The organism is Sphingobacterium sp. HMA12, from assembly GCF_002933815.1.
Lineage (GTDB): Bacteria > Bacteroidota > Bacteroidia > Sphingobacteriales > Sphingobacteriaceae > Sphingobacterium.
In genome coordinates, this window is sequence record NZ_BEYR01000007.1 from 115,343 (window position 1) to 173,013 (window position 57,671).

At 44.4% G+C, this 57,671-nt stretch carries 33 protein-coding genes (2 of these 33 running past the window's edge); 29 read left to right on the forward strand and 4 right to left on the reverse strand.

The annotated features are described in order from the left end of the window. The 6 genes from HMAT_RS24590 to HMAT_RS24615 all read left to right on the forward strand — a co-directional run. A protein-coding gene (locus HMAT_RS24590; RefSeq protein WP_158656121.1) for a hypothetical protein crosses the window boundary here: on the forward strand, positions 1 to 904 show its end. The gene continues 1,706 nt to the left of window position 1, outside the view; 904 of the gene's 2,610 nt are visible here — the last part of the coding sequence; its start codon lies beyond the left edge, outside the window; the stop codon is at positions 902 to 904. A 252-nt stretch (positions 905 to 1,156) separates the two neighbouring features. Further along, on the forward strand, positions 1,157 to 4,354 hold the full coding sequence (locus HMAT_RS24595; RefSeq protein ID WP_104385486.1) for a TonB-dependent receptor: 3,198 nt from the start codon (positions 1,157 to 1,159) through the stop codon (positions 4,352 to 4,354). Positions 4,355 to 4,372: 18 nt separating this feature from the next. Beyond that, positions 4,373 to 6,346 carry a RagB/SusD family nutrient uptake outer membrane protein gene (locus tag HMAT_RS24600; RefSeq protein ID WP_104385487.1) on the forward strand — a complete coding sequence of 658 codons (1,974 nt, stop codon included), beginning with the start codon at positions 4,373 to 4,375 and terminating at the stop codon, positions 6,344 to 6,346. Positions 6,347 to 6,356: 10 nt separating this feature from the next. Continuing rightward, a complete protein-coding gene (locus tag HMAT_RS24605; protein ID WP_104385488.1) occupies positions 6,357 to 7,088 on the forward strand; it encodes a DUF3823 domain-containing protein in 732 nt (243 codons plus the stop codon). Between the two features lie 168 nt (positions 7,089 to 7,256). Then, a complete protein-coding gene (locus HMAT_RS24610) occupies positions 7,257 to 8,237 on the forward strand; it encodes a family 43 glycosylhydrolase (protein ID WP_104385623.1) in 981 nt (326 codons plus the stop codon). Positions 8,238 to 8,332: 95 nt separating this feature from the next. After that, a complete protein-coding gene (locus HMAT_RS24615; protein ID WP_104385489.1) occupies positions 8,333 to 10,588 on the forward strand; it encodes a GH92 family glycosyl hydrolase in 2,256 nt (751 codons plus the stop codon). Between the two features lie 92 nt (positions 10,589 to 10,680). Here HMAT_RS24615 and HMAT_RS24620 read toward each other — a convergent pair whose 3' ends face one another. Beyond that, the gene (locus tag HMAT_RS24620; RefSeq protein ID WP_104385490.1) at positions 10,681 to 13,158 is read right to left on the reverse strand and encodes a glycoside hydrolase N-terminal domain-containing protein; all 2,478 of its coding nucleotides are present in this window, start codon (positions 13,156 to 13,158) and stop codon (positions 10,681 to 10,683) included. A 3-nt stretch (positions 13,159 to 13,161) separates the two neighbouring features. After that, on the reverse strand, positions 13,162 to 14,403 hold the full coding sequence (locus tag HMAT_RS24625) for a glycoside hydrolase family 71/99-like protein (protein ID WP_199768757.1): 1,242 nt from the start codon (positions 14,401 to 14,403) through the stop codon (positions 13,162 to 13,164). Between the two features lie 410 nt (positions 14,404 to 14,813). On the opposite strand from HMAT_RS24625, the gene HMAT_RS24630 reads away from it, so the two are divergent. The 10 genes from HMAT_RS24630 to HMAT_RS24675 all read left to right on the forward strand — a co-directional run bounded on the left by HMAT_RS24630 (position 14,814) and on the right by HMAT_RS24675 (position 30,530). Continuing rightward, entirely contained in the window at positions 14,814 to 15,395 is a 582-nt protein-coding gene (locus tag HMAT_RS24630; protein WP_104385491.1) for an RNA polymerase sigma-70 factor, read from the forward strand. Positions 15,396 to 15,520: 125 nt separating this feature from the next. Continuing rightward, entirely contained in the window at positions 15,521 to 16,747 is a 1,227-nt protein-coding gene (locus HMAT_RS24635) for a FecR family protein (protein ID WP_158656123.1), read from the forward strand. A 131-nt stretch (positions 16,748 to 16,878) separates the two neighbouring features. Next, entirely contained in the window at positions 16,879 to 20,391 is a 3,513-nt protein-coding gene (locus tag HMAT_RS24640) for a TonB-dependent receptor (protein ID WP_104385493.1), read from the forward strand. A gap of 2 nt (positions 20,392 to 20,393) precedes the next feature. After that, positions 20,394 to 22,184, forward strand: coding sequence for a DUF4397 domain-containing protein (locus HMAT_RS24645; protein ID WP_104385494.1), 1,791 nt, complete (start codon positions 20,394 to 20,396; stop codon positions 22,182 to 22,184). Positions 22,185 to 22,192: 8 nt separating this feature from the next. Then, positions 22,193 to 23,434, forward strand: coding sequence for a hypothetical protein (locus HMAT_RS24650; RefSeq protein ID WP_158656125.1), 1,242 nt, complete (start codon positions 22,193 to 22,195; stop codon positions 23,432 to 23,434). Between the two features lie 2 nt (positions 23,435 to 23,436). Further along, positions 23,437 to 24,597 (forward strand): fasciclin domain-containing protein, encoded by a 1,161-nt coding sequence (locus HMAT_RS24655; protein WP_104385496.1) that lies wholly within the window; start codon positions 23,437 to 23,439, stop codon positions 24,595 to 24,597. After that, entirely contained in the window at positions 24,594 to 25,895 is a 1,302-nt protein-coding gene (locus HMAT_RS24660; protein WP_104385497.1) for a fasciclin domain-containing protein, read from the forward strand. Before HMAT_RS24655 ends, HMAT_RS24660 begins: the two co-directional genes overlap by 4 nt. A gap of 19 nt (positions 25,896 to 25,914) precedes the next feature. Next, on the forward strand, positions 25,915 to 26,892 hold the full coding sequence (locus tag HMAT_RS24665; RefSeq protein ID WP_158656127.1) for a fasciclin domain-containing protein: 978 nt from the start codon (positions 25,915 to 25,917) through the stop codon (positions 26,890 to 26,892). Positions 26,893 to 26,939: 47 nt separating this feature from the next. Next, positions 26,940 to 30,215 carry a carboxypeptidase regulatory-like domain-containing protein gene (locus HMAT_RS24670; RefSeq protein ID WP_104385499.1) on the forward strand — a complete coding sequence of 1,092 codons (3,276 nt, stop codon included), beginning with the start codon at positions 26,940 to 26,942 and terminating at the stop codon, positions 30,213 to 30,215. Positions 30,216 to 30,326: 111 nt separating this feature from the next. After that, positions 30,327 to 30,530, forward strand: a complete 204-nt coding sequence (locus HMAT_RS24675; protein WP_158656129.1) for a hypothetical protein — start codon at positions 30,327 to 30,329, stop codon at positions 30,528 to 30,530. A gap of 208 nt (positions 30,531 to 30,738) precedes the next feature. Here the strand turns inward: HMAT_RS24675 and HMAT_RS24680 are convergent, their stop codons facing one another. Further along, entirely contained in the window at positions 30,739 to 33,489 is a 2,751-nt protein-coding gene (locus HMAT_RS24680; RefSeq protein ID WP_104385501.1) for a substrate-binding domain-containing protein, read from the reverse strand. Positions 33,490 to 33,782: 293 nt separating this feature from the next. Between HMAT_RS24680 and HMAT_RS24685 the strand changes: the two genes are divergently transcribed. The 6 genes from HMAT_RS24685 to HMAT_RS24710 all read left to right on the forward strand — a co-directional run bounded on the left by HMAT_RS24685 (position 33,783) and on the right by HMAT_RS24710 (position 44,598). After that, positions 33,783 to 35,105: a sugar porter family MFS transporter gene (locus HMAT_RS24685; RefSeq protein ID WP_104385502.1), complete on the forward strand. Its 1,323-nt coding sequence runs from the start codon at positions 33,783 to 33,785 to the stop codon at positions 35,103 to 35,105. A gap of 86 nt (positions 35,106 to 35,191) precedes the next feature. Next, entirely contained in the window at positions 35,192 to 36,148 is a 957-nt protein-coding gene (locus HMAT_RS24690; protein ID WP_104385503.1) for a carbohydrate kinase, read from the forward strand. Positions 36,149 to 36,228: 80 nt separating this feature from the next. After that, positions 36,229 to 39,354: a TonB-dependent receptor gene (locus HMAT_RS24695; protein ID WP_104385504.1), complete on the forward strand. Its 3,126-nt coding sequence runs from the start codon at positions 36,229 to 36,231 to the stop codon at positions 39,352 to 39,354. A gap of 89 nt (positions 39,355 to 39,443) precedes the next feature. Next, positions 39,444 to 41,129, forward strand: a complete 1,686-nt coding sequence (locus HMAT_RS24700) for a RagB/SusD family nutrient uptake outer membrane protein (RefSeq protein ID WP_104385505.1) — start codon at positions 39,444 to 39,446, stop codon at positions 41,127 to 41,129. 297 nt (positions 41,130 to 41,426) lie between these two features. Then, complete coding sequence (locus HMAT_RS24705; RefSeq protein ID WP_104385506.1) at positions 41,427 to 43,031, forward strand: glycoside hydrolase family 32 protein; 1,605 nt, start codon at positions 41,427 to 41,429, stop codon at positions 43,029 to 43,031. A gap of 61 nt (positions 43,032 to 43,092) precedes the next feature. Beyond that, a complete protein-coding gene (locus tag HMAT_RS24710) occupies positions 43,093 to 44,598 on the forward strand; it encodes a glycoside hydrolase family 32 protein (RefSeq protein ID WP_199768758.1) in 1,506 nt (501 codons plus the stop codon). A gap of 62 nt (positions 44,599 to 44,660) precedes the next feature. Here the strand turns inward: HMAT_RS24710 and HMAT_RS24715 are convergent, their stop codons facing one another. Further along, positions 44,661 to 45,809, reverse strand: a complete 1,149-nt coding sequence (locus HMAT_RS24715; protein WP_104385507.1) for an alginate lyase family protein — start codon at positions 45,807 to 45,809, stop codon at positions 44,661 to 44,663. Between the two features lie 152 nt (positions 45,810 to 45,961). On the opposite strand from HMAT_RS24715, the gene HMAT_RS24720 reads away from it, so the two are divergent. The 7 genes from HMAT_RS24720 to HMAT_RS24750 form a co-directional block, all read left to right on the forward strand. Then, entirely contained in the window at positions 45,962 to 46,561 is a 600-nt protein-coding gene (locus HMAT_RS24720) for an RNA polymerase sigma-70 factor (protein ID WP_104385508.1), read from the forward strand. 66 nt (positions 46,562 to 46,627) lie between these two features. After that, positions 46,628 to 47,902 carry a FecR family protein gene (locus HMAT_RS24725; protein WP_104385509.1) on the forward strand — a complete coding sequence of 425 codons (1,275 nt, stop codon included), beginning with the start codon at positions 46,628 to 46,630 and terminating at the stop codon, positions 47,900 to 47,902. Between the two features lie 250 nt (positions 47,903 to 48,152). Then, positions 48,153 to 51,689, forward strand: coding sequence for a SusC/RagA family TonB-linked outer membrane protein (locus HMAT_RS24730; RefSeq protein ID WP_158656131.1), 3,537 nt, complete (start codon positions 48,153 to 48,155; stop codon positions 51,687 to 51,689). A 14-nt stretch (positions 51,690 to 51,703) separates the two neighbouring features. Beyond that, positions 51,704 to 53,470 (forward strand): RagB/SusD family nutrient uptake outer membrane protein, encoded by a 1,767-nt coding sequence (locus HMAT_RS24735; protein WP_233789575.1) that lies wholly within the window; start codon positions 51,704 to 51,706, stop codon positions 53,468 to 53,470. A gap of 77 nt (positions 53,471 to 53,547) precedes the next feature. Continuing rightward, positions 53,548 to 56,190: an alpha-L-fucosidase gene (locus tag HMAT_RS24740; protein WP_104385511.1), complete on the forward strand. Its 2,643-nt coding sequence runs from the start codon at positions 53,548 to 53,550 to the stop codon at positions 56,188 to 56,190. Positions 56,191 to 56,234: 44 nt separating this feature from the next. Then, positions 56,235 to 57,185, forward strand: a complete 951-nt coding sequence (locus HMAT_RS24745; protein WP_233789576.1) for an SGNH/GDSL hydrolase family protein — start codon at positions 56,235 to 56,237, stop codon at positions 57,183 to 57,185. A gap of 52 nt (positions 57,186 to 57,237) precedes the next feature. Next, a protein-coding gene (locus HMAT_RS24750; protein WP_104385512.1) for an alpha-L-fucosidase crosses the window boundary here: on the forward strand, positions 57,238 to 57,671 show its start. Its footprint extends 1,408 nt past the window's final position; the window shows 434 of its 1,842 coding nt (coding positions 1-434); the start codon lies at positions 57,238 to 57,240; its stop codon lies beyond the right edge, outside the window.

Below are 57,671 nucleotides of genomic sequence, written 5' to 3' on the forward strand. Positions count from 1 at the left end.
GTGGCTGTATCGAAAAAGAGGAGAGCGCGTAAAGCAGAGCGTGCCAAAATTAATAGCTGATAATCCTGTATCTCCCTCGAATGTCACCCCGGAGCAGGCAGTACAAGCCGTCCATCAGTCAGAACCAAGCCCTGAACAGCAAATTACGGTAAAGGAATTCGCCGCAGAAACAGCGATACAGCATACGGCAGGGATCTTTCTCTTTGGTGGCGACATACAGATCGTGGATGGCGATGGGAAGGAAATCACCAAAAAGTTTTCACCTTTATTGAAGGAACTTCTGCTGATCTTCGTTATCTATACCGTACGCTGGGAAAGGGGGATCAGTTCCGAAAAATTGACCGAACTATTTTGGTCCGATAAAACGCAGTCGAGCGCACGAAACAACAGATCCGTAAATATTGCTAAACTCAACAGCTTGCTGGAACAGATGGGAGACTTTAGGGTAACCAAAAAAAGTGGTTATTGGTGCATCGAACCCCTTGATGAAGTATATATCGACTACCTGCGGTTCAGTAGACTGGTGTTGAACAAGAAAAGTTTCACCGAAGAGGAAATTCGTGAATTGCTGCATATTATTGATAAAGGTGGCTTCCTCTTTGAAGTCGATTACGAATGGCTCGACCACTTTAAAAGTGAGATGTCCATTCAGGTATTGACGACCCTTGGAAATTTTATCGAAAATCTGCAGGTCACCGAAAATGCTGAACTGATTATCGAGATCTGTAATAAAATATTTTATTTTGACGAGATCAATGCGGAGGCAATGGTTTATAAATGCCGTTCACTGCTCCAGCTTGGCTACCACAGCCTGGCGCTGCAGTGTTATGATAATTTTTGCCAGGTCTACCTGAGACTATATGGTGAAGCTTATCCAAAGAGCTTCAAAGATAGCCTAGAATAAAAATATTAATATTTTAATGTGTTGATATACAGGTTTTAGTGTAATGATCTGTGCGTTGTTAATATTCTGTTAATCTTCTGTTATACCCTGCTCCGGTATATTCGTTTTCATACTTAATAACCAATTCAATGAAAGCGAAAAAAACACCTACATTCTTCCTGCGGGAATAGTAGCTATGGACAGCTTAGGATAGCGATGTCCATCGTATCGAATAAACCTTTAAAGCATTTAATAACCAATTTAAAACAATTCATGAAAACAAACTTCATTTTTAATGAAAGGCCTCTACCGTGGCATAAACTCTGTAGATACCCCCGGCAGTTGGCCTTGTCCTCGCTAATCTTGCTGTCGCCGCTCGTTACGCTGGCACAGCAGCAACAGATAGAAGGTAAGGTGCAGACCCTGAACGATAAACCGATTGCGGGTGCTTCAATAACCGATCTGCGGACGGGCCAGACAACCTCCTCGGATAGTAAAGGGCGCTTTACGATCAGCGCCTTGCCCGGAGATAGGCTGCTGATTACGTATGTGGGGTATCAAAAAACTGAAATGATCGTTGGGCAACAACGCTTGATGGACGTACTGCTCAACGAAGATAATACCAGCTTAGAAGAAGTCGTCGTGGTTGGCTATGGTACGCAAAAGAAAGCATCATTGACCGGAGCGATTTCTTCGGTCAATAATAAGGAAATTGCGGTCACCAAAAATGAAAATGTGGTTAATATGCTTGCTGGTAAGCTTCCTGGCGTGCGTATCAGCCAACAATCGAGCCAGCCTGGATCCTTTGAATCGAATATCGATATCCGTGGCATGGGCGAACCACTTATTGTCGTGGATGGTATTCCCCGTGACAAAGACTATCTCTCTCGGATGGATGCCAATGAGATTGAAAGTGTGTCGGTACTCAAAGATGCTTCGGCAGCGGTATATGGGGTACGTTCAGCAAATGGGGTGCTGCTGGTTACTACGCGAAGAGGGAGCAGTGCGGATGGAAACTTCGAAATAAATTATTCCTACAATCGCGGTTGGCAGAAGTTTTTATATGTCCCTAATACAGTGGATGCACTGGCCTATATGCAGCTTAAAAACGAACAGATAGGTCGTGACTTTAATAGTAATTATCCGGTTAAAATGCCCAATATCTTTGGTGAAACGGACTTCGAAGCATACCGCTCTGGTGCAAAAAAAACATCCGATTATGTAGATGCCGCTTTTGATAAGGTATCGCCCCAGTACCAGCACAACTTATCCATCAATGGCGGCGGAAAGAAAGTGAACTACTTTTTCAACTTGGGACACATGGATCAGATGGGGGCCTATAAAAGTAAAAGCCTGAACTACAATCGCTGGAACTTTAGATCCAATATCGATGCACAAATTACTGACCGTCTCCGGGCTTCGCTCGATCTCGGTGGCTATGCGGATGAAACAAACCAGCCCCGTACGGATATCTGGGCGGTCTATAAGCAGGCCTGGCGCCAGCGTCCGATTGTACCCATTTACGTCAACGATAACCCGCTCTATCCCAATTTTGAGATGATAGACAATGAAAATCCGGTCGTAGTGACCGACTCGAAGCAGACGGGGTACCGCAAATTTCTGCGAAAACAGTTTAACGGAATTATATCTCTCGACTATAAAGTGCCTTTTGTGGAGGGATTGAATGCAAAAGCGACCTATAACTACGATTTTAAATACAGTGATAATACGGATTATAAAAAATCGTACTTCCTGTATAGTTATACACCACCGGTCTACGATGGGAATGGCCAGATCATTACACCCGAAAAGTATAATGCACACGAAAAGAATGCACCTACGACGGTACGGCGAAGTGCCTATCCGGATACACATTCTTTAATGCAGTTTTCCTTGAACTATAACAACCGCTTTGCGGATAAGCATCAGGTATCCGGCTTGCTTTTATTTGTCGAAGAATACAATAAATGGGACAGCTTTTATGCACAACGGGAGATTATGGTCAATTCCGAATACCTTTTTGCCGGGGAGGACAAAAACCAATTGGCCAATATGGAAGGGATCGGCGAACGTACCGCAAGGGGACTTGTGGGTAAATTTAATTACGATTACCTAGGCAAATACCTTGCTGAATTTAGTTTCCGCTACGACGGGTCGTCTAAGTTTCCGAAAGAATCGCGCTGGGGATTTTTTCCTGCGGCTTCTCTGGGCTGGCGAATCAGCGAAGAGTCTTTTATTAAGGACAACTACAAATTTATCAATAACTTAAAAATTCGGGCTTCTTACGGTAAGCTCGGAGATGACCGTTCGGCAGGAAATTATCCCTCAACTATCGTAGGTTATGCACTGGAACCCAATGAAACGGGCTGGATTTTTGGCGGTAACCTTGTCAATGGTGCATTGCCGACAGCGATCCCCAATCCAAACTTAACCTGGTATACGTCCAAAACAGCTGATCTGGGCTTGGATCTTGACCTCTGGAACGGAAAATTGGGGATGGTATTTGATTATTTTAACCGGAGCCGTACGGGATTATTGGCTACAAGCCTGGATCTTATCCCGGGGACAGTAGGGGCAAATCTTCCACAGGAAAATCTGGAAAGCGACCGGACCTTTGGTTATGAGCTATCCTTGACCCATCGCAATAAAATAAATGATTTCCAGTATTTTGTGAATGCACAGGTTTCATCAACAAAAAATCAGTTTGTCGACCGTGTCGAATCCAAGGCCGGAAATTCATACGACAACTGGCGCAATCGTAATTCCAACCGTTATAAGGACATCTGGTGGGGGAAGGAATATGCAGGCCAATTTGGTTCCTATGATCAGATCTATAGCCACCCGACGATGGTCAGCAGCGGTACACTCCCCGGTGATTACTATTATCAGGACTGGAATGGAGATGGGCTGATCAATGATGCGGATAACCATCCCATTGCAACGTATAATATGCCTTTGATCAATTATGGACTCAGCATTGGCGGCTCATGGCGCGGTTTTGACCTGGCCATGAATTTTCAGGGGGCAGCAAAAGTATACGTCCAATATAGCGAGGTGCTGGCTGGACCGCTCCAGTTTGACGGTGGTGCATTGACGCAATTTTTGGATCGTTGGCGTCCAGCAACAGCTGGAGCAGATCTTTTTAACCCAAGCACACAATGGATCCCAGGCTACTATCCATCTACGGGTTCAGCGCTGGCCGAAGGAACCCGTGCTGTACAAAATGCATCGTACCTGCGGCTGAAAACATTGGAATTCGGGTATTCCTTACCCAAGGAATGGCTGAAAACGCTTAAAATCAAGAACCTCAGGATCTATGCCAGCGCATATAATTTGCTGACTTGGACCGGGTTGAAATATACGGATCCTGAGCATCCCGGATCTGCCGGTGGCTCGTCATCTGGTGATATTGACGTGTACAAATACCCGATCAATAAAACGTATAACCTGGGAGCATCCATTAAATTTTAATTTCAAAACGTACAAAACATGAAAAAATCAATCACGATGGCAATCATTGGCCTTTTCCTGTGTTCGGGGATGCAATCCTGTAAAAAAATGGACCTGGATCCGCTTGGGGTACTGGGAGAGGATGCTCTGTTTGGAAACGAGGCTGGTGCACGTAAATACGTGGCCGGAATGTATAGCTACTTACCCATAGAAGACTTTGTCTATCATCCAGAACGTGGATTCAGATGGGACAACTATTGGCAGAATTCGGAAACACTGGCGGCTATGAGTGGCGAAATGACGGGGCAGTTTTGGGGAGTGGCGGGTGCTCAGGGTTTTGGCTACTGGCCCTATGACCGCATACGGAATGTTAATACCTTGATCGCCGGTTTGCCCAAATATAAAGGGAATTATACGGAGCCTGGGTATAACCAGATTTTGGGCGAAGCCTATTTTCTGCGCGCTTTCTATTACTTTGCCTTAGTCAAGCGATACGGTGGGATACCGATTATCACCGAGGTGCAGGATCCTACAGGAGATAAAGAACAATTGCAGGTAAAAAGAAACAAGGAATCTGAGGTATACCGTTTTATTTATCAAGATTTGCAGCAGGCAATGACACTGATGGCCGCAACGAGTGAACGGGGGCGGGCCAATAAGTATGTTGCGGCGGCATTATGTTCACGTGCGATGCTCTATGCCGGTAGTATTGCCAAATACAGTGGATATAGCAATCTGGCCGGAGATGCGACTGATAAAGAGTTGGTCGGTATCAAAAAGGAGGAAGCCGAATGGTTTTTTAAACAGGCTTACGATGCGGCAACACTTGTGCTGACCGGACCGTATAGCTTGTACAATAAGAATGCGCAGGACAAGGAACTCAACTATGTCAACCTATTTTTGGATCTGGATAGTCCCGAAGATATTTTTATCAAGGAATATAGCCTCACGGCACCCCACAACAATCGGCTTAAGCACAGCTATGATGCCACGCATTTACCCAATCCGACTTTTTCGAGTGACAATGAGTCTGCCGCATACCCGGTATTGAATATGGTAGAACTCTTTGGCGAGCTTCCCATTACAGATGCAGCAGGTAAACCCATTCGTTACTCCGATAGGAAACAACTTTACGCGGAACTCGAACCACGGCAAAGGGCTACCTTCTACTTTTCGGGAATGGAATTGCGCGAGGGGGCCGAGCGCCGTGCTTTCGACATCCAGCGTGGACTCTATAAAACTTTTCCGGGAAAGGCCGCCGATGCACAGATGGGCTCGGGAACTGCTGCGATCAACAGTGAGTCAAACCGGATCCTCGCCGGACCCAAAAATAGCCTCTACGATTATAATGGCACCAAGATCAACATCACTGGCGAGCATGGCATGTGGAAAGATGGACATGCCAACAACACCCGCACAGGTTTTTATATCCGTAAATACATCAATTATAAAATGTCAACCAAGGATGTGAAGCTATACAACAGTACGCAGCCCTGGAAAATATTCCGGCTGGCCGAAATTATGCTGAACAAGGCCGAAGCTGCCTACGAACTAGGTGTTATCAAAAACGATGAAACACTCAAACAGGAAGCTTTTCAGTATATCGCCCAAATTCGTGACCGTGCTGGAGCGAAGCCTTATCGCTACAATAGTGCTGCGGCTAATCTATCGGGCAAATATGGATATCCTCTGGACGGTAATCTCCAGTTTATCCGTGAGGAACGTGAACGTGAACTTTGTTTCGAAAATCACCATTGGTGGGATATGCGTAGATGGCGTATCGCTGATGTGGAGCTCAACAACTTTGTGCCCAATTCACTCATGCCTTACCTTGTACTGGATGAACTGAAGTATGCACCCAATGGTGAACGTATCAACTCCTTTATCTTTATCCGTGAAAAAGAGCCTTGGAACAAAACCTTCAACTTTGAGAAGAAATGGTATTATGAACCTATTCCGGGCGGGGAATTGAATAAAAATCCTAATCTATATCCGCAGAACCCCATTTATTAAATGAACGACAATGAGAACGCTATTTTTATATACAGCTTTGGCAGGCCTGTTTTTTTTGAATGCCTGTGCAAAAACAGATAACTACGAAGGTCCCAATGCCAGCATGCAGGGGCAGGTGATGGATAAGGTGACCAAAAAGCCTTTGCTGACAGGCCAAGGAGAATTTAGTATCCGCCTGTTGGAAACCAGCTGGAGCGACAATCCGGCGCCACAAGATCTTGCTGTCAGGCAAGATGGCTCATACAGCAACAGCAAACTATTTCAGGCTACCTATACCCTGCAGCCCTACGGTGGCGCCTTTTGGCCTGCTGAAAAAATCGAAGGCTTTCAATTGGGAGCCTCTGCCGAACAGAATTTTGAAGTGACACCTTATTTACAGATTAAAAATGTGAAATGGACATTGAAAGCTGAAAATAAATTGGACGTGTCCTGCACCCTGACGGCTCCGGTTACAGCCGGACTGCCGCAGATCATCGAAGTACGCCCTTTTCTGAGTCTGACACCTTACTGTGGTGCAGGAAACCGAATAGATGCGTACTACAAAGATGAATACCGGACTCTGATCAATAAAAACTGGTCCGAGATCGGTGATATGCAGACCGGAGAAGGTAAGGAAACATATACCATCAACGACCTGCCACTTAAATCGGGATACACCTATTATGTCAGAATGGGGGCAAAAGTTCGTGACACGTACGAGAAATTTAACTATTCGGAGATCGAAGTGATCAAAGTCCCTTAATAGCAGCTGATGATCATCGCTGCGATATCCAGGTAAAGCTCCTCCAAGCGGAGGAGCGTTTACCTGATAAGGGCTAGCCACGGGTAGCCGATTAAAATTGCTATTGAACGCGCTTTTTCAGCAAGAATGATTTCGTGATAAAACAATTAATGAATAAATAATATGAAGATGAATAAATTAATCAAAGCCGGTTCCAGATGTCTATTGGGCATATCATTACTTTTTACCGCGCACCTGAAGGCGCAGGAGAATCCTTTTATCAAACATATGTATACCGCAGATCCTTCCGCGCGTGTATGGGCAGACGGTCGGCTGTATGTGTATGCATCCCATGATATTGCCCCACCACAGGGTTGTGATCTGATGGATCAATACCACGTTTTTTCAACTGCCGATATGAAGACCTGGACCGATCATGGCGAAATATTACGTGCGTCGCAAGTACCTTGGGGCAGGAAAGAGGGTGGATTTATGTGGGCTCCGGACTGTGTTTTTCGCAATGGGACCTACTACTTTTATTTCCCGCATCCCAGCGGCACGGAATGGAACAAAACCTGGAAGATTGGGGTCGCCACAAGCAAGTCGCCCGCAAAAGATTTTGTCGTCCAGGGGTATGTGACCGGAGCAGATGCCTTAATTGATCCACATGTGTTCATTGATGATGACGGTCAGGCATATTTCTATCAAGGTGGGGGCGGTGTGTGCAAGGCGGGCAAGCTCAAAGATAACATGATGGAAGTGGATGGTCAGCTGCAAAAGATGGAAGGACTGGAAGATTTCCATGAAGCTTCCTGGGTACATAAGTATAAGGGGAAATATTATCTTTCCTATTCCGATAACCACGATGATAACCAGAAAGATGGTGTCAAAGGTGACAACCGCATGCGCTATGCGATTGGCGATAGCCCGCTGGGCCCATGGAAATCAATGGGAATTTATATGGATCCGACAAACAGCTATACCAACCATGGCTCGATCGTTAAGTTTAAAGGTAAATGGTATGCCTTTTATCATAATAGTGAACTTTCGCAAAAAAACGGCGAGTTCAATGATTGGCTACGTTCGATCTGCGTAGACCGCCTGGAGTATAATGCGGATGGTAGCATTAAAAAAGTAAAGCAGACTGGTCTCCTGACAGTACCTAAATAATGGGTACGGCGGGAATAAATGTGGTCAAAAAAAATTATCTTTAAGGGCGAAACGGATGTTTTGCCCTTAAACCATTCATCACTTAATAATTTAGAATGCTAAATAAGAATATCAATCTGAAACATAAAACCTTTCTACGGACAGTTTGTTGTTTTTCTTTTTTGTCTATCTTTTTGCTAAAAGGTTTTTCTCAATCCCAGAAACAGAAAGATTTTGTGGATTACGTCAATCCATATATGGGTAATATCAGTCATTTACTGGTGCCAACCTATCCGACTGTTCACCTGCCCAACAGCATCTTGCGTGTCTATCCCGAAAGGGGCGATTTTACCTCGGATCGTCTCTATGGTCTTCCGCTTATTGTTACGAGCCATCGTGGATCGTCAGCTTTTAATCTGAGTCCAATGCTGCAGTTGCCCAAGGAGCTTAAACCGGTGCAGTTGTACAGTTATGACCAGGAGGAGATTAAGCCTTATCACTATGCTGTTGTTTTAGATCAGGAAGATATTAAAGTTGATTATGCACTTTCCCATCAGTCGGGTATGTATACGTTTACTTTTCCGGGCACAGCGACAAAATACCTGCAATTCAATTCGCGGGATGGGGAATTGAATTGGGATGGACAAGCTCTGTCAGGCAGTCAGGAAATTGGCAATGGCACACGTGTGTATATCTATGCTGTTCCTGATATTCAACCGACTGGGGTTAGTAAATTGCAAGGCCAGCAGTTAGAAAAGGGTACGGATGCAAAAGGCAAAAATGCCTGTCTTGTCCTACAGTTTGACAAGGCGGGAACAAATTTAAAAATGAAGTACGGCGTTTCATTTATTGACGCAGCACAGGCAAAAGCAAATCTAAACCGTGAAATTGCTGATTTTGATGAAAAGAAACTAGCAGAAAATGGCCGTAAAACCTGGAATCAAGCACTTGGAAAGATTGCTATAGAAGGCGACAGCGAATCAGACAAAAATGTCTTCTATACCTCTTTGTATCGCACCTATGAACGTCCGGTCAACATTTCTGAAGGTGGACGTTATTATAGTGCATTTGACGGTAAGGTACATTCGGATGATGGTAAGCCGTTTTTTACAGATGACTGGATCTGGGATTCCTATCGTGCGCATCACCCTTTACGCGTGTTGCTTGACCCAGCGGCAGAATCGAATATTCTCAATTCCTTTGTGCGGATGTCGGAGCAGATGGACAGGCCTTGGCTGCCGACTTTTCCGGAGATCACGGGAGATAGCCGCAGAATGAATTCCAACCACGGCGTAGCAACTTTGCTGGATGCCTACCGGAAAGGGATTCGTGGTTTTGATATTCAAAAAGCATATCTAGCTGCAAAAGGAGCGATTACCGAGAAAACCTTGGCGCCATGGTCGGGCAAGCCTGCTGGAAAAATGGATGAATTTTTCAAAGAAAAGGGCTATATCCCGGCTTTGCATCCAGGGGAACAGGAAATTTATCCCGAAGTACATGGTTTTGAAAGGCGCCAGCCCGTAGCGGTCACCCTTGGTACTTCTTACGACTTGTGGTGTCTTGCACAACTGGCGAACGAATTGGGTATAAAAGCGGATTATGAACTGTTTATGAAGCAGTCTTTTAATTACCGAAATCTGTTCAATGAACAGACCAAATTTTTCCACCCCAAGGATGAAAAAGGCAATTTTATCATGCCTTTTGACTATGTCTTCGCAGGAGGACAGGGAGCTCGGGAGTATTATGGTGAAAATAATGCCTGGATCTACCGTTGGGATGTACAGCACAATATCCCCGACCTGATTAAATTGATGGGTGGTAACCAGCTGTTTGTCCAATATTTGGATGAAATGTTCCAACAGCCGCTGGGACGTTCCAAATTTGATTTCTATGCACAACTGCCAGATCATACGGGGAATGTCGGTCAGTTTTCGATGGCCAATGAGCCGGCCCTCCATATTCCGTACCTCTATAATTACGCTGGACAACCTTGGATGACACAAAAACGCATCCATAAACTGATCGGCGAGTGGTTTAGAAATGACCTGATGGGAATACCGGGAGATGAAGATGGCGGTGGTATGTCAGCCTTTGTGGTTTTCTCGCAGATGGGTTTTTATCCGGTTACACCGGGACTAGCGTCCTATAGTATTGGGTCTCCATTTTTCCGGAAAATAACATTAAGCCTGCCGAACGGAAAATCTTTTGTGATTATCGGAAAAAATGCGTCAGCAAAAAATAAGTATATCCAATCGGCTACGCTGAACGGAAAACCATGGAACAGCACACAGTTAAACCATGCGGATATCCTGAGCGGTGGTACGCTTGAGTTTGTGCTGGGCGATAAAGCGAACAAAAACTGGGCAAATTAAAACAAAAAGGTCCTTTGGTCAATTGACCAAAGGACCTTTTTCGTTAAGCTATTTCCTTAGCTCATTTTTGTTGCCTATAAAGCTTGCTCAAGCTAAAACATCTGGGATGTAATTTGGATAGATTTTCCTTTGATTCCTTCCACTTGGATCTGCTTACCGGCGTAACTGATACAGATCGGTCCATTTTTGCTTGGGATAAGTTCCGCATTTTCAAGTGCACCATTACTCCACTGGATATTGACACTGATATTCCCGCGTGCTTTCAATCCGGTAACGCTACCTTTATCCATATGTTTGCTCAATGCGGGCAGCAGTTCAATCAGGTAATTGTTGTTTTTATCGCGTACCTGACTCTGTAATAGCATTTCGGCGATGGCTGCCGTAGCACCAAAATTGCCGTCAATCTGAAAAGGTGGATGATTATCAAATAAATTGGGTAAGGTCTTTTCACTGATCAGATTGTAAAGCAACTTGTAGGAATGTTCGCCGTCGTGCAGCCGGTTCCACATATTAATCTTCCAGGCCAGACTCCAGCCGGTACCATGATCGCCCCGGCTCAGCAGGGTTTTCTTTGCCGCTTCGGCCAGGTCGGGTGTATTGGCAATAGAGATCTGATTGCTCGGATGTAGCCCAAAAAGATGGGAGGTATGTCTGTGATTGACTTCCGTTTCCTGATAATCTTCGATCCATTCCATAATCCGTCCGGTCTCTTTGCTGATCTGTGTAGGGATCAGTTTTTGCAGAGCCGTCTGGCATTCCTGCCGAAAGTCTGGATCGCTGTCGAGCAAGGTTGCCGCTTCAATATAGTTTTGTAGTAGATCGCGGATAATCTGGGTATCCATTGTGGCGCCATAGGTAAAGCTGGACACCTCACCTGAAGGTAAGATAAAACTGTTTTCGGGAGAATGGGAGGGATTGGTCGTCCAATATCCCGCAAAGTGTTTATCAGAGGGGATCTGTACCAGGAAATCCAGTATAAAGCGGGCAGCACCTTTCATAATGGGATAAGCTTGTTCTTTGAGAAACTGACGGTCTCCGGTATAGCTATAGTGCTCCCAGGGATGTTGCGCTAACCATGCGGAGCCCATGGGCCAAATCCCCTGTACGCCATCTGCCGGAGCGGTATAGCCCCAGGCATCAGTAAGGTGGTGTACCACCCAACCGCGAGCGCCATAAAGGGTACGCGCTGTACGCTCACCAAAGGGAATCAGGGCCGAAGTGAGGTCAAATAAGGGTTGATGCAATTCGGATAGATTGGTCAGTTCCGCGGGCCAATAATTCATCTGCAAATTGATGTTGGTATGAAAATCTGCATTCCAGGGTGGATCCATTTGCCAGGCCCATAGGCCCTGCAAATTTGCCGGCATATGCCCCGGACGTGAACTGCTGATCAATAGGTAGCGGCCAAACTGGAAAAATTTGTTGATCAGTGCCTTTGGAATCTGTTGTTGTCCACGAGTGAGCTGGATCAACGAATCTGTAGGGAGCTGTTCCCATTTTTGTTGCTCCGAATCCGCCAGATTCAACTGTACACGCTTGAAATAGTGCTGGTAATCTGCAATATGTGTGCGTTTCAACTGTTTATAGTCAGATTTTTCCAATGTCTCAATTGCTTTACGGCAATTTACAAGTGGATCCACGATAGATTGTTTTGCGGGATAGCTGATCTGCTTTAAACCCGGGTAATCTGTTGCTGCGGTGATCAGTAGCATGATCTCATCAGCACCTGTAATTGTTATCCGACCCTCAATGTTGGTTAGCTTGCCGCCCTTGGGAAAGACTTTTGCAATAGCGGAAAATTTCGTGCCCTTTTCACCATTGCCGCCCTGTCCGATCTGACCTTGTAGAAGCAATTGGGAGGGATCGTTTGGGTCCGAGAGACAACTGAAATCCTGGGCGCGTTTCCAGCTGAAGTTCAGGTCCAGTGCTTGCCTTTTGTTGGCACTATACTGAATGACCATGGCCTTAGCCGGTGCCGAAATAAAGGATTCTCGGGTGTATTTTACACCCTGATAGTGATAACTGGTCTGCTGTATGGCTGTTTCCAGATCCAAGGAACGTTGATAGTGTTCAACCTGGAGATGCGGCATATCGAGCCACAATTCACCCAGCGATTGATAGGGCTTGATCCCTTTTGGGATTCCCATTAAAGTGCTGTCTGCAAGTTCGACGGCTTCCTTGTTTTTTCCTTCAAAGAGCAGCTGTTGGATACGAGGGAGATAGGTTTTGCCTTTTGGGTTATTGGGATCCTGGGGTGCTCCGGCCCATAATGTACTTTCGTTAAATTGGATACGCTCATCGGCAACTCCGCCAAAGACCATGGCGCCAAGCTGTCCATTCCCCAAGGGCAAGGCTTCCTCCCATACCTTCGCCGGACGCGTATACACCAGACTCAATGGGGCAACGGACAGATTCGCTGCGGGTTTGATCCAGGTCCGGTCAGTCCAGAATTGATCTATTTTTTGTTGCCGTTGACTGGCAGCGGTGGCATTGTTTTTCTGTTGCTGTGCCTGACTCTGGGCGAAACAGAAAAACAGCAGAACTGTACCAGTTATAAATTTTATATTCATCTTTTAGTTTCTTTTTGGTTGTGAAACGGGGGCTGTGGTTTTAGTCTTCAGGTATTTGCCAGCTTGTCCCGTCAACCAAAGATAATGATCGTTGGGTAAATTATCTTCAATTCCGACAAATCCCCCTTCTCCATTGAGCGGAACATCTTTTTGATGCAGGGTTTTGAATATGGCCGTTCCTTCATCGACTTCATCAAACATGGCAATATAGAGCATTTCGGCACCAATGGAAAGATTGTGCTGCAGCTGTTTCCAGTAGAAGTTGCCCGAATCGCGGGGTACAAAGGCGCGAGAACTTCCGGTCATATTGGTCCATGAAAAACCCGGAAAGCAGAGCGGAACATAGTCTACCTTGTTTTTTTTGCACCAGTCCATGTCGGCTTGAATCAAAGGTTTGAACTGGTCGAATCCGGCTTGATTATAACGGCCGACAAACCAGGGCATAATGATGTCGGACTTTTTGATCAAGGTGTGTAAGAAGGGATCAGATTCGGTGTCCTGGCGAAGTTCGCGCCAATAGGTCGGAACACCCAATAGTACACTGTAGCCATTTTGTTTGAGGTAATCGACAATGCGTTCGGCCGTTTTGAGGTTATATTTGCGGCCATCGTTGAAACCTACGCCCCAGACGGCAATCAGTGGTTTGCCCTGATGGAACAGGTAGGTATGCGCTTTATTGCGCCGTTTTAATTCCCATTTCTTCTCCAGTGCCGCCACATCATCCATCAGAATCTCTTCGTCACCATCCTTGATGCCACTGAGATCATACATGATACAGAGTGCACGGTCCGATTCATTGGCCGACTGAATGGCCGATTGTAGCACCTTGTTGAAATGATTTAACCCACTTGGATTGGCGATTTCGCCAACAAAACGTTGCATAAAAACGCCATCTATTCCATACTGCTTCATCCATTTAAAATGAAGATTGACGGAGGAATAATCGTGGGCGCTGTACAATTTGGCGGGGCTGCCCGCCTTGGTCATAAAGGGGCTGTCGTAGGTCTTTTGGTAGGCACTGACGTCAGGCCAAAAGTCGATATTCGTTGATCCGGGCTGAAAACCATTTTTACCCCGATAATGGTACCACCCTCGATCGGCACCGTCTTGTGGACTATTAAACCAGCCTTGGTAACCGGCCATGACGAGACCCTTGTAGGAATCGTATTGTTTTTGGGCCAATAACATGTTTGCGGGCAGCAATAGCATGCTGAGCACATAAAGTTTGAGCGTTTTAATTAGCATAAAGATTTATATTGTTTGTAACCCCAATATCAACGGAGACCATTAACAGTCCATTAACAAAAGCATTAATATACATACAAGAACAAAAAGAACGATGAAATTAAACGTATTCGACGATCTGGAGCAAGCGGATAAAGATCAGTACCATGTCGTAGGATGACCGAGCGGATGGATATATTCAATCGTAAAACGGGAGAGCATTTGACTTAACAGAAACATAATACTAAACAAACACTACCCACACATTTCTTTATGAATTTAGTAATGGAATCTGTACACCTGTCGATTAGCTCAGTAACAGAGCTGAGCCAATTTCGGTTGGATTGAAAAGATTCCGGGGAAACGACTTGCTCCTGAATACAGGCAGGGATAGATACATCATTATATACGATTGAAATTATTAACCAGGGGTGAATTATCATAGCGCATCAGATCGTGAATTATTGGAAAGCTGTTGTCTTTATGAAGACCTAAAAGCTTATAATGAATTGGTGGCCCGTTATTCGCCCAAGCTTTATGCCGTTTGTAAGTATTATTTGAACGATACTTTTCTAGCAGAGGAGATTGCACTCGATGTTTTGTTCTGGCTCTGGAAAAAACGGCGGCAGCTCGAGATCCCGGTAAACGTATCGGCTTATCTGCACCGTGCTGCCCGCAATGCTGTCATTAGCCACATGCGGAAACAAAGTCAGAATATTGTTTCGACAATTGAAAAATATGCTGAAGATGCTGTTATAGAAAAGCAAATGGCTGATTTTGCTATTATTTGCCGGGAAGGAGAGGATCAATATAAGCAGCTTCTCGCAGAACTCAGTCCGCAGCGCAAAGAAGTTTTTGTGCTCAGTCGGGAAGGCGGCTTCAGCTATAAAGAAATAGCACAGAAAACCAATCTTTCGGTCAATACGATCGAAAATTATATTTCCTCCGCACTCAAACATTTCCGAAAAGGCATTGTGCCTATTGTTATCCTCCTCCTTAATCAGCTTGTTTAGTGCGTTTTTTTTATTGCTGATTATCAGTTTGTTGTGATTTTTATTCTTTTTTTATTGATCACGGTAGGTGGTAAGCAGCTATTTCTGCGCCTATAGTAGTGAAGGAGCAAAAAATGGGTGAACAAATGATTACAAATGAGCTGTTGAAGCGATATCTTCAAGGAAAATGTACACGAGCAGAGAAGAAGATTGTAGGGGACTTTCTGGCAGATCCTGACCATACTGCTGTTCTTCATCGGCTGATGGAGGCAGAAACTACATCTTTATGGGATCGGCCCGAAGAAGTCGAACCTATCGATGCCGCGAAGATTTCCGAATGGCAGCTTCGGTTAAAGGAAAGAATTGGGCCCTTACAACCCCTGGTCCAAGCCGAAGAAACACAGCCTCCGCTAAAATCAAAGATCGTAGCTATTGGAAGGAAAACAATACGATATGTCGCGGCGTTACTTCTATTCGCTGCGTTGGCCGGATTGATTTGGTCATTGATGCAACGGAATGATTTTAAAGAAAATCAAACTGCTGACTTAAAAAAGGAAATTGCGCCCGGCAGTGACAGAGCTATCTTGAAACTGGCAGATGGATCGACGATCTCTTTATCAGATGCTGCCAAAGGAAGCATTGCAGATCAAGGTGGAGTGAAAGTACAAAAAACAGCCGAAGGTGAAATTGTTTATGCCGCTGTAGATAAAAGAGCATCCACACAATCCTATAATAGCATCCATACGCCCAATGGCGGACAATATCGTGTCACACTGCCTGATGGAAGTAGGGCATGGCTCAATGCGGCATCTTCACTGACCTACCCGGTGGAATTTGAAAAAAAAGAACGTCGGGTAAAAATGACCGGCGAAGTCTACTTCGAAATAGCCAAAATCACTAACGAAAATAAGGAACGCGTACCATTTTTTGTCGAGACCGATAAACAGGTGATCCAGGTATTGGGAACCACCTTCAATGTCAACGCTTATGCCAATGAACCTTATGACTGTACAACGCTGTTGGAAGGGAGCGTACGCCTCGTTGCCGCACATAGCGGGAAATCAGAATTGCTCAAACCCGGACAGCAGGCGTTGGTCGGAAACAATATGCTGCTCTCGGAAGCAGATATACAACAAAACTTAGCCTGGATAAATGGGTATTTTATATTCCGTCGGGAAGAGTTAGGCGGTATTCTGCGCAAGATCGCCCGATGGTACGATGTCACGGTGGAATGTCCTCCTGAATTAAGCACAATGAAATTTACGGGAAAGGTATCCCGGAGTCAATCGCTATCGGCGGTAACGGAAATGATCGCTTCCATCAATAAGGTGAAACTGGAGATCAAAGAAAGGAGGATTATCGTGAAGAAATAATTACCCATTACCATGACATTGGATAAAAAATAAGCGGCGATGCTACCAACATCACCGCCCGAAATAGCTAAAGTCATTAAAAAAGATGTGTCGTCAATTTTTAACATTTACTATAACTACAAGACAAAAGTATGAATTTTCATCAAGTCATGCGTGTTATGAAAATCACCATGGTATTATTAACCTGTGTACTAGCACATTTAAGTGCAGCTACATATGGTCAGCACCTAACTATTAATAAGCAAAAGACCCTTTTGGCTGATCTGATGGAACAGATCAGTGTGCAGACGGGCTATGATTTTTTTTATGATGCGGAGATATTTGATCATGTGCCGCGCATCACGATCAATGTGGTCAATGCGCCGCTGGAACAGGTGCTACAACGTTGCTTTGAAAAGCTTCCATTTGCCTATACAGTCAAAAACAGAATTGTAACGATTCGGCGTACGGATTCGGAAAGTCCAAGTGATGAAAAAAAGACGAAACGTTGGACGCAGACCACTATGGTCCGTGGCCGGGTACTGGATGGAAGTACAGGACAGGCCTTGGCCGGAATTTCAGTCAGCGTCAAGGATACCAGGAATTCGACCTCAACGGATGCAAATGGAAATTTCACTATAGGAATTTCCGGACAAAATGGAGTGCTGGTTTTTACCTCGTTGGGATATCAGTCTAAGGAGTTGAACGTCAGTTCGAAACAAGGCGATATAACGGTTCGGTTACAGGCTCTGACCACGGCACTGCAGGAAGTCGAAGTCACAGTGCAGGCCCGAAAAAGAGCGAATACCGAAGCTTCAGTGCTCGAAGAACGCCGCAAAGCATCCATCGTACAGGATGCGATCTCGGCTCAATTGATTGAACGTACCGGTAGTATCACCACAACGCAGGCTTTGCAACGTGTGACCGGGGTGACCATAACCGACGATAAATACGTGGCGGTACGTGGACTGGGCGACCGCTCGGTAATTGGACAGCTGAATGGCGTACGGTTGGCATCCTCGGATCCTGACCGCAGTGCCATCCCATTGGATCTTGTTCCGGCGTCTTTATTGGATAATATTACTGTCTATAAGACCGTCACACCGGATAAGCCTGCCGATGCGGCTTCGGGCATCGTCGAACTGAAGACCAAATCGGTACCAGAAAAGATGACGTTTGAAGTGATCGCGCAGACAGGCTTCAATTCCAATATCGGGATTGGCGGCAAGTATAACAGTTTCTGGAATAGCGATATGGGCGTATTAGGTACGGCAATCAATAAGAAAGATCTTTCCAAAGACTTTCTGAATCTATCCAAACAATACCCCAATGGCCTCAGTTCGATTCAGCAGCTGATTGCCTCGAGCAATTATAGTCCTGAAGTGCGCCAGGAGGTCAATCGCATCAATGGCATTATGCAGGGATTTGACCCCGTATTGACATCGCAGACTAAAAAAGCACCCCTCAATCAATTGTATTCCGCTACGTTCGGTAACAGTTATACCCTTTTTGATAAACATAAATTGGGCGTGATTCTCGGCGGAAACTATTACCGACGCACAAGCAATATCTACGACGGAGACCTGACACAATATAGCATTTACCAAGGTGTGGTCACAGGTAGCCCCTATATCTATAGCCAGCGCAAGATCCCTAATTTTACCACCACCAATAATATTGTGATGGGCAAGTATCAGACCTACAAGGAAAATACAGGCGTCGAGACGCTTAATTATGGCCTATTGGGTGGTCTGACCTATCGCTTTAACCCTAGACATGAAGTGAGTTTTCAGTATCTGGGCAGTTGGGGCGGGGAGAATAGGGCAACGAACCTGCGTGGCGGATATTACTATGCGGGTTTACCGGGTGAAGTAAACAGTACCACCTACTCGCTAAAGCAAACCTTCCGCACGCTACATACCTTTAATCTACAAGGAGAACACAAATTTTTAACAAGTGAATATTCACCACGGTTGAGCTATAATATGGCGTCATCCAAATCCAACCAGAATGATCCGGATTACCGCTTTGTCAATATGGTGGATTACAAACCGCGCTATGGCGGTGCCATTGAGCGGCCAAGTATTGCCCATCTCCCGAATACGGGGAATGTAGACTATGTTTATACCGAACGCTATTATGCGTTAAGCTCGGGTTATGTTAATGGATTTGGTCCTTTCGGTATTCTTCAGGCTGATCCGAATGGACGGCGCTGGCGGAATCTGGACGAAACCAATTATAATTACAAAGCTGATCTGACGATTCCTTTTAAGTTATTGGGCCATAAACAGGAAATAAAAACAGGATTCAACTACCTGAACCGTGAGCGGAAATTTGGGGAAAACGTACTGTTTCTGCCGGGATCTAATTTTACAAGTTATGGTGCTTATGGTCCCGGTAAATTTTCCTCAATTCCACTGTATGATGTGGAAGGTAATCTGGATCGCCTGGTCAGCAATGAGGTGGTCGGTGTGCGCGTACCCACAGGCGGGGTAGGTGAAGGTGACTTTCCCGTGGGGGGCTTCTTGTACAACATCCAGAAATCGCCTAACAATTACACCGGATTTTATGAAACCAATGCGTTCTATGGAATGCTGGACCTGAAACTGACGGATGAACTTCGGGTCGCCGGTGGATTGCGGTTTGAAAATACCAATATCCAGTCCGCGGTGGATACGGCCAATGTATATCTGGATCCATCCCTGACAGCAGCCAATGCAAACGGGACCGTAAACCTGAATCCACAGAATCCAAATTCGGCCTATAAGCAGGGCTACAAACCGTATTATTCAGTCAATGCAACGTATACCCTCAACGAGAATATGAACTTTAGGGTAGCCTTCAATACCACACTGGCGCGACCTGAATTACGGGAAATTACCAATGTTTACGAATTTGACGCTTTCCAGATGGGTTTGGTCGTCGGAAACAGAAACTTAAAAAATCAGTCGACCAAAAACCTGGATTTTCGCTGGGAATGGTTTCCCAATAGCGGTGAAGTCATTGCTGTTTCGGCCTTCGGAAAAGAAATCAATGATCAGTTGGTGAAGGTATTCAGCCTACAGACACAGGGACTTGCCGCTACTTTTCCGGAATTTCCGATCATTCAATTTCAGAACGACCCCAACCAGGGCCGGGTCTATGGAATTGAACTGGAACTGGTAAAAAACTTAGGCTCATTTTGGGGACCCGCACAGGATTTCTTCTTAGGGTCCAATCTGCTGCTTGCGCAGAGCAATATTAAGAAAACACCGGAACGGCTTGCTGCCAACTGGTCTATCGACCGGAATGCACCGACCAATAGCCCGCTCTTTGAACAGGCTCCCTATAGTATCAATGCCTGGCTGAATTATAACAATAAAAAATGGGGAACGGATATCACAGCGACATACAATACGGTAGGCGAAAGGCTGGTACAGATCAATCTTACCGGAGAACCGGATCTCTATACGCGGCCATTTTCCATGATGGACCTGGTATTCAGTCAAAAGTTGAATAAGAGGTTGCTCTTTAAAGGTTACGCAAAGAATATCCTGAATCCGGCAATCAAAACGGTTTATGCCAATCCAAATACAGGTGGCAAATGGTATGGACGCGAATACCTCAACCGGAGCTACAAACGCGGTACAGAAATTATGATTGGATTTACCTATAACATTTTATAAGTATGAAACAGCAAAAAAAAGGAAATAATGGACAGCGCTTGAAGGCGATGGGATGGCTATCCCTGCTACAGGTCATACTGCTATTGGTCAGTATTTTTGTCCTCTCCTGTAAACGGGAAAACTTAGATTACACTTTTGACTATAGACCTAATCCAGATGCTGAAAAAGCCTCAAATATACGCTTGGTCAATTTATCCGAAAATGCACAGCTGATTGCTAATGGCGACAGTCTGACAAATTTCTTTGTGCCCCCACAGCGTTCGGGCTATATTCCACCCGAAGAGCTGACGCCACCGGGAACACGTTATTTTCCGAAAGATGGGCGCTTGGGACAGAGCTGGACCGTGCCGCAGGATCTCTTTCAGACCGATGGCACAGTACGTCTTAGGACAACCTTTGTGCCGATACCAAATAAGACCATTGCTTCTCATGATGTCGAATTTACAGTCCACGATTCTTACAACGCTCCGAAGGACTATTACCTGCTGATCAATCACGAAAGCAGGGTGCAGAAACCGGATAGGCTGGTGGAGGTACCACGCAGTGTGACAGCTCCGGCACGTCCGGATCATTTTAAAATTCGGATCATTAATTTCGCCAAGAAGCTGATGCCAACAAGCGCTATGGAGGATATTACTGGCCCAATTACCTTGGCTTATGCGGATGGAACTCCGGTCAGTAACAGTACCACAAAGATTGGCAGTGATGCCTGGTCGGATTATGTGGAACTACCCTATGGTACCTATCAGTTTAAGCTGCTGACGGATGACGGCCGGCAGATTCCGGCGGTGGGGCATACTTATTACAATACTATTGACCGCTTCAACTCAACCATGGAAATGGGCGGCGGTGCCATTAGCCGAATGTCTTCTGGCCAGACCTATGCACCGGTTCAGACCTTCCAGCCCGGCGGTATCTATACTATTGTCGTCCATCCCAAAGAATTTACCTGGACCACGGGTACTGACGATATCCGCGAACTGCAAAATGGTTTCCAGATTATAGCCGATATCAGCGAACCCCTGAATCGGACCTATGCGCAGATACAGCTTGCCAATACCATTACAGGACAAGACCCGGTTTTGCAGGCTAAAGGCCAGGTTACAGCCGCCACAGGATATGGTAAGGCATCGAATTATCTACAAGTGGTCGCCGGTCAACAGCATATTGCTATTGAAACAGCTTCAGGGCAAGCTTTGGCTACCATCGATGCTGAACTGCAGGCAGGACAAAATTATACGGCCTGGCTCTACATGGATCAAGACAAAAAAGTCAAGGTCCTATTAGCGGCCAATAACTTGGCCGGAACGACCTATACAGGGAAAGAGGGAGGGGGTAATAATGCGACAATAGACCGGTTCCGGTCCAGCTATATGTTTAATTTCCGTTTCCTGAATTTCTGTTCAGCTTTGTCTTATGCCACGTTCACCAATGGTGAGGGACGCCCTTTCGGTACACAGACAATGGATAGTGGAGTAAATATCGCTCCGGGAGCCTTAAATATCCTTCAGCCTTATACCTCCTTATTATACAGTGCGTCCAATGATATCGGTGGCCCCTATCAATTTATGCTTTACAGCTCCATGCCAACACGTATTCCAGGCGATTGGCTACAACAGGTCAAACCATTGTCCAGTACGCAGCTAGTAGCAAACCCCAAACTGTATACCGCTGTCGGGCGTAAAGTTCCGCTGCATGAACCGGGGGTATATTCCATCGCGGTGATAGGTGATCTGAAAAGCACCTCCGAAACCGACAAAGCGAAATTTATGGTAGTAAAACATACGAAATGACCATTTTTATGAAATACAAGATTTTAAATTGTCCCATTTTTGCAGTTATCGCGTTATCGTTTGTTTTTTGCGTAGCGAGCTGCACAAAAACCGAATATCGCACCGTCGAAGACCCTGCCTATATCCGGGTATTTAATAATTTGACCTATACACTCACCTTGGATAATAAAGAAGAAGCGCAACCTTTTTTCTGCATGTTTATTGATCCAGAGTTTGACGCGTCAGGCAAACCTATTGGTGGAAAGGCAATAGGTGACTTTTTGGACAAACGGAATATTTATGCGGCACCCAATGCCGCACATGCAGGATTGAGTACCTCTAAATATAACCCTGAATACCCGGGGAAAGAATTGGTGCCGACAGCGCCGATATTGAATGGTTTTGATTTAACAAATTGGGCGCAGGTGCCTGCAGGCAAACGTCGTTTCCTCTTTATGGCACGACCCATCAGTAGCGTCCCATTTGCACAATTGCCCGATGAGCAGCAGCGCAAAGTATTTCTCGATACCATTATTGATCTCTCCTCGCGCGAAGTGTATACCTTACATATACTGCAGAAAGACTTTAAGACAAAGGAAAATGGACTCTATGTGCGTCAGGAGACGTTCCATAAACAGGCTTTTTCGGATACCCTGACTTACGTCAATTTTTATAACCTGAGCGCCAAAGGTTTTCTACAGGCGGATCTTGCACAGAAATTGCCAGTACCGGGGACAACAAGGTCGTTGCGCTACGGTTTACTTGATACGATGAATATTTTTATCACGCATATTCAGCCAAGTGTGAATGCTGCCGGAGCGACGGTGCAACAGCGTATTCCAAATTTCAGTTATCAATACGCTGGTCAGATGCAGCGTAACATTGGTGCCCCTAAAGTGGCGCCTTATTATGGTTTCCCGATCTTCTTGCAGGATAAAAATAAGATTTATTCCAATACCTGGCAATATATCCAGTTTTTTGCACCTTCCATTGATCCGCGTACCGCAGGATCCTATCTCGAACCGCCATCGGTCCCGGGAGGGCTTACGGAACCTGCTGTTAAAGACGGTACTTTTGGCTATATCCTGATGGATCATGCACAATATTCGCCCAGTTATTATCTAAATACTTTTTTCCCCGGTCTAACAGTCAATGTTCATTCTGGAACAGCTAATCCACGAACTTTCGGTGTAGTCAATAGTATTGAAATCGTCAATGGCAATGCCTTTCTGACCACGGTACAACGTAAATATCCGCAACCTATTTATTAATTATGAGACCTGATATTTTAACTATAAATCAGCAGACAGTGGGCAGACAAACCGGCGGCAGCGTGCGATCGGGCAGTATGAAAACACTATTTTGGCTTGCTTTACTTTTAAACACATTCTTTTTCCATGCATGCAAGAATAAAGACCTTGATCTGTATGTCGAAAGTGAAAAATACAGCAATGCAGCGGATTTTATTGGTAACAACTATAATCTGACCTTATTTTATGCTGCATTGAAGCAGGCTGATTTGTTGAATCTGCTTAAAGAGCCTGGGCCTTATACACTGTTCGCGCCAACGAATAAAGCCTTCAATGATCTTGGGATTGTCCGTGCCAGTGATTTCGCGAGCATGAAGCAAGATAGCCTGCGGCAGCTATTGCTTTATCATATTTTGCCGCGCAGGTTGTATACCAGTGATGTACCCCCAAATACCATCGACAACAAATATGTTAACATGATGGAAAAAGAACTGTTTATCGGTTATAAAAACCAAAAAGTCTGTGCGGAATGTACGCTAATTTCGGACTTCTATGTTAACGGCTCAAAATCTGTCTTAGCGACGCAGAATATTGTATTGGCGAATGGTGTATTACATGTCGTGGATAAAGTGCTGAAGTATAATCCAACCATACAAGATGTATTAAATTCCAAACCAGAGTATAGCTTATTTATTGCACTGCTCAAACGTATGGGAGACTGGAATCGTCTAGGAGAGCCTGCCAATACAACTGTTTTTGCGCCCGATAACCAAGCCTTCGAAAAGGCTGGAATAACAATCAATGACATTGCTCAGTTGGATCCTGGCAAATATGGCAAACGATTGTCGCGTGTTTATCTGCTGTATAACCATTTCTTTCTTTCCGATATGGCGATCTATGGACAGCTACCGGGCTCAGGCTATTACGGAAGTCCTTATTATCGTGCGCGCATCGTGGGTGATGAATTATATTATTTTGGTATTTCCGCCAATACGCCAATGGAACCCTTTATTATTCACAGCCAAGCTCCTGAAGCCAATACGCCACTACGGATCAGTAACTTTCAGCCGGGTTATCAAACGGATTATAAAGCGGACAATGGCGTTGTACATGGAATAAACAGCCTCTTGGTATTGCCCGAAGAAGCATTGATTAAGGAATCAACTAAGACAAATCAACGATGAAAAGTAATTTAAATCAATATATTAAGCTTGCAATATTCGCTGTGGTTCTCCTATTTTTCGGCTGCAAAAAAGCAGAGTTTATGCCTGACGCAGTAGGAGAAGAGATCCCGGTGCCAACCTATCCTTCGCTGCTAGAAGGACTGCCGGAGAATACCAGTTTGTTTAAAGCAATGTGGCAAAAGGCCGACATGGATAAAGTACTGGCCACCGAACAGGCGCAGGCCAAATTAACCTTTTTGGTTTCGAACAATAGTGCAATGGAAACCGCTGGATATACGGCCGTAAAAATACAGCAGCTAACAAAAGACTCCTTGCAGACTGTATTGCGCTATCATGTACTCAACGGTGCAATCAGTTCCGATCAACTGGCTATGATAGGGCGGGATCTGACTTATTTTACACTATTGAAGCATCCTAAATTTTTGGATGGTGAACCCCGGGATGGTACATTGGTGCGGACGATACCTTATTTCTATCGGCAGCAACTGAGTATGGTCGGAGGGAACTTTATTATCGATGGAAAGAAATTAAAGATTGGGCAGGAACTTGCCGTTGCGCAGGGACATGTTTTTATTATTGAGCAGGTTCTCAAAGCTCCCCAGCAGCAGATGTACGATTTTTTGGTAAAGGACGGCCGTTTTTCCTTGTATTTAAAGTCCATGGAACTTAGCAATACAGAATATGCCAATGATTTTATGATGAATATGTATCCGGGTTTTGGTTTACCGGTTCGTTTTATGCTCGATTGGAATTATTATTTTGAAGGTACTTTTCACTATAGTGCTGAATGGCCTAGACATGTTATCCATTGCACCCTGTTTGCGCCGACCGATGCAGCTTTCAACCGGATCGGCATTTATACGGAGGCTGATCTACGGGCATTGAATGGACGGATCGAAACCCCATGGTACTATGAAACGAACCAATTAACTCCGGTGGATAGCCTGCTCAAGTACCAGTATATAGGTGGTGCGAGACTGGAGACAGGTTACAATGAAGATTATTCCATGATTACGGTCGATGTGCAAATGGACCGTTTTTTAAATAATGCAACTATTTTTTCGCAAATGTTGGACAACAACAAGTTGGCTGAATTCAAGAATATCTACCATCGTTTTTACCGCTCAGGCAACAGAATTCAAGTGGGGCATTTGAAAAGCAAGGAACAGCCAGCAGATATTATTGAGGAAAATATCAACACCATTCAAGGACCAGTCCATGTTGTTGATCGGATCATTGTGCCAGATGATTTCAGCATGTGGCACAAAAAAAATAATACGAAACGTGTAAACGATTAGACAAAAAGACATGAAATCAATGAAATACCTATACGCCATTCTATTGATGTTATCCCTGGTGAACTGTTCTAAGGATGCCATAAATCCAAATGATGGTGTCGGAAAAAATACTTTAAACGACGTGGTTCGGGACAACTTTGGACTGACCTATCTTGCGACGGCACTGTATAAAAGCGGGCTGAATAAAATGTTGATGCAGGATGGTTCCTACACCTTACTGGCCCCATCCGACGATGCTTATAAGGCTGCTGGTTATCAAAATCCGGCCGCAGTATATGCTGAACCGGCGGGTAAACTTGTTGAACAGGGCAATTACCATATCCTGAAAAATGTTATACTATTTACAGGAAAGAATTTAAAAATGAATCAGGAGGAGGAAACGGTATTGGGTACCAAAGTGTATTGGAGCCGGGTGAAACGAGGAAAAGATACGCTGACGACGATCAATGGCAGCCGGCTGCTGCAAGCGGATACCAAGGCCGCAAATGGGGTAATGCAGGTACTTGACCGTTTATTGGTTCCCAATGTACACGGCAACCTGAAACAGGCGCTGGCGGCAAACGCTGATCTCAGCTTGTTTTACCAGGGTTTAAAGGTTTCGGGCTTATTGGAATCACTAGCGGGCACAACGAATTATACGGTGTTTGCACCCAATAATATGGCGATCAAACAACTTGGCTATCCCAATCTGGAAGCGATAGAAAAGGCTGACCAAGTAGAGTTGAAAAAACTACTGAGCTACCATATAGCCAAAGAGCGCAAGTTCGCACAGGATTATTTTTTGCTGACGCCTGATGGAACAACGAGTTATACCGAAACGATGCTGAATGAAAAGACCGTGACCATTAACTTGCTTGGTCAATACAATGTACCCAATAGTTTTACGGGAATAACTGTTAAAGGGATCGGCAATTCCTGGGCACTAACACCTCTACGTATGGATGTACTTGCTGGAAATGGAGTCATCCATGTAATGGGACAGACACTCCAACAATAAGGTGAAAGACTGTGTGTTATTCACTCAGATTTATAAAAAATGTTTACATGAGAACAATCAATAATACAATATATCGTTGGCTAGGGATGCTTATTGCCATATTCCTACTGCAATTACAGCCAACACGAATTTTTGCCCAGGAGACTTCTGGCGCGCTGACGGGCCGCGTGCTGGACGGGACAAAAGTGCCGATAGCGGCAGCCTCCATCGAAGCAGTGCATACGCCTTCGGGTACAAAATATTCGCTGTCTGCAGACAAAGACGGTCGATTTACCATCAATAATATGCGGATCGGCGGGCCTTATCGCGTTACAGCTACTGCTGTGGGGCTGCAGCCCGATATACGAGAAGATATTTATATCCGTTTGGGGGGAGCCCAGGAAGTTGAGCTCCTGCTGAGTGCAGCCAACCAACGCATGGAGGAGGTGGTGGTCAGCGCCCGGGCAAGGGGGCAACGAGCCGATACATTTGGCGCAGGTAAAAATATTTCGGGCGAACAGATCCGCAATATGCCGACAGTATCGCGTTCAATTACCGACGTTACACGCCTGACACCCCAGGGAAGCCGCGACAATAGCTTTGGAGGAACCAATTTCCGGTACAATAATGTCACCGTGGATGGTGCAATCAACAATGATGCAATCGGTTTTTCGCCTTCTTTGGGTGGGCAGACCGGTACCTCGGGCATGGCCGGAAGCTCAACCCGAACCAATCCGATTTCTATCGATGCGATTCAGGATGTGCAGGTCTATCTTGCGCCCTATGATGTCAAGATCGGGAACTTTACCGGCGGTTCGGTAAATGCTGTGACCCGATCGGGAACAAATAAAATCGAAGGCTCCGTCTATGGTTTTGGCCGCAATGCGTCGCTGACCGGAAAAGATAGGGTCGGTACATTGGGAAAAATGAACAGTGACTTCTACGACTATCAGTCTGGTTTCCGTATCGGTTTCCCGATTATTAAAAATAAACTGTTCTTCTTCAGTAATGAAGAGATCGCGCGCCGGCAGGATCCGACACAGCTTATTGTCGGTACAGCTGAAACGGCTCAGATACTAAGTGTGACGGATGCAGAAAAAATAGCAAATACCGTCAAAGAACGCTATGGTAACTTATTTGACGTCGGGACTGCTGGTTTGTATACCAATTGGAGCAAATCGGTCAAGTTCTTTAACCGTATAGATTGGAATATCAATGCCAAGCATCAGCTGGCGGTCCGGAACAATACCATCCGCAGTTCGGCGACGCATATGGACCGCGACCAACAGGACTTTCGCTTTTCGAGTATGGCCTTCAAACAGACCAATAACCAGAGCAGTACGGTGGCTGAATTGAAGAGCCGGTTTTCAAACAATCTATCCGCAAATGCGGTGATTGGTTATACAATTGTCGATGACAGCCGTGATCCGCTGTCGGACCCGACCTTACCTCAGGTGCAGATTCAGGGACGTACCCCCGGAACGACAATCTACATCGGTACGGACCGCGAAGCGAGTATTTTTGATATGCAGCAGCGGACATGGGAGTTTACGGCCAATTTAATCTGGAACACAGGAAGACATAAACTGCTGTTCGGTACCCACAACGAGTTGTATAAAATTCGTTACGGCTTTGTCAATAGCTGGAACGGGCGTGTTGATTACAACAGCATCGAAGATTTTGTTAATAACAATCCATATCGGGTACGGGGAAGCTACAATTATAATAACAATACCCGCGATTATATCCTAGCGAATCCGGCGGCTGATTTTGCTGTGAATATGTACAGCTTGTATGTACAGGACGAGATCAGAATACACGATCGACTGCGGATCACACCTGGGCTACGGGCAGATTTGGCAAGCCTTCCGGAAATGCCCGGACTGAGCGATAAAGTGAAGAGTATTCTCTCAGATCCTAATTTCGGTACGACCTATCAGTATACCCCATTAACCCGTCTGCGCAATGATTTTATGAATAGGGTACAATTATCGCCACGAGTAGGCTTTCGTTGGGAAGTAACAGAAGATCGCAAACTCGTATTGCGAGGCGGTGCAGGATTGTTTACGGGACGGATTCCCTTTGCGTGGTTGGCTTACGCGTATTACAATACCGGAAATAGTTACGGTGCTTTTGACCAGCGGGCAGATCAGAAACCTTTTGCTCCGGGCAGCGATGCAATACGTCCGAGTGAAAATGGCCTGGCAGATTTTATTGCTCAGAATGGTGCTGTCGTCAATGAGCCGAATAGCGGAAAAACGCAGGTCGATCTCGTTGACAATGGATTCACGCTGCCGCAGGTATTCCGTGCAAGTTTAGGAATGGATTATGAGGTGTCCGGTGACTGGAAGTTTACGCTCGAAGGGATCTATACCAAGAATATCAGTGATGTGTTATTCCAGCAGCTCAATACCTCCGATAATCCACGTTGGTATGGTTATGACCGCAAGCATCAACAGCCCGTATACAGCGGTACAGTAGATACGCGTTTTTCGAATATTTACTTGCTGAGCAATACCAATCAAGGGTATAAATACAGTGTGACAGGGACGGTGGTGAAGAAATACAAAACTTTAAATGCAACAGCGAGCTACACCTACGGCATGTCAAAAGATCTATCCAATGGGGTGCGGAACTCCATGGAGTCGAATTGGCAGCTTAACCAGTCCCTGATTCCCAACAATCCAAGCCTGGCTTATAGCAATTTTGATATCCGGCATCGGATTGTAGCGAGTGTCGGTTATGATAAACTATGGCATCGTGCCGGACGGACAAATGTCACACTGTTCTTTTCCGCGCAGTCCGGTTCGCCATTTACTTATGGTATTGTAAACAATAGCATACAGGGATTACCACAGCAGGTATCGCTGGTCTATATACCGACAGCGTCGGAAGCAATCCAATATTTTAAAGACATTGCCGGTGGGCAGACAGCTGCACAACAAGCTGCCGCTTTTAATGCTTTTATTGATGCAAATGAATATTTAAGCGGGCGAAGGGGCGATTTTACCGAACGTAACAAAGCACGTACGCCCTGGAATGTACAGGCCGATCTGCGGCTTGCACATGAACTACCGGTCAATGGAAAGGGACATATCCTGACACTTTCGGCTGATGTGATGAATTTGACCAACTTACTTTACAGGAAATGGGGGGTACAGTACTTTTCACCGAATACATTCAATTCCACCAGTTCGGTGGGACTGACGCCGACGCTGTTTCCACCGCAACAGAATGGGGGAAATTGGCCTGTATTCGAGTTTCGCAATCCCGGGACACCTTATAGTATTGATTATTTTAATTCAAGAGCTCAGGTACAGCTCGGCCTACGCTATTCATTTTAGATCCTGCTACAGGATGAGGCATCTGGGGCTTTCTTGCTCCAGGTGTCCATCTTACTTAAATAGACAGAAAATTTGGCTACCGGAATAGATAAAAAACAGCATAAGCTGCTGATGGAGTGTATAGATCGACTACTTGAAAGTGAGGCTGATCCACAGGAATGGCTCAAACGCAAAGCGGAACTGGAAGATGCATTTGGAGAATTACTCCGTGCGATACGGCAGGTTGAACAGTCTATTGTTAATTATAAAAATCTGTATGCCGGTATCCGGCTCTTAGCATCCAAAGCCCATCGAAGGCGGACGAAGAAATCATAAAAATCTTTTCATGAAGATTCTGATGAAGATGAGTAATATAAATTTCATTTTATAGGGATTAAACAATCGATTCCATAAAAGCGCTGATCTGTGGTCTTTAACTTCATTTCATAATGAAAACTGTCCTGGATAAACGCGAATTTCCCGATTGCCCAGATGTTCGATGCTACCGCCGATGCTATTTTTTTACTTTACGGCATTTGTTCTATTATTTTCTGTCAAGCTCTTTTTTAAAACTGCTTGGCGACTGTCCATATCTCTTTTTAAATGCTGAAGCAAAATAGGAAGCGGATGAAAAACCGACACTGCTAAAGATCTCATTGATATGGAGGCCATCTGCCATCAGGCTTTTGGCTTTTTTGAGCCTCCTTTCGACGATATATTCGCTGATGCTACAGTCGAGCAACTGTTTAACCTTTCGATAGAGCTGCACGCGCGATAAGCGGAGTTCGCTGGCAATATCGTCGACGCTCAGCCTTGAATCGGACAGCTTTGATTCGACAATCGTCGAAAAACTATTGAGAAAGCGTCTGTCGTTGTCGTTAATGCTGTCAGACAGCGAAGTATCAAATTGCTCCACAGTGCTGCTATATTTTTCTTTCAGCTGATGTCTCGATTGTAGGATATTGGCAATCCGCACCTTAAGGATGGCTGCATTGAATGGTTTGGTGATATAGTCATCTGCCTTTAAAAGGCCTCCCTCAAGGATAGTCTCTTCGTTGGCAAGTGCACTCAATAGAATGACTGGAATATGAGCGGTCTGATAGAAGGTTTTGACATCTTTGAGGATATCTAGGCCGCTGCCGTCAGGCAGCATAATATCGGTGAGTACCAAATCCGGGAAATGCGTTTTCATAAAATTATTGGCTTGATGCGAATCTCTGGCCAACAATAAATTGTAGTCGTTTTCTAAGATAGATCTGAGGTAGTCCCTGATTTCATCGTTATCTTCGACGATCAGAATGCTTTTTGATTTATCAGAATGAAAGGAAAGATTCTTTTCGGGGGATTTTACCTCAGGCTCCAGATATTCTTGCTGCATAAATACGGGCTTTATGCCAGATACATCTTTCAGGAGCTCTTCCTGCTCGTAATGAGCATTGCCGATGGGCATCCGTAGTGTAAAGATCGAACCATGGCCTAGTTTGCTGCTGGCCGTGATCTGGCCACGATGTAGCTCGACAATCTGTTTGGCGTAAGCAAGACCAATCCCAGAGCCATTCCTGCTACCTGTTCCTTGATAGAAAGGATCAAAAATATGCTCTATATCGATAGGTGCAATTCCTAAACCATTGTCCAATACGCGTAAGTAGAAGTAGTCTTTGAAGCTATTTTCTTCCAATGAAATTTCAATTCTTCCACTGGCTGCGGTATGTTTTATGGCATTGGAAAGGAGGTTGGATAGCACCTGTTCCATCAGGTATTCGTCAATCCATACTTCTTTTAATATACTTTTGTTAACGTAGCTGACGGATATTCTGCTTTTTTTGAGCAGCGGCTTGAAGCTGTTGATTACCTGTTGTATAAAAGGGTCAATCTGTACTGCTGAAACCTGAAGCTTGATCTTTGCTTTGCTGATGCGATGGATATCGATGAGATCGCTTACCAGGCGTTGCAATTTTTTCGCACTTCGTTTGACACGTGACAACTGATCTTTGATATCATCGGCAAGATCCTTCCGTGTTTCGAGATCCTCTATTGGGGCTAGGATAAGGGTGAGTGGCGTTTTGAACTCGTGGGAGATGTTGGTAAAAAAATTGTTTTTAATTTCCGCTGCCTGCTGAATCTGGCTGTTCATCTCAACGATTTGCTTCTGCTGGGACAAGATTTCGCCATTTTTGATTTCGAGATGTTTGTTCTTTTCCCAATTGCTTTTGATGACAATGACGGAAACACCGCCAAACACGACTGCGAGCACCAGACTGACAACAAGGACATTGAGGACAGACTTTTGATTCTGATAAATACGGTTCTGCTCGGTAATAAATTCCTGTCTTTTGTCGATATCTATTTGTTGCTGTTGGATCTTACGGGATTGCAGTGCGAGTAGTTCTGCATTTGTTTTGTCAATAACGGAGGTAGCAAGGATGTTCTCGCGTTTATAAGGCTGATTGTTGATAATCGCTAGCGCTATTCGGATTGCTTCAGTGCCGCCTGTAGGGTACAGCATAGAGGCATACATACGACCTTGCATAATCTGTTCCAAACCATTACCTGGTCCGGGCAGCGCATCTACGCCGATGATTTTAATATCCTTTTTGGACTGGGCTTCGTCCAGGGCTTTTTTTACGCCCATGGCCATTTGGTCATTGAAAGTAAAAATGACATCGCTTTGCGCCATCTGACTGATGTGCTTTCGCGTTTCGGCATAGGCTGTATATTTTTCCCATTTCCCGTGGATAATACCGTTTATTTGCATGTCAGATGCTGCCAAAATACTTTGTTTAAAACCCTTTTCGCGCTCGATGGAAGCCGATGTCCCTGATAGTCCGGTCACTAATCCGACCTTGCCTTTACCTTGGAGGACAGTTTGGCTATATTGACCTGCAAGTTTACCAATGGCCAGGTTGTCTGCCCCTACGTATGCATTATATTGACCCGAAGAGGTTTTCCGGTCGGTTACGATCACAGGGATATGAAGCTGGTATATGGAATCAACGATGGGAGTAAGCGGCTCGGCCTCATTGGGCGAAACGATCAACAGGTCGATATCTGCTTTGGCAAGTTCGCGTATCTGGTCAATTTGCAGCGCATTGTTGCCATGGGCATCCCGGTATAAGAATTCAATGTCGGGATTAAAAGAGAGTTCGCGTTTCATTTCCTCGAGCATAGTCTGCCTCCAGGCATCATTCCCAATGCATTGCGAAAAAGCGATGACCCGCTTCTTTTTTTGGCTTACTGATTGACAACCCAAAAAAAGGAATAGGATCAATAGGCCATAAACGGTGTGTCTTCCCATGATTTTTTTTCCCCTTTACAATCCGAATATACATCATTTCACTTTTTTTAGATAATCAGTATATGGTTAGTGTATTCATTACACTAAAACAGATTGAGATAAATATGTATCATTTTCTATAGGATATGTCTAAAAACTAAAAGTTTGAAAACATGAATTTGGTGTAAGGTATTGATATATAAGTGTTTATTGTGTTTTTAAAAATGTTACATAAATACATGTTTTTGCTGTCTCCAAATTTAAGTTAGCATGAATCCTGAGTTAAATTTGAGTTAATCAATTATAGGGAAAACATGAACAAAAACACCGTATTAGCCTGGTCCTTTGTAGTGGCGTTGGGCGGATTCTTATTTGGCTTTGATACAGCAGTGATTTCTGGAGCTGAAAAGGCAGTACAGGAGCATTGGCATTTGAGCGAGTTTCAGCATGGGCTCACCATGGCTATTGCATTAATAGGTACAGTTGTGGGAGCAGCATTGGGAGCCTGGCCTTCGGATAAGCTTGGCCGAAAAAATACATTATTTGTTGTAGCCGCGCTTTATTTTATTTCCGCGATCGGCAGTGCGCTGGCGAATGATTGGACCATCTTTATTCTATTTCGCTTTTTGGGCGGTATCGGTGTTGGGGTATCTTCCGTGACCGCTCCGATATATATATCCGAAATTTCACCTGCGGCTTCACGGGGCAAGTTGGTTGGGCTCTTTCAATTTAACGTGGTATTAGGCATTTTGATTGCTTACTTATCCAACTACTTTATAGGACAGGTAGGAGAAGAATCTTGGCGTTGGATGTTGGGGGTGCAATGTTTTCCATCGCTCTTGTTTTTTATACTCATCTTCTTTATTCCCGAAAGTCCAAGGTGGTTGCTATTGCATAAAAATAATTTACCGGAAGCAACCCGGATTATGCAGCGGATCAATTCCGAAGGTTACGAGCTTGAAATCGAGAAAATCCAGGAATCTAACGATAGGATGGCGGGCGAAGGTAAATTATTTATACGTGAAAACGCCAAGCCGATTTTGTTAGCCCTCTGTTTTGCGCTATTCAACCAGCTTTCGGGTATCAATGCTATTATTTATTATGCGCCGCGTGTCTTTGAGATGGCTGGCCTCGGCTCGCAGAGTTCGCTGCTATCCACAGTCGGTATCGGTGTTATCAATTTTATTTTCACTTTGGTGGCGATCAATTTTATTGATAAGGTAGGTCGCAAAAAATTGATGCTTGTGGGTTCTCTGGGGTTGATCGTATCGCTGGCATTGGTTTCGCAGGCTTTCTACACCGGACAGACAACAGGATTCGCCATTACCATCTACCTGATGAGTTTTATCGCTTTTTTCGCCTTCTCGCAGGGAGCGGTGATCTGGGTGTTTATTTCCGAAATTTTTCCAAATAATGTACGGGCTAAAGGGCAGACATTTGGTAGCCTGACGCATTGGGTGATGGCTGCAATTATCACTTTTTGTTTTCCAGCACTGACGGAGATTCTTGGCGGTGGTGGCACCTTTCTGATGTTTGCCCTGTTTATGGTATTGCAGCTTATTTATGTAGTGAAATTTATGCCCGAGACAAAAGGACGGTCTTTGGAAGATATGGGGCAGACCATCAACCTGCATTAAGTAGGTATTTGTAAGGGAAATTAAAATAATCAATTCGGTACACTGTTTTGGCACTCAGCCAAAGCGCTGTATAAAAAAGAGTAAATATGAGAAACGGAGATAAATCAATACAAGGTATTTGTTTTGGAGAGGTTCTTTGGGACAATCTACCTACGGGCAAAAAATTGGGTGGCGCTCCTTTGAATGTAGCGTATCACCTGAATAAATTGGGCGTTGTGACAAGTATGCTGACACGCATAGGCCGTGATGAAAATGGAAGTGAATTGCTTTCTGCGTGTGAGCAACTGGGAATTCCGACAACATTTTTTCAGTTTGACGACAGTTTACCCACCTCAACGGTCAAGGTTACGATTGATGCGGAACGCAATGTGCAATACGAAATCGTATATCCTGTTGCTTGGGATAGAATAGCGGTGGATACTGTTGTGCTGGAAGAGATTGCAGCCGTAGATTTTTTGGTGTACGGTAGTTTAGCCTGTCGGGATGAGGTAAGTTTTCAAAGCTTGTTGTTGTTACTGGAGAAAGCACGTTTCCGCGTGATGGACGTCAATTTGCGCGCTCCATATTTCGGTCCTGAAAAAATACATAGCCTTTTAAAATACGCTGATTTTGTGAAAATGAATGCCGAAGAACTGTACATTATTTCGGACTGGAATGGTGCTACAGCTACCTCTACTGATCAGCAGCGTGTAGATCTAATCATGGAACGTTTTGCAATTCAGGAAGCTATAGTAACGTATGGTGCAGATGGTGCAGTGTATCATTTTAAAAGAGAGAATATAAGTTATCATTTTCCAGCATTGAAAGTTCAGGTAGAGGATACGATTGGAAGCGGGGATTCATTTTTGGCAGCTTTCCTGGCCAAGAGGTTTCAGATGCAGGATGGTGTTCAACTTGAGGAAGTACTGGAATTTGCAGCGACGCTCAGTGGTTTCGTGACGCAGAGCAGCGGAGCATGCCCCGCTTATAGTCCTGAAGATATCAACCGATTCCATTGGCTGAATCCAATCTTTCGCGATAGCGACCTAAAGGTGAAGCAATAGCTGTTTATGACACGAAAAAAATAAAATAACCAACGGCAAGACAAATAATCTAATTAATAATCTACTTATAATAACCAATTATGTTTACAAGACAGCAAGTTATGTTGCTCCCGTCTTTGGCGCTCTTTTCGGTAGCTGCTTTCGCGCAGCAGACAGAAATTCGGGGGCGGATTTCGGACAGCGGAACAGCAGCTCCTATCGCTGGAGCGTCATTAGTGGTCAAGGGAACCACTCAGGCAACCAAATCGAATGAAAAAGGGGAATTTGTGCTGCAGGTATCGGGTAACAAAGGTACTTTGGAAATAACCTATGTAGGCTATGAACCTCAGACTATGGTATTGGGTGATCGGAAATTTCTGGATATCCGATTGATCAGCACCGAAAAGGGACTTGATGAAGTGGTTGTTACAGGCTACCAGACTGAACGCAAAAAGGACCTGACTGGAGCGGTGAGCGTCGTCAACGTGACAGAAATGATGAAAGCGCCTGAAAATAATCCAATGAAAGCACTTCAGGGACGCGTAGCAGGTATGACGGTAACCTCTGACGGTAATCCCAGCGGGGCTGCCACGGTACGGATGCGCGGTATCAGTTCGATCAACAGTAGCCAAGATCCGCTATATGTCATCGATGGAGTACCTACGCAAGGTGGGATGCACGAATTGAATTCCAATGATATCGAAAGTATCCAGATATTAAAGGATGCTTCATCAGCAAGTATCTATGGATCACGCGCAGCAAATGGCGTTATTGTGATTACAACTAAAAGAGGAAAAATCGGCGCACCAAAACTTACAGTTGATGCCTATGCAACCAGTACACATTTTAACAACCGGATGAAGGTGCTTAACGCCCAGCAGTACGGACAGGCGCTATGGCAGGCTACGATTAATAGTGGTGGTAATCCGAACAGCAATAATATTGGTTATCAGTTTGAGTGGAACAATGACGCTAATGGTCTGCCACAGTTAAACAAGGTCGTTATACCACAATATATCGACCGCGAGCATACCATGTATGCCGCAGATACCGATTGGTTTGATGAAGTTTCCAAAGCGGGTCTGCTCCAGTCCTATAATGCCACTTTGAGTTCGGCGACGGATAAGTCGAGTTCATACTTCTCCTTGGGTTATCTGCGTAATAACGGAACTCTTCGTTATACGGATTTCCAGCGCATATCAGCTCGGATGAATGCCGATTATAAACTTTTTGATGGTAAGCTGGTTGTTGGGGAGAATTTTACGCTGAACAATACAGGCGAAGTACAGTTACCCGGAGATGTGCTTGATCTATCCCTGAAAGCATTGCCTATCATACCAGTACATACTGTTGACGGAATTGGTTGGGGCGGTCCAGCGCTAGGAATGAACGATCGTCATAATCCGGTACGCCTGCTGCATGACAACAAAGACAATAAATACAACTATTGGCGGTTATTTGGGAATGTCTATGCTGATTTGCAGCTTATTAAAGACTTGCATCTCCGGACAAGCTATGGGATAGATTATGGTAATTATTATAAACGTAACCTGCAAGTTTCCTACCGTTCCGGGTTTATGAGCAGCGATAGAAGTGCTGTCAATATGGAACAGTCACATGGAATGAAATGGACTTGGTCGAATACGGCAACCTACCGAAAAGAGATTGCTAATCATACGATAGACCTATTGGCTGGTGTTGAAATGAACCGTCAGAATGATATAAATTTTAACGCATATACCGGTGGTGATGGGGCTTTTTCTATCGAAACGCCTGAGTATATGTGGCCTGGCGTAAGCACTGGAATTGCTGCCGTCGGTGGTACCTCGACAGGCTTTTCGCTCCTCTCTTATTTTGGAAAGGCAAACTATTCTTTTGATGACCGTTATTTGGCTTCCTTTACAGTGAGACATGATGGCTCTTCCCGTTTTGGCAAAAATAACCGCTTTGCAACCTTTCCAGCTGTAACAGCGGGCTGGCGGATTTCATCTGAACGTTTTATGGCGAATACCAAAGATTACATTTCTGATCTTAAATTACGTGTGGGCTGGGGGCAGACTGGTAATCAGGGGATTGGTAATCTAGCGACTTATGCACTTTTTGTGCCTGAGTATGGGGTTGGTGACCCAACATGGAATATCGTCGACGGTACTGCTTATGATCTTTCGGGTTCGGGAACCGGAATCTTACCTTCGGGATACCGGAAAATTCAGACCGAAAACAACGACCTAAAGTGGGAAACTACGACACAGACCAATATCGGTTTGGACTTCACGCTGTTTGGCCAAAGTCTTTACGGGTCAGTTGATTGGTATGTTAAAGCAACAAAAGATATGCTGATTAATCCCGCCTATATTGGTGTTGTAGGTGAGGGTGGTTATCGCTGGGCCAATGGGGCTTCGATGGAAAACAAAGGCCTGGATTTTACTGTGGGATACCGCAGTAAGACCGCTTTTGGGTTGGATTATGATGTGACCGCTGTCTTATCGTCGTATAAAAATAAGGTAACTCACTTGCCTGTAGCAGTAGAAAACTCCTACGGCGGCCGTCAGGGGGATAATATTATTGGCAGACCGTTGGGTTCATTTTATGGTTATGTAACCGATGGGATCTTTCAAAATCAGATGGATGTTGACAATCATGTCAACCAAACGGGTAAAGGGATCGGGCGATTGCGCTACGTAAATGTATACGATGCAGATCAGCAAATTACAGACATGGACCGTACCTGGATCGGAAGCCCACATCCTGATTTTTCCTATAGTTTGAATATCGCACTGAAATATAAGGGCTTCGATCTTTCAGCTTATTTTCAGGGGGTACAGGGGATAGATGTTGAAAATTGGCTGAAAAAACAGACTGATTTTTGGAGTGTAGATGATGTAAATTCCAACAAGGGTGTGCGCCTGCTCAATGCTTGGACACCGCAGAATCCAACTTCGACAATTCCAGCATTGCAGACGACAAACAATAACGATGAAGGCCGACTGTCCAATTACTTTATTGAAAACGGGTCCTATATGAAACTTCGAAACCTGTCCATTGGATACACATTACCCACAGTAACCGCTTCTCGTTTGCGGATGAGTCGGTTACGCGTCTACCTTACGGGACAGAATCTGTTTACTGTCAAATCGAGGAATTTTACAGGTGTAGATCCGGAGAATGTAGGCTGGGGCTATCCTATCCCTACGACATGGACCGCGGGAGTAAATATTGGCTTTTAGCAAAAAGAAACCGAGAATCCTTAGATAATGGACAAAGGAACCAAAAGAATAATCCATCAATATGGAACATGTTAATAAATAGAATTCCAATGAAAAAAATAACCAATAAACTAGCGATAATAATGATGGTGTCAACCGGTCTACTGTCCGGATGTACCAAGTTTCTGGAGCAGACCCCCAATGCTGTACTGAGCTCCGATCAGGTAAAAGAACCTGAAAGATTACTGACGGCTACGTATGCTGCTTTGGGCAATGACCACTATGACGTACCTTTTAGCCTCTGGCCTTATGGTACAGTAAGGTCTGATGACGCGTACAAAGGTGGTTCGGGTCCGCAGGATATTCAAACGTTCCATTTTTTGGAGGTATCCAGCAATATTACGACCAATTTTGCGGAGCTGGATAAACTATGGTTTCAGCTGTATGTAGCCATTTCACGTGCCAATACGACGATCAAAACGATTAAGGAAATGGATGGTTTTGAAGGAAAGGAGGGAAAATTGGCCGAAGCAAGATTTCTGCGTGGGCACTTCTATTTTATGCTTAAAACGCTCTTTAAGTATGTGCCCTATATCGATGAAAATGTGCCGATAGATAATTATGAAACGGTATCAAATCGAGCGTTGAGCAACGATGCACTCTGGCAAAAAATTGTCGACGACTTTCAGTACGCGGTAGATCATTTGCCTACCACGCAAACGGAAATTGGTCGTGCCAACCGAATTGCAGCTGCTGCCTATCTTGCGAAAACATACCTATATAAAGCTTATCGCCAGGACAATGCCGAGCGACATGCTGTAACAGGAATTAACTCGGACGATCTGAATAAAGTGTTGGAAAATACAGACATCGTACTTGCCTCAAATCATGCACTTGAATCGGACTTCGCTTTCAACTTTTTGCCTGGGAAATATGAGAACGGTACAGAAGCAATTTTTTCAGTTCAATTCTCAAAAGATGATGGAACCAAGTTTGGCCGTGTAAATTTCTCGGATGTGCTCTCTGTGCCAATGGGTGTGGGCTGCTGCGATTTTAATAAACCTAGTCAAAGCCTGGTAAATGCATTTCGCACGACAGGAAAGGGTGTACCTCTTGATAACTACAATACTTTAAATACGTTCAATGCTTCCGAAAGATATGACCCAAGGTTATTTCATACCGTAGCAATTCCGGGACTGCCTTATAAATACAATACCAAACGCACCTATCAAGAGAGCTGGAATCGTAATCCCGCGGATTATTCGGTCTATGCTTCGCTTAAAGAGAACGTTGATCCGGATTGTGATTGTTTTGTACCGATGGCTCCATTTTTTGCGAATACCAAAAACCGTATTGTGCTGCGTGTGGCCGATGTCTTGCTGATGCGTGCCGAAGCACTTATAGAATTGCATCGTCCGGCCGAAGCCTTACCGTTGATCAACCAAGTACGTCTGCGGGCAAAAAATAGTGTCACAATGACGGGGTATGCTACAGATAAAATATTGATCGAAACGTATAAAAATGGTGAAAATGTCATATGGAACGAGGAAAATGCACGGAAGGCTTTACGTTGGGAGCGCCGTTTGGAATTGGCGATGGAAAATGGCCGGTTTTTCGACCTGGTACGCTGGGGAATTGTGGATCAAACCATGAATGCGTATTATGAAACGGAGAAATCGCGGCGTTCTTATTATGCTGTAGCTCATTTTACGGCAAATAAGAATGAGTATTTACCTATTCCCGAAGCACAGATCAGATTGAGCAAGTACCTCTATAAACAAAACCCAGGATATTAAAACATTAGCCAATCCCTCCTGTAGGAATATTAGAACGAACGATGGGATAGCGTCTTGTAGTTCCGTTAATATTGGTCTGTTTTAAATTTTTAAGGCAGTACACTTAGAAAAATAGTTCCGATATACTTAAAGCACCAAAAGGGTGGAGCGCCTAGGTAGGTAGTGACAATTTATCATAGTGAGATTGTTGTTGAGAAGATTAGGCGTAAGTGAAATGGGACGGATTATAATGAGTTAAAGACACTGTAGGGGAATGGGCAGAACAATATGTAATTAATGGTTTTATTGAGATCCTAAATGAGAACAAAATTATATTTAATTCCGATGCTATGCTCGATGGCGTTGCTGACAAGTTGTAAAAGTGGTGATCAAAGCTTGCCTCTCGATAAGCCGAGTGATCCAGTAGCAGTAGATCGGTCTACTTCCTGTACTTCGGTACAGGAGGCCGGTCTGTTTCAGACTTTTTATAAGCCACAACAAGGGTTTGTAGGTGATCCCATGCCGTATTATAATGCCGACGATAAAAAGTTTTATTTGTTTTATCTGTACGAAAATGCCAATCGCCATCCGATTTACGTAAGCAGAACCAGCGATTATGCGAAATTTGATGGTTTTACGGAAATCTTGCCTGCCGGAGCCGCGGGAAGCCAGGATGAATGGATAGGAACGGGCAGTTTTATAAAAAAGGGCCAGACTTACTTTTGTTTTTATACTGGTCATAATGACAAGTTGAATCCGACCGAAAAAGTGATGGTAGCAACATCGACAGATTTGCTGAACTGGACGAAGCAACCTAGCCGAACCATACAGGCCGCTCCTGGGTATGACCAAAACAATTTTCGGGATCCACATGTCTATTGGGACGAAACCCGAGGTAGCTATGTTATGCTCGTGACTACGCGTAAGGAGGGTAAAGGGGCTATCGCAAGGTATGTATCGGCCGATCTGAACAACTGGTCTAACATAGCACCTATTGTAGCCATGTCTACAGCAGCTCTAGAAAAAAATCAGATTGAAACGGACGCCGAAATGCTGGAATGTCCAGATCTATTTAAAATGGGCTACAAATGGTATTTAACGTTTTCTCGGATCAACAGGGATGAACATCGAAAGACCTTTTACCGGATTGCTGATTCACCGGACGGTCCCTGGAAAATCTGCCGTGATGCCGATGGCCATCATGAAACTTTCGATGGCCAATACCTCTACGCGGGCAAGACAGCCAGTGATGGAACGGCGCGCTACTTATCGGGTTGGTGCTCCACAGGGCAGACCATCAACAGTAATAATGAATTGCACTGGTCTGGAAGTTTAATTACGCACAGGCTGCTGCAAGGGCCGACAGGGAGATTATATCCGGTTATTCCCGCTGCAGTGGACAATAAATTTAATAAGGAGCTGCTGTTTGAAAAACTGAATACTGTTGGGACTGTTTTGGAAAGCAATAAAACCTACAGTATAACGGCGACGTCCAACGGAAGGAGCTATGCACAATTCAACCGCAACAAAACTGCCGTTAAAATATCAATGACGATAGATGCCGCTCAATCTGACCATTTCGGATTTACATTTGGTGCTTGTGACAATCCTTCTGAGTTGTATAGTATTGCCTTCGACCTAACTTCTGCAAATCGCTGGGGCATGCCTTCGCTCTTTATGAATCAGGAAGTCAGTCTTGGGGGAACAGCTGGAAAAACAGAACTTAACTTTACGCCGTTGATCATACCTGCCGATAAACGTTTTGATGTAAAAATTGTCATCGAAAAATCTATCTGTGTGGTGTATGTTAATAATAATGTCGCTTTTACCAATCGTATTTATAAAATGGACCAGAATCTATGGACGATTTATGCTGATCAGGGTACTATTAGAGTCAATATGATGAAAGTTGAGAAATCATAAGAATTATCGTTATTTTATAGACAGACATAAATAACCTAAAATGATATAAACTAAATAAACTATGAATAAAATAAAGAAATATGGAACTATGCTGCTTCTTGCAGGTATAGCGAGTACAGCATTCGCGCAAGTTGATTCGAAAGAAATAAAAGATGCTGAGGAAAAATACCGTCCGATCTACCATTTTACGCCTGGGCAAGGCTGGATGAACGATCCCAATGGATTGGTCTATTTAAATGGAAATTACCATCTTTTTTTTCAGCATAATCCCGAAAAGCCAGTTTGGGGGCCTATGCATTGGGGGCATGCGACCAGCAAAGATCTGCTTCATTGGGATGAAAAAAAGATTGCCTTATATCCGGACAGTTTAGGAACTATTTTCTCGGGAAGTGCAGTAATTGATCAGGATAACACGGCAGGCTTTGGAAAAGGTGCCATGGTCGCCATTTTTACCCATCACAATCATCAGGAAGAAGACCGGAAAACAGGATTACATCAAAACCAAAGTTTGGCGTATAGTTTGGATGAGGGGGCTACTTGGACAAAGTATAAAGGAAATCCAGTGCTGCCAAATCCGGGTATATGGGATTTCAGAGATCCAAAAGTAATGTGGCATGCGCATAGTCAACGTTGGATCATGACTTTAGCAACCAAGGATTGCATTACTTTCTATTCATCTAAAAACTTAAAGGAATGGAATAAGGAAAGCGAATTTGGTAAGGAGGTGGGCGCCCATGGCGGCGTCTGGGAATGTCCTGACCTTATCCCAATGAAATACAAAGGTGAAACGAAATGGGTTTTGTTGGTGAGTATTAATCCAGGTGGACCTAACGGCGGCTCGGTGACACAGTATTTTGTCGGTGATTTTGATGGGCATCAGTTTCGTGCCGAGGACACCAAAATCAAGTGGTTAGACTGGGGACCGGATAACTATGCTGGCGTAACCTGGAGTAATCTAGGCGATAGACATCTAATGATTGGTTGGATGAGCAATTGGGAATATGCTAATGTGGTGCCTACGAAAGGATGGCGTTCTTCATCAACCATACCCCGTGTTTTATCCTTGGAAAAAGTTGGACAATCTTTCTACGTCGCGAGTACTGCGCCCAAAGAAATTGAAACTGCATTTCGGCCTTTAAAAAAATACCATGGCGGTGGAGCGAAGGAAGTCTCATTCGAGGAACACCTCCCACAAGCGTATCGTTTGGACCTCAAGAAGTTGGAACAGCAGGCATTTAAAGTGATCTTATCGAATGAATCTGGTGATGAATTGGTCATTGGTTATCGTGAAGACCAAAATGCATATTACATCGATCGTTCTAAGTCCGGCGAAGTTTCCTTCAATGCGGAATTCGCTAAAACGGCTTTGGCGCAACGTCTACTGAATAACGGAACATTGTCTTTCAGCTTGTATGTTGATGTGAGTTCTGTGGAGCTTTTTGCAGATGGCGGACTGACGGTAATGACCAGCTTATTTTTTCCGAATAAGCCAATAACCAAGATTCGTATCGCCGGGGATAAAAAGCTGGAATTTCAAGAGCTAAGCATTGCTGAGTTTAAAAAATAAGCGCTGGTTTTGTGCGATTAAAGCGATCCTTTGTCATGACAAGGATCGCTTTATTCCATGCGTTACTTGGTCGTATTGTCTGGATGCAAATGTGCCGGCATTAGTGTCGGGAAGGTCCACGCAAAATGATTTTTTTTGTAGACCATTGGACGATAAATCGAGAGGTACGAATCAAATTCAGGCGTACGATAAATATCCTTCATGGCTTCAAATAGATTGGAAGGCCAGACTCCTGCTGTCCTGTCCGGAATGTCAACATCAGGGTTCTTAAACCAAGGCCATTCTGTCGGGTGTTGATTGTAATAATATAAGTAATCTATGGCCTGCTTGATCGATTTCCCATCCTTCTTGGCTGCAAACAGGTTTTCTCCGGTGGCATTGTATATGCACCACATGGAGGCTGTCAATGGAGCCAAAGAAAAGTACGTATACCATAAACCTTTCTCACCCCGTTTTACTTCTTCGATAAGATGGCCATCTGCTGCGATCTTTTCAAAAAGATCAGCCTTGATTAAGGCTATTGTAAAAGAAAGCTCTTTTTGGTCATCAAGAAAATTTGCTGAAAGTAGATTAGCAAACCGTGACCAATCCGCAATATTATTTGGCCTTTCGCGTAAGAAATGTGTCGCTTTTTGATAGACCTTGACAGTCCAGGTTTTGAAATGATCACGGTCGTTCTTCGTCCAAAGAGGATCGTTTTTAAGTAATTCAGCCGCAATCATTAATCCGGCACCGGCATAAGAAAGTACGACCGGTCCGTCAAAATCGGAATATTTTTTATTGATTGTGGCCCAGGAGTTGATGAAATATAGGGCTTTGGATGCATATTTCTGCTCACCGTTTAAGGTATAGGCTAACGCGGTACAATAGGCCGCAAAAGCATCCGCATGGAGTTTTTTTGCCATGGCACGCTGGCCTTCTTTATCGCTGTAGAAGCCGGGCACACTAAAATCCTCGACAGCATGATGGTCGGTCAATAAAAGAGAGTCGGCCAGCAGAATCAACTGCTTGTATGCAGTATATACCGGTTCGGATTTTTTGCTGATTTGGGATTTGACAAAATTGATCTGGGTAATTGGGTGCATTAAGGATTGCGCATGACCACCCGTGGGCCTGATAAACAGGCCGGCTAGCAATAAGGTTAATCCTAATTTTAGAAATTGAGCGGTTCGGGCCTGGATGCCGGAAAATAAGTATATGAAATTTTGCATGGTTTTAAATGGATACGTTTATTGATTTCGTAGCTATGGGGGGATTAGCTACTGCAAATTAAGGAAAAAATACCACAAGTTTACTGGGATTCAGAAATTTGATTTGAATTATTGCAGCGAAGTAATTAACTTCATGCCTAGAATAATCAATTATGGACATCGATCAAAATCTGCTTGAGAAGGAACTCTTGTGCCAACTCCATCATGGAGATATGCAGGCTTTTGATATTTTGTATCATCGCTATAGCCAGGTTATTTACGCCAATATTCTTAAGTTTCTAAAAGATGAAACTAGCGCCGAAGATTTACTTCAGGATGTTTTTCTACGTATTTGGGAAAATAGGTCAAAGATAGATCCTGAGCAATCTTTCGCAGCATTTCTGTTTACCTGTTCGCGTAATATTACTTTTAATTTCAAACGACGGCTGAAATTGGAGATGGAATCTGAGATCCAGCTCGCCTATGGGGCATCGGAATCCGAGAATACCATTGATAAAGTGCTGGATTCAAAGGAGGCCATGGCCTTGGTAGAAGACTTGCTGAGTAGATTGCCCAAACAACGCCAAAAAATATTCAGGCTATCTAAGCTGGAAGGTAAAAGCTATCAGGAGATTGCGGAAGAAATGGGTATTTCTATTGCTACTGTTCGTGACCATATTGTCAAGGCAAATAAGTTTATCCGAAGTGGTGCACTGCAGGACAATGGTTTCTCGGCCTTGTTGCTGATTCTGCTTCTCCATTCTGCACAGTAAAAAAAATTTTTTCTAGAGCAGACCTTTATTCCACGCTATGTGTATTTACTTTAAAAATACAGCTCAGTGGAGACCAATAAATCTAAAATAGACCAATTACTTCAAAAATATAAAGAAGGGAACTGTTCGCTTGAGGAGATCGAATGGCTACGGCATGCGCTTTCTACTGCTGATATCCGTGGCCAGGATGCCATCGACCAAGCCATAGTCGCTAATTTACTGCAGCCTTCCTCTGTAGAGAAAATGAGCGAATCCAGGCAGAAAATAATGCTTGAAAACATCAAAGAGCGAATTCAGCGCAGGGCCGAAGATAGCGATGAGACATCGGATATAGATGCAGGAAGTATGGTGCCAATGCAAAAGAGAACCATATTTTCTATACGATGGCCTTATTGGACTGCTGCGGCCTGTCTACTGCTCTTTATTTTTTCAATGGTATTCCAGCGGCAGCATACAAGTCCTGTTCAGGTGGATAGTAACGTGGCTGGGATACAGGATACAAAGAAAGATATCGTACAGCCTGGCGGAAACCGTGCAACACTTCGTTTGGCGGACGGTACACTTCTGGAGCTCGATAAGCAAGCATTCGGGATTGTTATGGGCGAAAGTATTACCTACGAAAATGGGAAATCTATTGCTGGTGCCTCTTTAGGCAAACAGGGAATGACAGTGGATCCGAACAAGGTTATGTTGGAATTAACGACACCGCTTGGGGGGATGTACCAGGTTACTTTACCTGACGGTACAAAAGTGTGGCTTAATGCGGCCTCTTCTTTAAAATACCCGATGAGCTTTGCCAAAAATGAACGAAAAGTTATCCTACTGGGCGAAGCGTTTTTTGAGGTGACCAAAGATAGTTCGCGACCTTTCAAAGTGCTGAGTAAAGGACAGGAAATTGAGGTGCTTGGCACTGCGTTTAATGTCAATGCTTATCCTGAAAATACGACGATCAAGACGACCTTAATCACAGGGAAGGTTAGGTTATCAAACGATAACCATGCCACGCTGCCGATATACTTGAAGCCGGGACAGCAATCGACTAATACCAATGGTGGAAATATACAAGTTGCAAATGTGGATACGGCACCCTTCACGGCTTGGAAAGAGGGCTTGTTTTATTTTGACGAAACACCACTGCCGGATGCATTGCAGCAGATCGGTCGTTGGTATAATGTAGAAGTGAAGTACAGGGGCGAGGTGCCGCAAACGCATTTCTATGGTCGTATAAAACGGAGCAAGCCACTCCGGGAAGTACTCGAGGTATTGGAAGAAGGTGGACTGCGTTTTGAGCTGAGCAAAAGCCAGGAAAAGAACATCTTGTTTGTGATACCATTACAATAATAACCTTAAATAATGATGAAAAAAGAAATGATCATGGATTCTACCTAAGCTGGAGAAGGGTATAGGCAAGACAAAAAAGGGCAGTGCTGGGGGGCACTGCCTTGAATTGGATGCATATACTTACAAGTGTTGCCCGAGGGCAAATTTTTGATAACCATTTATAAATAAATACAAACCGTACAAACATATGATTTTTTATCCATTTGTTAGGCTACACCCGTGGAGTTTAACTTTACGAAGTATACTGATTATGAAATTAATCGTACTCATTTCTTTACTGACCGCTATGCAGCTGTTTGCAGAAGGAAATGCACAGACCATAAATCTAACCGCTAAGCATGTGACTTTAAACCAGGTGATGCGCGATCTCCAAAAACAAAGTGGTGTCAATTTTTTCTTAAATGGCAAGTCCTTGGCCCAGACACGTTTGTCAGTCAATATACAACATGCCAAATTGGAAGATGCGTTAAACGCCATTGTAACGCCACTGAATCTGGAGTGGGTTAAAAAAGACGAGGTGATCGTAATAAAACCAAAAAAAAATCCGCTAAATCCCGACAGCAGAGAAGTCCTGCAGCGGAGCATTGGCGGTAAAGTCGTCAATGGCAAGGGACAGGCTGTCGTAGGAACAAACATTACGGTGAAAGGAACCAATATCTCCACGGTCACGGATCAGGAGGGAAGGTTTACGATTCAGTTGCCTGCCGCGAATGGCACCTTGATATTTTCGAATGTAGGCTACCAACGTTTGGAAAAAAGTATCACTGGAAATGACGAATTAACGATCGTACTTCAGGAGGAGGTCAGTGGCCTGGATGAGGTAGTTGTTGTTGGGTATGGAAGCCAGAAACGCGCAAATGTGATTGGTGCCGTATCAACCGTGAACGGAAGTTCAGTGGAAAACCGGTCAACGTCCACGCTTGCGTCTTCCTTGGCTGGACTCGCAGCCGGCGTGAATGTACAGACCACAACCGGAAAACCCGGGGCAGACGGTGCTAATATCCTTATTCGTGGAAAGGGAACATTAAACAATACCTCACCCTTGGTGGTGATCGACGGTATCGTGGGATCCATGGATGCTGTCAATCCCAACGATGTGGAGTCGATTTCGATTTTAAAGGACGCTGCAACGGCGGCAATTTATGGATCGTTGGGTTCGAATGGCGTTATTTTAATAACGACAAAAAAAGGTGCCAAGGGGAAAAATAATGTGTCCTATACGGGCATGGTTTCGATGCTGCGTCCAAATAATGTACCCGAATTTATCACCGATTATGCGCAGCATATGCGCCTTGTCAATGAAGGCTTCAAGAATTTGGGGCAAGCGGCTGTTTATACGGATGCAACGATCAATCTCTGGGAAGAAGCGAAAAAAAATCCAACAGGGTTAACTGAATTTGGAATTCCCAATGAAGTCGCTTATCCAAATACCAATTGGGGCGATGTGCTTTTTGGACAACGCAAGCTTTTACAAAATCACAATCTTTCCTTAAATGGTGGCAGCGAGAATACGCAATACCTCTTTTCAGTAGGCTATTTCAACAATCCGGGGACCATGCCCGAAACTGGCGCGGACAAGATACGTATGCGTATAAACTTACAGTCCAAAGTCGCCAAGTTTTTAACTGTGGGTACCCAGACCTTTGGCGATATACAGAATTTGAGTGTGGCCGATGTCGTTACCGCATATTCCTACCTGACCCAAACTGTGCCCGGAGTATATCCTTACTACAATGGCGTCTATGGTTTCCCGGCTGCTGCCGAAGAATCGGCGACCGCAAACAATGCCTTGGCTTTTCTAAATGGGATGGGCGGGAAGAACCAGGTCAATCGCTTCAATACCACAATATTTGCGAAGTTAAATCTAATGAAAGGGCTGGAGTTTGAATCAAAGGTAAATTATAACCATACGTACACCGAAACCAATTCCCATCAGGTTCCTTATGAAAAATGGAATTTTGCAACCAACAAATTGAGTACAGCGGCACTATCGTCAGGACAAATAACAACGCAATATGGCGTGACCAAGAGCTACAATGTGATCATTGATAATGTATTGCGTTATTCAGGATCATTTGGTAAACACGATGTGGGGGGTATCTTGGGGTATAATGAACAGTATTTCAACCAATATAATATTGGTGCGGCCAAACTTGGACTTGTGCATCCCGATTTGACGACATTTAATTCGGCGACAACAATGAGTTCCATTACAGGCGATGAGCTTGATTACGGTTTGCGGTCCTTTTTTGGCCGTGCCAATTATGCATACAATAATAAATACCTCGCCGAAGCGGTGGTACGGTACGATGGGTCATCGCGATTTGGAACCGCCAAACGTTGGGGCTTCTTCCCGGCCTTCTCCGCAGGGTGGCGTATTTCGGAGGAATCTTTTATGAGTCCGCTCAAATCCTTTCTGAATGATTTGCGGCTAAGAGCCTCCTGGGGGAAAACCGGAAATAATGCATCTCCGGGTAATTACGATCATCTTCCGTCATATGGTACTGTAAATTACTCGTTCAATAATCAGGCTGTCCGTGGTTTGGCACAGACTAAATTAGGAAATGACCTGTTACACTGGGAAACGACCACCACGACAAATGTTGGCTTTACAGCGACAGCATTGAAAAATAAATTGACCGTCGAATTCGATGCCTACCGCGCTTACACGGATGGAATTTTATACGTCCCGACTATTCCGGCGACAACAGGGACCGCTACAGCAGCAACGATGAATATTGCCGAAGTCAGCAAACGAGGGATTGAATTGACGCTGGGATACCAAGATAAAATCAACGATTTTAAATATGGGGTATCGGCCAACTTCGCCTATAATACCAATCGGGTCGAAAAATATAAAGGGGCATTGTCAGAGGGCTATGTCACTGATGCTGCCGGTAATCGAGTTTACCAGTCAAATATCGGCATGGTTTCTAACGGGGTAAACCAGCGGATTCTGGAAGGGCACGAAATCAATGAATTCTATTTGTACAATGTATACCGTGGTTCAGGAAGCCACTTCTTAGCTGATGGTTCTGTCGACAAAAATGGTGGACCACGCGATGGTATGATCCGTACGGAACAGGATATGGACTGGCTGCGGGCTATGGTCGCAGCAGGCTATTCATTTCAGCCTGCCGACGGCATAGATCCCACCAAGATCTGGTACGGTGACCTGATTTATTCGGATATGAACGGGGACGGTATCTATGGAAATGTCTACGACCAAAAGTTTATGGGTAAGAGGGCAACACCGGCATTCAATTATGGTCTTAGTATCAATATGGCCTATAAAGGATTTGATGCATCCATGATCTGGTCCGCTTCTTCAGGTATGTCGTATTATTGGAATGAACTTTATCTCAATTCGTCCATCGTTGCGCAGGGTAAATCGGTTCCCGCATTGGTCGCTAACAATCATTATTATTATAATGCCGCGAATCCCTCGGATCCCAACAATCGGATAGATGGTTATTATCCACGCTTAAAAGGGGTGACCGATGCACAGAATGGACGTACCAGCGATTATTACTTGTATAATGCATCTTTTGTAAAGCTGAGAAATCTTCAGTTGGGCTACACCCTTCCCGAAAGCTTAGCGAGCCGTTTCTCGATCGCCAAACTCCGGATTTATTTAGCTGGCGAAAACTTGCTGACATGGACGAAGTTCCCCGGACTGGATCCGGAAATTGGACCGGCGAGCAGCGATCCATCGTTGATCAATTCATCTGTTGTAAACTACCCAACGATGCGCCAATATTCACTGGGTTTGAATCTAACCTTTTAATCCGAATGAGAACAATGAAAAAGATAAAAAGAATTCTAGCGATTGTATTGCTAATAAGTATAGCGGGGTGCAAAAAAGATCTTTTGGATACCTCTCCGTATTCATCAGTTTCCACGGCAACGATGTGGACAACCGATAATTTAACAGATTTGGGCGTTGCGGGAATCTATAGTTCCTTTCGACTCTTAATGGGACATAGCGGATTGATCTCGCCCTATGAGCTCTATCAGTTTGACCGTTTCTCCTATACTGGGCAGGCACGTTTTGATGAACCCTTAATGACAGGTACCATTACCGCAGGCGATCCCTTATTTGTGAATGTCTGGAAGATCCAATACGAAGGTATTCAGCGCGCAAACGACGCCCTAAAGAATATTCCCATAAAGTCGCCTTCAACAGCAGAAAAGAAAGCGAAATATGTAGCCGAAGCTAAATTTCTACGCGCTTACTTTTACTTTCGACTCAATCAGCTCTACAAAGGGGTACCTATTTACCTTGAGCCTTTTACGGCGGCCGAGGCTATCAAAGGACGTAGTTCGGAAGATGATGTCTGGAATCAAATCCTGGCTGACCTGAACGATTGTATTGCAGAAACTAATTTTCCGGATCGCTATCCCGCGGGCAATGCGAATTATGGACATGCAACCAAAGCGGCTGCTTATGCCTTACGGGGTAAAGTGTATCTCTATCGAAAAGATTGGGCAAAGGCTGCTGCTGATTTTCAAAAAGTAAAAGATGCGGGCCACACACTCTTCGCTGATTATAAAGCTTTGTTTAAGGAAGCTAATGAGCAATGTCCTGAGATGATTTTTTCCATTCAACATCGGAGTGAGTCGGGCTATGGAAATAATATGCAATTGTTTTGCGGTTGGCCCTCGGTCTATTCGCGGGGCTGGAATTATTACATGCCTTCACCACACCTGGTCGATCTCTATGAAAATAGCGACGGTTCTAAATTTGAATGGGATAAAATCATTCCTGGGTACAGTAGTTTAACTGAAAATGAAAGGGAGGTCTTTTTTCTACGCAACAACCTGACGGAGGCAGAGAAGGCGGCTGCTTCGTTGAGAGGAGCAAAGATGAGCCTATATCTGTCGCAAGGTAATGAAGAGCGTATCAAAAAAGCCTATGAAAACCGTGATCCCCGCTTGCAGGCCAATGTCGTGACGCCTTATTCGACTTTTAGGGGCGCCTATAATTTTACCAATGTGGAAAGCCTTCAATTTATGCGCTGGCCATTTCGTGGACAGGCACAGGTAGATGGCGATATTCAGAGCGATACGCAGATCAATTTCTTTTATTTCTACCGAAAATTCGTCGCCGAAGGAGTCAATGAGATTGTGGATCGTAATTATGGGCCCATCGATTTTCCTATTTTCCGCTATGCCGACGTATTGCTGATGTGGGCTGAGGCGTTAAATGAAGATGGGAAATTGAATGAGGCCATTGCAAAAGTCAACGAAGTACGGCAGCGAGCTGGTGTCGCACTGTTAAATTCTAATGCTGCAACGGCTGTTGGGGGAAAGGACGACTTACGCCTGCGTATTCGCAACGAACGTCGTGTGGAGTTCCCGAATGAAGGAATCAATTACTTCGACGAATTGCGCTGGGGAACCTGGAAAGAGACGGTGTTTCAAGCAGGCAATGGACGTAAGCAGGTCTGGGGAACAAATGTTGGGAATTACAGCTATAAAGGTGACTTCTTGACCGTATGGCCTATTCCGACCTCAGAAATACAGATGAATGTGAACTTGGTGCAGAATCCAGGTTGGATTGATTAGTTCTTTTTAGTAAAACAAGACTGGGGAACAGGAGCTATCTAGGCTTTTCCCCAGCCTGATATAAAATAAACCGACACATGATTATTTTTAAATATAGCCTATACGTTATTTATTTTTTGACGTTTTTTAATCCATTTCTTCTACATGCCGATACAAGCGATATGGTTAAAAAAGGATTTGATTTGGCGGAAGGGCAGTATGAATTACTTTATAACAAACATAAAGACCTTAGTAAGTATCCGCGATCGGCAGATCCCAACGGGAAAACAACATTTACAGATATTCGCGATTGGACAGGTGGCTTTTGGCCGGGCTGTCTTTGGTATGTTTTTGAATATACGGGCGATGATAAATGGCGTGAAGCTGCATTACAATGGACGAATTCTTTACGCGAAAATCAATTTAATACAAACCATCATGACATTGGATTTGTGATGAACTGTAGTTATGGAAATGCTTATCGATTGACAGGAGACACTACCTTCAAATCGATCTTGATCCAGAGTGCCAAATCCTTGTTGACGCGTTTCAATCCTAAGGTGGGAGCAATTAAATCTTGGGATACATTTTATTCCTGGGATGGTAAGCATAAATATGATTTTCCGGTCATTATTGATAATATGATGAATTTGGAGCTTCTTTTTTTGGCATCAAAGTTATCGGGAGATCCTATTTACCGTAATGTGGCCATTCGGCATGCCGAGACAACACTAAAAAATCAATATCGTCCAGATTATAGTTCGTATCATGTGGTTGCCTATGATCCCAATACAGGTGCTGTATTGAGTAGGGAAACTGCGCAGGGCTTTGCTGATAATTCTGCTTGGGCGCGAGGGCAAGCTTGGGGATTGTATGGCTTTGTGCTGATGTATCGTGAAACGAAAGACCCAAAGTATCTTGAAGCCGCACAAAAAATGGCGGATTTTTATATAAACCATCCGCGTCTACCCCAAGATAAGGTGCCGCTATGGGATTTTGATGTCGACCAGCCAGGATTCTTTCCAAACTGGGATTATCGTAAAGCTGATTTTAAGACCGTACCGCGTGATGTTTCTGCTGCCGCAGTCACTGCTTCGGCATTGCTGGAACTGGTTGACTATATGGGAACCAGACGAAAGCAGGAATATTTAGATGTGGCCGAAATGATCTTGCGATCATTAGGTTCGCCACAATACTCCAGTGAGGTTGGAGCAAATGGCTTGTTTGTCTTGGAGCATAGTGTGGGCAGTATCCCGCATAAAGGGGAGATCGACGTACCCTTGGTATATGCAGACTATTATTATTTAGAAGCATTGATGCGATGGAACAAGCAAAGACATCGGCTTGCGCAATTGATGGAGGAATGGCAGGAGATGAATAAGAAGAAGGCACAGGTACTCAAAGATTTTCAGCAACAAAAATTTGGACTCTTTATTCATTGGGGGCTATACGCCATTCCAGCAGGTATATGGAATGGAAAGAAGATAGAAGATCTGGGTAGTCCAAGTGTAGCCGAATGGATTCAATTGGTTGCAAAAATTCCACGGTCCACCTATGCCAAATTAGCGGATCAATTCTCCCCGCAATCTTTTGATGCCGATAAAATTGTTAAAATGGCTAAGGATGCCGGTATGAAGTATCTTGTTGTGACCAGCAAGCATCACGATGGATTTGCCCTATATGGCTCAGCTGTAAGCCCATTTAACGTGATACAAGCGACACCCTATAAACGGGATATTATTCAGGAACTTTACGATGCTTGCATTCGTCATCAACTCGATTTTGGCGTCTACTATTCCCATAACATTGATTGGAAAGACGGTAGTGACGCACAGTATGCCGCTACAAAAGCACAGCATGATATGCTAAACAAAAAAACTGATGCCTTTGGGGCGAACCTTTGGGATCCAAGTACAAATTCCTTTGCTTCCTATCTCAATGAAAAAGCAATTCCGCAGGTTAGAGAAATTTTGAACCGATTTAAGCAGCTAAAATATATATGGTTTGATATGCCCGGACTGATGACGGCTGAGCAGAGTTTTCGTTTCTATAAAACCGTGTACGAGTGTAACCCCCATGTCATTGTATCCGAACGGATTGGCAATGGCATGGGCGATTATGCCATTCCGGGTGATAATCGGATTCCCGATCCTTCGGAGCATTTTACCCAACCTTGGGAAGCCATCGGGACATTCAACCATTCTTGGGGCTATAAATCTTATGACCATGATTGGAAAGATGTGAATGAATTACGGTATTGGCTGTTGGAAATTGTCAGCAAAGGGGGTAATTATATGCTTAATATTGGTCCCGATGCACAAGGAAATGTAGCCGCACCTGTAAAAAAAAATCTTGCTATCTTAGGGAGATGGTTACAGCTCAATGCTGAAGCAGTTTATGGGACATCGCCTTGGACCATCGCACACGAGGGACCAACAATAATTCGGATAACAGACACCGAACAACGGGAAAGAGAGGGATTTAAAGCCGCATTTACGGCCTTGGATTTTTGGTTTACACAGAAGAAAGATTTTGTCTATGTCATGGCTCTCGTAGCACCCAAGGATGGGGTCGTCAAGGTAAAGTCCCTGAACCAAAATAAAGCTAAAGTGAAATCAGTGGAAATCTTAGGGTTTGGTCCGGTCCATTTTTGGCAGGATGACCAAGGATTGCAGTTGAAATTACCCAAGAAGATGCAAAATAACAGTTTGGGCTACGCACTCAAAATAAAACTAAGCTAATTCTAATATTGGCTGTATCAATTATAACGATGTAAAAACTAATAATGAATACAAAAAAAATGCGCGTTTTGTCGCTACTCTTCTGCTTAAGTTTATGGTATGCGCAAGCTATTGGGCAAAAAAAAGCAAATAGTTTTGCTTGGAACGATGGGCAAAAAGTACTTTTTTTAGGCAATAGCATTACTTACGCCGGGCAATACGTCGCTATGACCGAAAGTCTATTGCTGAGCAGTCATCCGAAAAGGAAACCTCAATTTATTAATTCGGGGCTACCAAGTGAGACCGTTTCTGGACTCAGTGAACCGAATCATGCCGATGGAAAATTTCCACGACCTTGTCTATTTGACCGTTTGGACAATGTGCTTGATAAAATCAAACCTGAGGTTGTTTTCGTCTGTTATGGCATGAATGATGGCATTTATCTTCCTTTTGATTCCGTCCGTTTTGAAGCTTATAAAGATGGAATTATCCGCTTGCGCAAACGCTTGGTTGAGCAGGGCGTCAAACGCATGATATGGATGACTCCTCCGGTACATGATGATCCGCAGCTTCGACTCAATGGCTATAATAAAGTATTGGATCGTTATGCTGAATGGCTTATCGGCTATGCCAGAAAGCAGTCCTGGGAAATCATCGACCTCCATTTTCCCATGCGTCGTTATTTGGAAGCCAAGATCGAGAAAGATGCTCAATTTAAACTGGCAGCAGATGGGGTACACCCCGGAGAGTTGGGCCATTGGCTGATGGCAAAGGAAATTGTGCCGCACCTGATGCCTAACTTTCCGCTTGAAAGCACATGGGACGACAATTTGCACGATAAGCCAAAACTTCTGCAATTGTATGCGCTCGTTTTGAAAAGACAGACGATTATGAAAGACGCATGGTTGACTTTTACAGGTCATAAACGACCTGGACTATCCAAAGGAATTCCAATGAAAGATGCAAGCAAAGCATATGCTGCTATTCAGGCAGAAATTAAAACTTTGGGTTTCTGATCGACGATATTTATCACCCGAATGAATGAACTTTTATGTATAAATCTATATCATGATGAAAATCAATTTTTTTAAGTGGAAGTGTGCAGCAGCAGTGGGAGTGTTGTTGTGCATGACCGAGGGCGCCATTTCACAGACCAAGTCGCCACCTTATGAAGGTGTGACTGGTTGGCAAGAGACTCAAGATAAGCGCATGGAATGGTTTAAGGAAGCCCGTTTTGGGCTATTTATCCATTGGGGCTTGTACAGCGCCGCAGGAGGTTCTTTTGAGGGAAAGCAATACCCACAACATTATGCCGAATGGATTCAGACTTGGGGTAAAATTCCTAGTAAGCAGTATGCTGAAGCGCTGAAACCAAAATTTACATTACATTCTTTCGATCCGAAGTCCTGGGCCCGGCTTGCAAAAAAAACGGGAATGCGATATATGGTACTGACTTCGCGGCATCATGAGGGCTTTAGCTTATTTAATAGTCAGCAGCCCTA

What these genes read in the sequence shown, in the direction of transcription:
- HMAT_RS24730 (WP_158656131.1), top strand. Translation starts at nt 48,153, where the DNA reads ATGAAATTAATCGTACTCATTTCTTTACTGACCGCTATGCAGCTGTTT.
- HMAT_RS24735 (WP_233789575.1), top strand. Translation starts at nt 51,704, where the DNA reads ATGAAAAAGATAAAAAGAATTCTAGCGATTGTATTGCTAATAAGTATA.
- HMAT_RS24665 (WP_158656127.1), top strand. Translation starts at nt 25,915, where the DNA reads ATGAAATACCTATACGCCATTCTATTGATGTTATCCCTGGTGAACTGT.
- HMAT_RS24655 (WP_104385496.1), top strand. Translation starts at nt 23,437, where the DNA reads ATGAGACCTGATATTTTAACTATAAATCAGCAGACAGTGGGCAGACAA.
- HMAT_RS24745 (WP_233789576.1), top strand. Translation starts at nt 56,235, where the DNA reads ATGAATACAAAAAAAATGCGCGTTTTGTCGCTACTCTTCTGCTTAAGT.
- HMAT_RS24610 (WP_104385623.1), top strand. Translation starts at nt 7,257, where the DNA reads ATGAATAAATTAATCAAAGCCGGTTCCAGATGTCTATTGGGCATATCA.
- HMAT_RS24660 (WP_104385497.1), top strand. Translation starts at nt 24,594, where the DNA reads ATGAAAAGTAATTTAAATCAATATATTAAGCTTGCAATATTCGCTGTG.
- HMAT_RS24740 (WP_104385511.1), top strand. Translation starts at nt 53,548, where the DNA reads ATGATTATTTTTAAATATAGCCTATACGTTATTTATTTTTTGACGTTT.
- HMAT_RS24705 (WP_104385506.1), top strand. Translation starts at nt 41,427, where the DNA reads ATGAGAACAAAATTATATTTAATTCCGATGCTATGCTCGATGGCGTTG.
- HMAT_RS24700 (WP_104385505.1), top strand. Translation starts at nt 39,444, where the DNA reads ATGAAAAAAATAACCAATAAACTAGCGATAATAATGATGGTGTCAACC.
- HMAT_RS24635 (WP_158656123.1), top strand. Translation starts at nt 15,521, where the DNA reads ATGATTACAAATGAGCTGTTGAAGCGATATCTTCAAGGAAAATGTACA.
- HMAT_RS24685 (WP_104385502.1), top strand. Translation starts at nt 33,783, where the DNA reads ATGAACAAAAACACCGTATTAGCCTGGTCCTTTGTAGTGGCGTTGGGC.
- HMAT_RS24605 (WP_104385488.1), top strand. Translation starts at nt 6,357, where the DNA reads ATGAGAACGCTATTTTTATATACAGCTTTGGCAGGCCTGTTTTTTTTG.
- HMAT_RS24645 (WP_104385494.1), top strand. Translation starts at nt 20,394, where the DNA reads ATGAAACAGCAAAAAAAAGGAAATAATGGACAGCGCTTGAAGGCGATG.
- HMAT_RS24690 (WP_104385503.1), top strand. Translation starts at nt 35,192, where the DNA reads ATGAGAAACGGAGATAAATCAATACAAGGTATTTGTTTTGGAGAGGTT.
- HMAT_RS24695 (WP_104385504.1), top strand. Translation starts at nt 36,229, where the DNA reads ATGTTTACAAGACAGCAAGTTATGTTGCTCCCGTCTTTGGCGCTCTTT.
- HMAT_RS24600 (WP_104385487.1), top strand. Translation starts at nt 4,373, where the DNA reads ATGAAAAAATCAATCACGATGGCAATCATTGGCCTTTTCCTGTGTTCG.
- HMAT_RS24675 (WP_158656129.1), top strand. Translation starts at nt 30,327, where the DNA reads ATGGAGTGTATAGATCGACTACTTGAAAGTGAGGCTGATCCACAGGAA.
- HMAT_RS24640 (WP_104385493.1), top strand. Translation starts at nt 16,879, where the DNA reads ATGAATTTTCATCAAGTCATGCGTGTTATGAAAATCACCATGGTATTA.
- HMAT_RS24670 (WP_104385499.1), top strand. Translation starts at nt 26,940, where the DNA reads ATGAGAACAATCAATAATACAATATATCGTTGGCTAGGGATGCTTATT.
- HMAT_RS24715 (WP_104385507.1), bottom strand. Translation starts at nt 45,809, where the DNA reads ATGCAAAATTTCATATACTTATTTTCCGGCATCCAGGCCCGAACCGCT.
- HMAT_RS24650 (WP_158656125.1), top strand. Translation starts at nt 22,193, where the DNA reads ATGAAATACAAGATTTTAAATTGTCCCATTTTTGCAGTTATCGCGTTA.
- HMAT_RS24710 (WP_199768758.1), top strand. Translation starts at nt 43,093, where the DNA reads ATGAATAAAATAAAGAAATATGGAACTATGCTGCTTCTTGCAGGTATA.
- HMAT_RS24680 (WP_104385501.1), bottom strand. Translation starts at nt 33,489, where the DNA reads ATGGGAAGACACACCGTTTATGGCCTATTGATCCTATTCCTTTTTTTG.
- HMAT_RS24615 (WP_104385489.1), top strand. Translation starts at nt 8,333, where the DNA reads ATGCTAAATAAGAATATCAATCTGAAACATAAAACCTTTCTACGGACA.
- HMAT_RS24620 (WP_104385490.1), bottom strand. Translation starts at nt 13,158, where the DNA reads ATGAATATAAAATTTATAACTGGTACAGTTCTGCTGTTTTTCTGTTTC.
- HMAT_RS24595 (WP_104385486.1), top strand. Translation starts at nt 1,157, where the DNA reads ATGAAAACAAACTTCATTTTTAATGAAAGGCCTCTACCGTGGCATAAA.
- HMAT_RS24625 (WP_199768757.1), bottom strand. Translation starts at nt 14,403, where the DNA reads ATGCTAATTAAAACGCTCAAACTTTATGTGCTCAGCATGCTATTGCTG.
- HMAT_RS24720 (WP_104385508.1), top strand. Translation starts at nt 45,962, where the DNA reads ATGGACATCGATCAAAATCTGCTTGAGAAGGAACTCTTGTGCCAACTC.